Raw genomic sequence first — 57,135 nt, forward strand, 5'->3', positions numbered from 1 at the left:
GAGTTCGCCCAACCATCAGGCCAGCTACGAAAATGGCGACGACGACGAAGAGGACTATGCCGTAGAAGCCTGCGCCAACCCCGCCGATGATTATCTCCCCAAGCATCATATTGATCATGGGGATCATTCCGCCGAGCGCCATCATGCTGTCATGCATGGCGATCACTGCGCCACATGAGGCAGCGGTTGTAACAACGGCGAATAGCGCGGACATAGCGATGCCGAAGCGTGTTTCCTTACCTTCCATGTTGCCGCCGTCAATTCCGAGTGCATGGATAAGAGGATTGCCGGTGGCTTCCGCCCAGTAGCAGACTGCAACGCCCGCGACGAACAATATGCCCATGGCGGCAAAGATCGCCCAGCCTTGGCGCTCGTTGCCGACCATCCGCCCGAAGACGTTGGTCAGCGAAGCACCGATGGCGAAAATCGCAACCATCTGGATCAGGTTGGAAATGGCGTCGGGGTTTTCGAAAGGATGCGCGGAATTGGCGTTGAAAAAGCCGCCGCCATTGGTGCCAAGCATCTTGATCGCGAGTTGCGAGGCGACTGGCCCGAGCGCTATCACCTGTCGCGCACCCTCCAGCGTCGTAGCTTCGGCATAGGCTCCAATCGTTTGCGGCACGCCGAGACTGACGAAAGCCAAGGTAAGGAGGACGCACAAGGGCAGTAGGATGTAGAGCGTGCAGCGCGTAAGATCGACCCAGAAATTTCCAAGCGTCTTCATCGACTTACGCGAGAACGCGCGAATGAGCGCTATGGCGATGGCAACGCCGGTCGCAGCTGAAACGAAGTTTTGCACTGTCAGCCCTGCCATTTGCGTCACGTAAGAGAGTGTGCTTTCGCCGCCATAGTTCTGCCAGTTGGTGTTGGTGACAAAACTTGCGGTGGTGTTGAAGGCGAGATCAGCGGGAACGTTGCTCATGCCCATCGGATTGAAGGGCAGGGAGCCTTGAACCCGCTGGAGCACGTAAAGGAGCAAAAAGCCCGCCAGGTTGAAAAGAAGCAGGGAAACGGTGTAGGTTGTCCAGTGCTGCTCTTCGCGTTCGCTCGTGCCTGCGAGACGATAAAGCCCGCGCTCCGCAGGCACCAGGATTGGTGAAAGAAAAGTCCGTTCACCGTTGAAAACGCGCGTCATGTAGCCGCCGAGCGGCTTGACGAGCAAAATGATGATCCCGCAGAAAACGAGGATCTGAATCCATCCATTAAGGGTCATTGTCTTTTCCGAGGACTGAATAGCTGCCGGTTACGTGGTGTCGGCCAGAAACCCGCTTAGAATCGTTCTGGTCGCAAAAGCGCATAAAGAAGATAGGCGGCTATGAAGACGGCGACCAAAGCGCCGGCGATGTATTCGATCATCATGACCTGCCTCAAAGCCTTTCGCAGATGCGCAAATAGCCGAACAGCAGGCTAAAAAAGCCGATGCCGATTGCAAGGACGAAGAAATCCATAATCATGCCCGAGAGGGCTCCCTGTTTCTTACAGGGGCATTATGTTGCCGTTTGGCATAGGGTTTCGAGAGCGAAGCCGGGACCGAAAAATAAAAAACTCATATATGGAAGCGGCCCTTTAGGAGCGATGCCAGGGAACGAGAGTTAGAGCGAGGCTGCAGCTGCAGCCCGGCCCGCCGTCCGACCGGAAAAGATGCAGCCGCCAAGAAACGTCCCCTCAAGCGCGTTATATCCGTGATAGCCGCCGCCGCCGAAACCGGCGGCCTCACCTGCAGCGTACAGGCCAGGTACTCTTTCTCCAGCTGAATTGAGAACCTGGGCGTCCAAGTCGGTATGCAGGCCGCCGAGTGTCTTGCGTGTCAGAATATGAAGTTTGACTGCAATGAGTGGACCATTGGAAGCTTCCAGCATTGGATGCAGGGGAACGGCGCGTGTAAGACGATCGCCGATATAGGCCCTGGCATTATGAATCGCCATTACCTGAGCATCCTTGGAATAGCGATTGATCAGCTCGCGGTCCCGCGCTTCGATTTGATCGCGTATATGGTCAAGCTTGAGAAGCTTTTCTCCCGTTAGACTGTTCATTTTTGCAATGAGTTCATCAAGCGTAACCGCTGTGACGAAATCCGCTCCATTGTCCAGAAATGCCTTCACCGGAGGTGGCGGGGCTTTACCAAGGCGGCTTTTAAGCAAGAGTTTCCAGTCCTTGCCGGTGATATCCGGGTTTTGTTCCGATCCGGACAGGGAGAATTCCTTACGAATGATTTTCTCCGTCAGGACGAACCAGGAATAATCGTAGCCGGTGGATAGAATATGTTTGAGCGTGCCCAGTGTGTCGAAACCGGGGAGATAGGGGGCAGGGAGGCGATCACCCCTGGCGTCGAACCACATGGAAGACGGTCCCGGCAGAATGCGAATGCCATGGTTCGGCCAAATCGGGTCCCAGTTGCGCACGCCTTCCGTGTAGTGCCACATGCGATCGGCATTGATGACGTGACCGCCTGCGGCTACCGCGATATCAATGCCTCGCCCATCGACATGGGCCGGAACACCCAACACCATTTCTTTCGGCGGATTGCCGAGCCGGTCGCGTGGCCATGCTCTTCGAACTTTGTCGGGATCTCCGCCTATTCCCCCCGACGTGACGATCACGCAGTCCGCGAAGTAGGCGAACTCCCCTACGGCATCTCGTGATGAAGGTTTCCCGCGCTCAACGGTCGAAGGGGCCAGCACTTCGCCATAGACGCCGCTGGCTCGTCCGTCTGTAGTGGCTATGCTGTTGACTCGGTGGCGGCATTTCAAGGTAATAAGCCCTTTGCCGATCGCTTCACGAAGAGATCGTTCGAACGGCGCAACGACGGCGGGCCCAGTGCCCCACGTAATATGAAAACGCGGCACGGAATTGCCGTGACCATCTGCTCGCGCGCCGCCGCGCTCTGCCCAGCCCACAACAGGAAACCAGCGCATGCCGAGACTGTGGAGCCAGGATCGCATTTCTCCGGCGGCAAACGCCAGATAAGATTCCGCCCAGCGCTTTGGCCAGTGGTCTTCGGGTCGATCAAATTGTGCCGAGCCGAACCAATCTTGCCGTGCGAGATCAATATTGTCCTTGATTCCAAGACGACGCTGTTCGGGACTGTCGACCATAAACAGTCCACCGAGCGACCAGAATGCCTGTCCGCCGATGGAGTTTTCGCCTTCCTGTTCGAGGAGAATGACTTTGCGCCCGGCAGCAGCCAGCTCGTGAGCCGCGACAAGCCCCGCTAGTCCTGCTCCGATGATAATCGCATCAGCATCAGCCATCCCCGCTTCCTCTCTCCCAAAAGGCGCTTGATACAGGCATCGTGACTGAAGGGACGAAGCGTTGCAAGCGATGGCTGAAACTATTCAACCGAAGAGATAAGGCACGGTCCAGTCGGCAATCAGCTTGATGGAGAGTCCGAACAAGGTCAGTTGAACCAGCAAGAAAAACGGACCGTCCGGCATTATTCGCGTCAGCTTGGCGCCGACGAAGGTACCGACTATTGCAGCGGGAACCAGCCAGAGACCAAGCGACGTATCGAGGTGGGAAAACTGCTGCAACTGCCAGTAAGGAACGAGTTTAACGGCGTTGACGATGGCGAAAAGAATAGTCGAGGTACCGGCGAAGACCAGCTTCGGGAGGTGTTGTGGCAACACATACATCTGAAACGGTGGAGCCCCGGAATGAGAGACAAAGCTGGTCAGTCCGGTAAGTACACCCCAGAATGCTCCGCCGGGCACATCCGCCTTTCTGGCTTTCTTACGATAACGGGCGCCGAACCACGCGTTGAAACAGAAAAGGATACCAACCAAGCCGACCAGCATTCCTATGAATGTAGGCGACAGGTGCGCACTGAACATCCATCCGATGCCGACGCCGAGAATCGCGGCGGGAGTCAGGATCGCGAGATTGCGTGGGGAAAAATGGCGGCGGTAAAGATACAGCCCGAACATATCGCTGATGACATAGATCGGAAGCAAAAGCGCAGCAGCAGTGACGGGTGATATGACTAATGCCATCAAGGGAACGGCAAGTGTACCAACCGACGGCAAGCCACCTTTTGAAAGCCCGACAAGAAATGCCGCAATGACTGCGATTGCGAGAAAAAGGGGCGTATGTTCGATCATGTAACGGCGATGTCAGATTTGCGAGCGGTGAAAAACATCTCCGGTCGGAGGACCGGAGATGTTGTGTGTGGATATCAGGCGTGGGCCCATTCCCAATAAAGGGCACGAGCGCGTTTGGTCAGCGGTCCATATTCCAGTTTGCGGTCATCGAAACCGACGATCGGGACGACTTTGCTCATGTTGCCTGAAGAAAAGATTTCGTCTGCCTGGCGGAAGTCGTCAATTTTCAGAACGGTTTCATGAACGGAAATGCCCGCATTGCGCAACAGGTTGATCACCCTCTGGCGAGTGATGCCGTTGAGGAACGTGCCGTTGGCGGCCGGGGTGAACACCTCACCGCCGCGGACCATGAAAACGTTGGAAGTTGCAGTTTCTGCGACATTGCCAAGAACGTCCGTCACCAGAGCATTGTGGAAGCCCTTTGCCTTGGCCTCACGCAGCATGCGCGCATTGTTCGGATAGAGGCACGCAGCTTTGGCATTGACCGGCATGACTTCCATATAGGGTCGGCGGAACGACGTAGTGGTGATAGTGAAGCCTTTTGGTTCGACCATGGGGATCGCTTCCAGGCAGAGTGCAAAATCCGTTGACGAGGCAAGCGGCGCGACAGTGCTCGTGTCGCCTTCTTCTGCCCAGTACATGGGACGGATATAAACGTCTGTTCCCGGCGCGAATTTCTTCAGGCCTTCGCGCGCCAATGTTTCGATATCGCTGGTAGAAAGTGTGGGCTCCAATCCCAAAGCGCGGGCTGAATCATTGGCGCGTGCACAATGACGGTCGAGATCGGGCGTAACACCTTCAAACAGGCGTGCGCCATCAAATACCAGCGAACCAAGCCAGGTCGCCTGCGAGGCTGCGCCTAGAATTCGTACATCCCCTTCACGCCATTCGCCCTTGTAATAGGTCCACATCGCCCGCTTATCGTTCATTTTCCTAGTCCTTTGACAATATTCTTTCATGCTTCCGCCCGCGTCAGAACGCCTTCAAACACAGATCGTTGTCGGAAAATGCTCGGAGCGTCTCGATATGATTGAAACGGATCAATGTCCTAAGCACACTTTTAAGGTGCGGTTTCATCGATCCGGCACGGGCCTGCGTGCATGGTAGGAGGAGGCAACGCCGGAGACAAGCGCGAACTTGTCACGGTTTGCTTTCAGGATTGTTCTTCAACAAGCGCCGGGGTGGGCTCCGATGTAACCACAGCCGGAGGGCCCTCCACGCCGCGTTGTCTTTCGCGAATGAAAGTAAAGAGACCGGAAATAGTGATGAGAACGATGCCGATCATCATTGGCGTGTCTATATGGTCGTGGAAGACGAAATATCCGAACAGGATCGCCCAAATCATCTGACTGTATTGCGGAGAGGCGATGGCGCTCGCAGGCGCGCGCTGGGCCGCAAGCATCAACAGGATATTGGCTAGTGCTGCCAGAAGACCGTAGCCTGCGAGGTAGATCCACTGCTCAGTGTTGGGTGCCTCAAATGACGGAGCCATCAGAGCTCCGCAAATGATGATGGGACCGATCAACCCGCTTGTATAAAGGGATATGCGCTTTTCCTGCTTACCCATGACGCGGAAGATGATGATGCTCATCGCTCCGCCCATGCCGGCAGCAAGTGCTCCGAGATGGCCGATGGAAAGCTCCCGGAATCCAGGCCGCAGCACGATAAGAACTCCGACGAATCCGATAAGCACCGCCGACCATCGCCTCCAGCCAACCTGCTCTTTCAGGAATACCACGGAAAGGATCGTCACGTAGGCAGGCAGGAGGAAAATGAGCGCGAAAGCCTCCGCCATGGAGAGATGTGTGAATGCGGTAACGCTGCCTATGGTTCCCATGGCGGCCGTTACGGTCCGCAATAGCCACATCTGAATGTTGGTTGTGCGAAACATGTCCAGCCAGACATCGTCTGCTTTCTTTGTAAAAGGGATAGCCAGCAGACCAAGGACGGCGCCGAAAAACGCGACTTCATACGGCGATAACGTTCCATCGAGAAACTTGACGCAGGCGTCGCTGACAGCGAATGCCGCATAGGACGCAAACGCGAGAAAAATACCATAAAGCATGACGATGTCCGAAAGAAACGGGGGGAGGGGTTCGTTCCTATCGTTCCCTTAATCGATTAGAAGCCTATTGGCAAAAGACATTTCTGAAATTCTGTTTTTAAAGTCTATAAGCAGCTCATTGCTTGAGGAAGAAGTAAATTCGACCTTTTCAAGGTTTCGAGCTCAAGCAAAAACGCATGCCTCATTTGCAATCATATCCGTGGTGGAAATTTGGGCAAACGCCTATTTACCCATCATCCAAACGAGGAGAAAGCAAATGAACATTCGTCAGAAAGTACAGCAGTTCGTATCCCGCCGCCGCGCTATCCGTGAGCTCGGTGCAATGGACGACCATCTTCTTGCCGATATCGGTGTTTCGCGTTCGCAGATCCAGAGCGCAGTTTTCGGTAAGTAATAACTTATGGCGTGTCTCCCGAAGGATCGCCCCGTAAGTGAAAATCGAATAAAATAACAAAGCGTCGGTCTCCAGTCCCGACGCTTTTGTTTTATGTATCCCTTATTTAAATAGTTTTTCCTGGCCGACATTCTGGATTAGGTTCGGTATCGCGGTACGCTGGAACCGCTTGAATCCAGTCTTGTCCATCATCTTCTCACAGAATGCTAATGGGACATAATCCGTGCCTTTTTGGGACAGATTGCGATTGCGTGTATCCTGAATTTCAGTCAACTTGTACTTGCGGGGGCGGCGATGAAGGTACGGTCTTTCCGTTTTAACTGCGGTAGAATTGCCGTTCTTCATCGCTTCTATTTCATAGCAACGTTCTATTGCCGGTGCATGTTGTCATACCAAGTCATTGCCAGTAAGAAGTTGGAATGCAGGAGTGCACGTAGATCTACCTCTTGCATCATCGGGCGGTCTCAGGCTTATCTGGCTGCCCGATGATGCAGAGGAAGACTCAAGATGGACATTGTCTGGCGCGGAATTCTGATCGGGATCGGCGCAACCATAGTAATGGATTTATGGGCACTTTTGCTTGCTGCAATGCCCGGACAGGCACGTCCAAACTGGGGTCTGGTGGGACGCTGGTTTTGGCATCTTCGGCATGGGCGGATTTTCCACGACGATATTTCCTCTTCTGCACCTTATAAGCATGAAGTAGCGCTCGGCTGGATCGGGCATTATGCAGTCGGCATTCTTTATGGCGTGATCTTTGCCATTTATGGTGGCGCGGAATGGTTTTCTGATCCAGTATTTTTCCCGGTTTGGATATTTGGTATACTGACGGTATCGGCGGGGTGGTTTTTATTGCAACCGGGCCTGGGAATCGGTTGGGCGGCGTCCAAGCTGCCAAATGCGCGCAATGTGCGACTGCTCAATCTTATAGCGCATACATTTTTTGCTCTTGGCATGTACGGAACGGCCTTGCTCCTGCAAAGCTCATTCCAAACAGTCGGTTAGAATTTGCAGAGCCGCATTCACGAACTGTCTTTTTTGAATCTGTTTCAAATATTTCCCGCAAATGAGTGACTGGCGCGCGGTGAAATCTCAGTCCACACTAAATCATGTCAACAAACTGGCATTCACGCGGCAGAACTGTGCTTTTGTCCGCGATGGGTGTATGGGGAACATGTCCGCCTGCAAATCTGCAGCGGCAACTAACATTATGGCAATCGCATAGGTTGCTTCAACTCGACACATTTGCGGGGCGCAATAGGTTGCGCGTCGTGATTTGACGCGAATTGGGGCGCTAAATTGACGGGCGCTTTGCCTTGGAGGGACGATGCTCGAAAAGCTGTTCAAATTGCAGGAACACGGCACAACGGCGAGAACGGAAATTATTGCCGGCGTGACGACCTTCCTGACGATGTCTTACATCATCTTCGTAAACCCGGATATTCTGTCCACTACGGGTATGGATCGAAACGCCGTTTTCGTTGCCACCTGCCTTGCGGCAGCTCTCGGCTCGATCATCATGGCGCTCGTCGCAAACTGGCCAATCGGCATGGCGCCCGGCATGGGTCTTAATGCCTTCTTCGCCTTCACCGTTGTTGGGGCGATGGGTTTTTCCTGGCAGCAGGCACTCGGTGCTGTCTTTATTTCGGGTATCATCTTCCTGATCCTGACCGTTACAGGTGTACGCCGCTGGTTGGTGGAGGGTATTCCACATTCGCTGCGAAGTGCGATTGCAGCCGGTATCGGCATGTTCCTGGCTTTGATTGGTCTGAAAAGCGCTGGTGTGGTTGTCGGCAATCAGGCGACTTTGGTTGGCCTGGGTGATTTGACGAAGGCGGGACCGCTTTTGGCGATTGCGGGCTTCTTCATTATCGCGGTGCTGGACGCCCTTAAGGTTCGCGGTGCGATCCTCATTGGTATTCTCATTGTCACCGTGGCATCTATCGCTCTTGGCATCAGCCAGTTCGGCGGTGTTTTCTCAGCGCCGCCTAGTCTTGCTCCGACTTTCCTTCAGCTTGATGTGATGGGTGCTCTGCATACTGGCATTCTGCACGTCATTCTCGTTTTCGTGCTGGTTGAAGTTTTCGACGCCACAGGCACGCTGATCGGCGTGGCTAAGCGTGGCGGTCTGATTGAACCGGGGAAACCAAACCGTCTCGGACGCGCCCTTTTTGCCGACAGCACGGCAATTCTGGGTGGTTCGCTTCTCGGTACTTCGTCCACGACGGCCTATGTGGAAAGCGCATCCGGCGTTCAGGCGGGGGGCCGTACAGGCTTGACGGCACTGGTCGTAGCACTTCTGTTTCTTGCGGCCTTGTTCATTTCCCCGCTCGCTGGTTCTGTTCCAGCCTACGCGACGGCACCGGCCCTTATCTACGTCGCTTGCCTGATGATGCGTGAATTGACCGAGATCGAGTGGCACGACGTAACGGAAGCTGCGCCGGCTGCGCTGACAGCTTTGGCTATCCCGTTCACCTATTCGATTGCCAACGGTTTGGCCTTCGGTTTCATCAGCTATGTCATCCTCAAAGCCTTCACGGGCAAGGCACGTGACGTGCATCTGGCTACCTGGCTGGTCGCTGCACTTTTCGTCATCCGCTTCGCATTCTTTGCGGAGTAACCGTAAAGCGCCGGGCCGAAAAGGTCCGGCGTAATTCTGCAATAGCGGGAGGAACCAACTGTGCAGACGAATGAACTGAAACTGCTTGAAAAGCTTATTGAGGTTATCGAGCAGGACATCATTCCGCTGACTGAGCGAGGTGTTGCGGAAGGCAACAAGGTTTTCGGTGCGGCGCTGTTGCGCAAGTCAGATCTGTCTCTTGTTCTTGCTGAAACCAATAACGAGACCGAGAATCCGCTCTGGCACGGCGAAGTGCACACATTGAAGCGCTTCTATGAAATGCCGGAGAATGGACGTCCCGATACGAAAGACATGGTGTTTCTTTCCACTCATGAGCCGTGCTCCATGTGCTTATCGGCTATCACATGGAGTGGTTTCGACAATTTTTACTACCTTTTCAGCCATGAAGATTCACGGGATGCTTTCTCTATCCCGCATGATTTGAAGATCCTCAAGGAAGTCTTCACGCTGGAACCGGGCGGATACAACCGCGACAACGCTTTCTGGCATAGCCATTCGATTCCGAAAATGATGGCATCCTTGCCGGACGCCGATCGTTTGCGACTCCGCAAAAAGCTCGACGCGATTTTTGCGAAGTATGACGAATTGTCCGACACTTATCAGTCAAGCAAGGATGGTAACGCAATTCCTCTCAACTGATGAACAATCGTTTCTTATAGTCATACGCCTGAAATAGCCTCGTGCCAGAGGGGATGCGCGATACAGGACACCCCGTTCGCGCATTTTCCATGTCTGACAGGACGAGTATCATGACTTCTGACCACATAATATCAGCGATTGGCTTTTGCACTCCGGCAGGTGACGGCAATTTCAGCACGCTTGAAGGGGCAATCCGTAATATCGTCGAACTCGGTTCGGACGCTGTGGAATTGTCGCTTTATGGCGAGGAAATAATCTCAGGCGGCCGTCTCATTCCGCACCGCGTGGATCGCCTCGTCAATATTACCAGACAGTTTGACGTCCGTTACAGCGTCCACGGACAGATCGTTTCCAATTTCATGGATCGCGAACATCTTGAGTATCAAAAGGCAGTGGTCCGGGCGATGCTGGAACTCTGCGATCGTGTGGGAGCGGAAGTACTTGTTCATCATTCCGGCCACGCCACAATGCCTGCGCCTTCTCGCCTTCCCGACCTCGACAAGATGGAGCGGGATGCGCTCGGCGAAATGGCGGAACTGGCAAAGTCTTATGGCGTCCGCATCGCGCTGGAAAATATCTTTGCAATGAGCGATGCCGAGTATCGGCAGACACCGGCTCAGGTTGCCGAAACGGTCGCTGCGGTCAACCACTCTTCCGTCTGCGGGCTGATCGACTTCAGCCATGCTTATATTGAGTGCAGTCGTCTCGGAATCGATTGGCGTCCGCAAATTCGTGCCATGGCTCCGGTAACCGGGCATCTGCATGTTCATGACAGTTTTGGTCGCCCTTACACGATGACCAAGTTTTATCATCCTGCGGAGGCAACGGCGCTCGGTATTGGCGATCTGCATCTGCCGATCGGTTGGGGCGATATTCCGTGGGACGAGATTTTCGATGAACTGACTTTTTTGCCCGATACCTTCCTGATCATGGAAATCGGGGAAGATCGTTTCAGTACCGAGCAGGCTGATAGTCTTGCGCGTGCCCGCAAGCTCGCCGAACGAGTTAACAGCCGCCGGAAAGCCGCTTGAACGAAACAAAACAGGCCGCGTGACGAGCGCGGCCTGTTCGAGTTTTCAAATTGTTTTTATTTCCGAATTTCGCTTAGCTGCTTTTGCACCGCATCGATGACGTCGTCGCCGATCTGAGACTTGTATTTGGCGTAGATCGGCTGGGATTTTTCGAGCATGCGCGCGTGCTCTTCCGGCGAAAGCGTGTTTACTTCCAGACCCGCTTCCTTGATCTTCTCGAGTGACTTCTGGTTCAATTCACGAATGACCTTGCGTTCTACGTCGCGTCCGACAACGGCGCATTCACGCAAGGCGGCTTGTTCCTCAGGGGAATATGTGTCGAAGATCGGCTTGGAATACAGGAACAGGAACGGCGTATAGGCATGCTTGGTTTCTGTCACATATTTCTGCACTTCGTAGAATTTTGAAGTATCGATGGTGACGTAAGGATTTTCCTGCGCATCGATGGCCTTGGTTTCCAGCGCTGAGAAGATTTCACCGAAAGCCATCGGTGTGGCATTGGCACCGAAATTCTGGAATGTGTCGAGGAAGATGTTGTTCTGCATCACGCGGACTTTCATGCCGCTGAAATCTTCCCATTTGTTGACCGGATGTTTTGAGTTTGAAAGGTTTCGGAAGCCGTTTTCCCAATAGGCAAGATTGACGAGGCCGACGGCCGCGAGCTTTTCGTCCATCATTTTGCCGAAGGGGCCGTCGACGACGGCATCTGCCTCTTCATCGTTTGCGAAGAGGAATGGCAGATCGAAAACGCCAAGCGCTGGAACTATCCCGACGAGGGGCGACGACGAGGTTACCACGCCTTCCTGCACACCGGAACGCAGTGCCTGCGTTGCCTGCAAATCGCCTCCCAGAGCTCCACCCCAGAAGGCGGTTATCTTCATTTTGCCACCGGACTTTTCAGCAAGGCATTCATTCATTGCCTTGATGCCATTGCCGACTGGATGATCCTCGTTGATGCCATTGGAGACACGAATGTTGCGCTCCTGAAATTCGGCAAGAGCGGGTACGGTTAGCGCGGCCGCCATCAGGGCGGTTGTTGCCAGCATAAGCAATTTCTTCATTGAACTCTCCTCCCAGAGTTGATGTTAAACCTAATGCAGCCAGTTCATGGGTACCAGTACGAGACTTGGGAACAGAACCAGCAGGAACAGCACGATCACTTGCGAAATCAGAAATGGATTGACGCCAGCGACCACTTTTCCGAGCGGCACCTTTGAGACGCCGCTCACCACATTCAGCACGACGCCGACCGGCGGCGTGATGAGCCCGATGCTGTTGTTCATAATGAAAAGAACGCCGAAATAGGCCGGGTCGATCCCCGCCTGTTTGACAATCGGCATCAGGACTGGCGTCAGGATGAGGATCGTCGGCGTAAGGTCGAGTGCTGTTCCGACGACGAGCACAAGTATCATGATCGCAAACATCAGCAGTTTCGGACTGTCGATCAGCGGCGCGATGTAACTGCTGATTTCAGCCGGGATATTTGCTGCCGTTATCAACCATGACGACACCAGGGCCGACGCGACGAGAAACATGATGACGGATGTTGTTTTGGCAGCTCGCACAAACACGCCGTAAAGATCGACAAATCTCAGTTCGCGATAGATGAACATGCCGACAAAAAGGGCATAGGCTGCGGCAACCACAGCCGCTTCTGTCGGTGTCATGACGCCCATACGGATGCCGCCAAGAATGATCACGGGCATGCCGAGCGCCCAAAGTGCACGTCCGGTCGCCTGCAGCCGATCTTTGCCGGATTGCTTGGGAAGCACCTTGAGATTGTCTTTTCTGACGACGATCTGCCAGGTGAAGAGTAACGCGATACCCATCATCAGACCGGGCACTATCCCGGCCATGAAAAGCTGCGTTATCGATACGTTGGCAGCAACCCCAAACACGATCATGGCCATGGATGGCGGGATAACCGGCGCGATGATGCCGCCTGCCGCCATCAGTCCCGCAGACCGGGGGATGTTGTAGCCCGCTTTCGCCATCATGGGGACTAGGATGGTTGCCAGCGCCGCAGTGTCCGCAGCGGCGGAACCCGAAACGCTGGCCATGATGATGGCTGCGAGAATGGCAACGACGCCGAGGCCGCCGCGAATATGCCCGACGCAAGCTATGGCGAAATCAATGATGCGGCGGGACAAGCCGCCGGAATTCATAAGCTCACCAGCCAGAATGAAAAACGGTATTGCCAGCAGCGTGAAGGAATCCACGCCGGCAATCATGTTCTGCGCGATGATCTGCGTGTTGAACATCCCCATGTACCACATGAGAACCACACCGCAGAACATGAGCGAGAAAGCGATCGGAACGCCGATAGCCATGGCGCTGAGAAGCGAGCCGACAAATACTACGAGCGTCATGTCGTCTACTCCATCAGATGGTCGAGCGAGTGTTCGCCCGCAAAGGTGGCAATTTCCTCATCGGTCAAACGACCGGTGACAGCGCGCAGGAAGCGCTCGGCGGCAATGATGAACATTGCGCCACCCGTGAATAACCCGACGCCGTAAACCCAGATCATTGAAAGTCCCGTGACGGGTGCGACCATGCTGGCGTTGATGTCGAACTGTTTCCAGGTGCCCCAGAAGAAAATCCCGGAACAAAGCAGGACGATCAGATAACTGATTGCCATGCAGGTAACGCGCCCTTGCCGTCCAAAGCGAGCAACGAGCGACTCGATGCCCAAATGGCTATTCTCGCGAAAGGTGAGGACGGCTCCAAGAAAAGACACCCAGACGAAAAAATAACGCGCAAGTTCTTCCGATACGGTCAGTCCAGAGTTTGCGGCGTAGCGCAAAATCACGTTGACGAAGACCATAATAGCCATGCCGGCGAGGAGGAAGACGAGAATTGCGCCAAGTATCTTGTAGAAGAAGTCTATGGCTTTCGTCATCTATGCGCCCTCAGACTTTATCGAGCAAATCGCGCGCTTGCAGGTTCTGGATCAGCGCCCTGATACCGAATGTCCATTCAGGACATTTGTCGGTCCGGTCGACCCAGTTGATGAGCCGTCCAAGCTTCGGCGTGGAAATCTCCACGCGGTCGCCGACTTCGTGGGTAAACCCTTGTCCCGCACCACGACGATCCTTCACGGGCGCGAACATGGTGCCAAGAAACAACACTGCGCCGTCCGGATACTGATGATTGCGGTTCATCATCTGTGACGCAAGATTTTCAGGATCGCGGCTGATCGCTTCCATAGGGCTTTCGCCGGTCATTTCGAAACCGTCAGCCCCATGAACCGTCAGCGACAGCTTGAGTTTGCGCAATACGTCCATAGTGAATTGGGCGTCGAACAAACGAACAAACGGGCCGATAGCGCAGGAAGCATTATTGTCCTTCGCTTTACCGAGCAGTAAAGCCGAACGACCTTCCACGTCTCGAAGATTGACGTCATTGCCAAGAGTTGCGCCGACAATACGTCCATCCGAGGCGACAACCAGGACCACCTCGGGTTCCGGGTTGTTCCATTGGGAAATGGGCAGAATGCCGACGGTAGCGCCGCATCCAACGGCCGACATCGGCTGAGATTTGGTGAAGATTTCCGCGTCGGGCCCGATACCCACTTCCAGATATTGGGACCAGAGTCCCATTTCCTGAAGAAGCGCCTTGACCTCCGCAGCCTTTTCGGAGCCTGCCACGACGCCGCGCAAATTGTCGCCGATAACCGGCGCCAGACGTTCGCGAATTTCGCGGGCTCGAGAGGGATCGCCTTTGGCCTGTTCTTCAATCACGCGTTCAAGCATGCTGTCGGCAAAGGTAACGCCTGCTGCTTTGATGGATTGCAGGTCTATGGGAGCGAGCAACTCCCCGCGATCACCGGAAAGATAATCATCCAGAGAACCGAGGTTTGGATAGCTCTCGGTATTCTCCAGTTCACTTATTAGCGAACGGCGTTCCAGAAGGCCCGAAACCGTAGCTGACAAGCTGGACAGATCGTGCACATGGCCATTTTTGACCAATACAGGACAAGGACCGTTTTCGGCTTTCGACCACACACGGCCAATCAAAACCGCTGAGTGGCTGTCTTCAGGCAGAATCACCGTTGCTTTCAGTTCACGCTTGTCTTGCACAGATATCCTCCCAATGTATGGCCGTTTCCCACGGGCCATATGTTGTCAGGATGCCTGACAACAATAGTACTATTATTAGCAGTCCAGAATTGAGTCCAGCCTTGAGACGGCTTTGAGCTCAAAAATTAGATCGATCTGTTTTTCTTCGGCCGACGGTATAGGCTTTGTCCATTTCGGAGCTGAGGGCCATGCCCAGCCCGGTACCGGGCGGAACCGTAATCATGCCGTCCTTGACTTCGGGCAGGGCGGTAACAAGATCGCGATACCATGTTTTGTAGAACGCGCGGACGCTTTCCTGAATCAGGGCATTTGGTGCGTTGAGCGATAGATGCGTCGAAGCACACAGAACGACCGGTCCGGTGCAATCATGTGGCGCGACCGGAAGATGCCAGGCTTCGGCCATAGCAGCGATCTTCCGTGCTTCAGAAAGGCCACCACACCAGCTCAAGTCAAGCATGACGACGCCGGCCACGCCTGTTTCCAGAAGATCACGAAATGCCCATCGGCTTCCTAGAGTTTCGGAGGCACAGATAGGTGCAATGCTGGCTTCTGCATAACGTTTGAGACTGCCGAGACTGTCCATCTTGATCGGGTCTTCGTGCCAGAAAGTCTTGAATGGCTTGAGTTCACGGGCAATCTGCATGGCGGGCAAGAGCTGCCACATGGAATGGAACTCGACCATGATATCCATGCGATCACCGACCGCCGCCCGGATTTTTTCAAAAGGCTGCAATGCCGCTTTGAGATCGGGTTGAGAGATATACTGCCCGCGTGTCTTTTCTGCCGCCATGTCGAATGGCCAGATTTTCATCGCCGTTATGCCTTCTTCCAGCAATGAGAGGGCAAGTTCATCGGCATGGTGCAGGAAGCCGTTCAGATCGTCGTAGCTGGCTCCGGAACCGGCCAGACCGTAGTTGCCGGATTGCTGGCCGGTAGCCTTCTTGATGTATTCGGTTCCGGCGCACGTATTATAAGTGCGGATGGATTGACGACTGAAGCCGCCGAGAAGCTGAGCGATAGGGAGATTGGCAGCTTTGCCGTATAAATCCCACAGGGCGATATCGAAAGCGGAGTTGCCACGCACTTCCGCGCCGGTTGAACGGAAACCGAGATAGCCCACAAGGTCAGAGGCCAGCAGATCGATTTGCAACGGATCGCGACCTAGAACACGCGGCGCGACATATTCGTGCAGATAGGACTCGACCGTCTCGGACATGAAAAAGGTTTCGCCGAGGCCGGTGATTCCTTCATCTGTATGAACTTCCACCCACAAAAGATTTGGCCGTTCGGCGATGCGAATGGTTTCGATTGCTGTGATCTTCATTGCAACTCCCAATGCAACTGCTTATCAGGCGCTAATCTTGAGGAACGTCGTTGAGCTTTTCGATATGAAGAAGCAGGGCGCTATGATCCTTCTCGCCTCCGCCGTCTTCAACGAAAGTCGCAAAAGCCTCTCGCACGGTCTCGGTCAACGGCAATTTCAAGGACAGGTCGCCTGCGGTCTTCAGGATCGAGTTGAGGTCTTTCAACTGAATGCGCGATGTGCCTCCTGGCTTAAAATTGCGGTCGATCATCCGTTTGCCGTGGAGTTCGAGAATGCGGCTTTCACAGAAACCTCCGCGGATGGCATCGCGGAATGCGGCACGCGACCCGCCGCCTTTTTCGACAAGAACCATTGCCTCTGCGATTGCCCCGATGGTCACGGCAACAATCTGTTGATTGGCAAGTTTTGCAAGCTGGCCGGCACCTGACGGACCCACGCGCGTGAGGCGTCCCAACGGTTTGAACACATCGGCGAGGGTGGCGATAACCGCTTCATCACCTCCGGCCATGATGGCGAGTGTACCTTCCTGTGCACCGACCACGCCCCCGGAAACCGGCGCGTCGATATGATTGACGCCCGTCGCCTCCAGACGCTTCGAATGCTCGCGCGCGAAGTCCGGCGAAATTGAACTCATGTCGATGACTATGCTGCCTTTTTTCAAGACAGCAGCGACACCTTGCTCAAAGAGGACATCACGTACCGCTGGTCCATCGGTCAGCATGGTGATGACGATATCGGCGTCCACCCCCGCCTTTGCGGCGGTTTGAGCGAGCTTGGCACCTTTTTCCACAAGGGGGGCAGACTTGGCGCTGTTCCGGTTCCAGACCGTTACGTCGAAGCCTGCATCCAGAAGCCGACCGGCCATTGGTGCGCCCATCAGGCCGGTACCGAGAAAAGCGATCCTGCATTTCAAAGCTTGCCTCCCATTTCATCTTCGATGTGAACGCGAATGATCTCATCAAAGGAGGTTTCGGCGGTGAAGCCAAGGGCCTGTGCGCGTTTAGCCTCGAAACCGGGCGCCCACCCTGCGACCATGCGCATGATCATTTCATCTGGCTCGCGTCGGATGAGTCGGACGGCCTTATCGCCAGCAACGCGGCGCAACGCCTCAATCTGCTCACCGACGGTGGCGCTGAGACCAGGCATGGAAAGATTGCGACGCGCACCGACCGCTTCCGTATCGATAGTGGCTCCATGAATCAGAAAGCCCACCGCTGAGCGCGGCGAAGCATGCCAGTGCCGAACCTCTTCAGGAACAGGTAATATGGCTTCCTGACCGGAGAGCGGTTCGCGCAATATACTGGAGAAAAAGCCGGATGCAGCCTTGTTCGGTTTGCCCGGCCTTATGCAGATCGTCGGCAGGCGGATGCCGATACCGTCGAAGAAGCCGCGTCGCGTATAGTCGGACAAAAGAAGTTCGCTGATTGCCTTCTGCGTGCCGTAACTGGTCAACGGCGTCGTATGAAATTCATCCGGGATCGGATAGGGCAGCGGAGCGCCAAAAACGGCGATGGAGGATGTGAAGACCACACGAGGCTTATAGCCATCGGCAACGTGCGCAAGTCTGATTGCATCGAACAGATAACGTGTGCCGTCCAGATTAATTCGATATCCTTTGTCGAAATCCATCTCTGCTTCACCGGACACGATTGCCGCTAGGTGAAAGATGACATCAGGCCGTCCTGATACGATCTTCTGCGCGGTTTCCTTGGTGGATATATCCGCAGCCAAAGTGTCGACCGATCCTGCGAAGCCGACTGGAGGTTCTGCGGCGACGATATCGACAAGCGTGAGCTTCTCTACGGGGATATCCCCGAGACGGCCATCGTTGGAAAGGCGCTGCGCTAATTTGCGGCCCACCATGCCAGCGGCGCCGATGATTGCGATATGCATCCAGAAATCTCCTCCCTGCCTTGCAGCCACTGACACTCAAATGATGCAGACTTGGCTGTGGAACAACACTTATCCAATCTCCCGCAGATTCATGTTGTAGGGTTGTCTGATAACCTTATATGTAAGCGTTGGAAACAGTTTTCTCCGTTCTGTCCAAGGAATGAAACGGAAAAGCCCGCCGCATCTGAAAAACTGTCGTACTCCTGCGACAGCGCATTGCACTTCGATAAAGCCAAGAGGATATCATGTACGTTACGGGGGACAGGGCGGGAAACAAGCAGGACGGTCTCGTCGCTCTTTTGGGTGGCGATCTGGTTATGACCGAACAAAATGACATGTCTGGCTATTGTCGTGACTGGCCGGGGGATGTGGAAAATGCGGCGGTTGCGGTGATCCGTCCGCGTTCGACAGCGGATGTTTCCGCCGCGGTCAAAGCCTGCGCTTCCCTGGGATTGTCTATCATTCCGCAAGGCGGAAATACCGGTCTCGTGCAGGGTGGCGTACCGGATGGCCGGGACAATCTCGTCATTTTGAGTCTTGAGCGGATGAACCGCATTCGGAAAATAGATCCGGATGATTTTTCAGCGGTTGTCGATGCGGGTTGCATTCTCTCGGAACTGAAAGACAAACTGGCAACCGAAGGAATGTTTTTTCCGCTGGCGCTTGGTGCGCAGGGAAGCTGTCGTATCGGGGGAAATGTCAGCACCAATGCCGGCGGCATCAATGTGTTGCGCTATGGCATGACCCGCGAGTTGATACTGGGGCTGGAGGTCGTTCTGCCTGACAGTACTATATTCAACGGTCTTTCGACGCTGAGAAAAGACAATGGCGGCATTGATCTGAAACAGCTTTTTATCGGTGCGGAAGGCATTCTTGGAATAGTAACCGGCGTCGCAATCAAACTGATGCCCTTGCCGGACAAGGTGGAAACTGCGCTGCTTGGGCTCAATTCCCTTGAAGATGCCATTGCGCTTTATCGGCGGGCACGGGTGCAGTGCTGTGATCTGATGTCGGCATTCGAGTTCATGCCTCCGGTGGCTTTTACACTGGCACAAGAGGCGATGCCGGAACTCGCCACGCCGCTGGGGCAATATCCGGCCTATATCTTGATGGAGATTTCAGGCTCGGGACTGGTCGATATAGCGTCACTGATGGAGCAGTTTCTTGCAGGAGCAATGGAAGATGGCCTCGTTCTTGACGGGACCATCGCGTCCTCGCGGGCACAAGGTCAAAATCTCTGGATGTTTCGCGAGGCGATGAATGAAGGGCAGGCGCTGCGTGGCAAGCATCTGCGCACTGACATATCGGTTTCATTGTCGAAACTGGCATCGTTCGTCGATGAAGCTGAAAGGGAACTGGCCAAGGTTCTTCCTGATTGTCTCGCGGTTTCCTATGGACATGTCGGGGACGGCAATGTGCATCTCAATGTCATCCCGGAAAGCAATCTCGATGTTGCTGCGAAAGACGCGAAGATCAAGCTTGCGAAGGAAACGATCAATGCTGTTCTGGATCGTTATGCAGGCAGCATTAGCGCGGAACACGGCATTGGTCGCCTGAAAAGGGACGATTTCGAGAAGCGTATTGACCCTGCACGGCGAAAGCTGCTTGAAGGTCTCAAACAGGTAATCGATCCGGACAACATCATGAATCCGGGCTGCCAGCTTTCGCTTGACTCTTCAAAAGGCTGACGACACATCAATTGCACAGGCAATCAGGGAGACTTTATCATTTTGTTTGGTGAAATCAGGCGCAATGAGCAACTCCCTGGACGCATCGCTTCCGAAATCACGCGGCAGATCGGTGAAGGTACTCTCTTGCCGGGGCAAAAGCTGCCGACAGAACATAATCTGGCTCAGAGCTTCGGAGTTAGCCGCTCGGTTGTACGTGAAGCGATAGCCCAGTTGCGCAACGAGGGTCTGGTTGAAACCCGACAGGGTGTCGGGGCTTTCGTGACAGAACCCGACAGGAGACACGCCCTCCGGATAGAGCCAGAAACACTTGCCAATCGCGAAAATTTCCGCAGCCTGTTCCAGTTACGAATGGCACTCGAAATTGAAGCGGCGGGATTAGCGGCGGTTCATCATGATGAACATGACATGATGCAACTCAACGAAGCGCTCGCAGAAATGAGCGGTTCAAAAAAATGGACCGATACGGGTATAGCTGCCGATCTGGCTTTTCATCGGGCGCTCGCTTCTGCAACTCACAATGAGTATTTTCCGTTGGTCCTAGGCTTCATTGCCGAACGCATCAATCAGGCAATCAACGCAGCGCGTGCGCGGGCCGTGCTCGAGCAGATTGTCGAGATCACCATTGATGAGCATACCGCAATCAGGGACGCCGTTCATTCGCGGGATCCGTTGCAGGCACGCGAAGTGATGCGCCACCACATCGTGCAGGCAGCAAGCCGAGTCGGCCTCAAGCTGGAAACTTTTTGATGGCTTCTTCTTTCGGGCTTTTCAATCTGGAAGGGCGCATTGCGCTGATCACGGGTTCCAGTCAGGGCATTGGTTTTGCCCTGGCGCGAGGGCTTGCGGAACATGGTGCAACGGTGATCATCAATGGCCGTGACCGGGGCAAGGTGGATCAGGCTGTCACCCTGCTGGAGGATGATGGACATAAGGTCTTTGCATCTGCCTTCGATGTGACGAATGCCGCGGAAGTCCGCGCCGCCATTGAGATGATTGAAGAGGAAATCGACGCACTCGATATTCTGGTCAATAACGCCGGGATGCAGTACCGCGCACCGCTTGAGGATTTCCCTATCGAGAAATGGCAGCAGCTTCTGGAAACCAACATCTCCAGCGCTTTTTATGCCGGGCAGGCGGCTGCGCGCCATATGATCGCGCGAGGACGCGGCAAGATAATCAACATTGCTTCGGTTCAAAGTGAACTGGCGCGTCCTTCGATTGCGCCTTATACCGCGACAAAGGGAGCTATCCGTAACCTGACCCGCGGTATGGCCACCGATTGGGCCAGACATGGCTTGCAGGTCAATGCGATTGCACCCGGCTATTTCAAGACGCCGCTGAATCAGGCATTGGTTGATGACCCCGAATTTACGGCTTGGCTGGAAAAAAGGACGCCGGCGGGCCGCTGGGGGAATGTGGAAGAATTGGTCGGTGCCGCCGTATTCCTGAGCAGCGATGCTTCCACTTTTGTGAACGGACAGGTCTTGCATGTCGATGGCGGCATGACCGCAAGCGTATGAGGAATTGATGCTGCGTATCATCGTGATGGGTGTTTCGGGTTCCGGAAAATCGACGGTCGGGGAGAAGATTGCAGATGCTTTGAAGCTTCCGTTTCTCGAAGGCGACTCTCTTCATCCAAAGTCGAACGTCGATAAGATGTCGGCAGGCATCCCCTTGCAGGACGAGGATCGCTGGCCCTGGCTCGATAAAGTCGGAGAACGTCTTGCAGCCTCGAGCGACGGGATTGTGATATCCTGTTCCGCATTGAAGAAGAGCTATCGGGATCGCCTCCGCACCGCAGCGGATGCGCCTGTCCTTTTTGTTTTTCTGGACGGCAGTTTTGAAGTCTTGCATGAGCATATGGGGCATCGCACAGGCCATTTCATGCCGGTAACGATGCTGGAAAGCCAGATTGCTACACTTGAAAGCCCGGTCGGAGAGCCGTTGGTATTCCGAGCAGATGTTGCCGAGAGCGTGGAAAAGATCGTTTCCGATAGCCTCGAATGGATAGATTCAGTTCAGCGTTAGCGTTATTTCAACGGCCAGAAGAACATCAGTGTGGGTACCGTTACAATCGCGATGATGATGGATAACGGCAACCCAAGACGCGGATAATCGCTGAATTTGTAGCCGCCCGGTCCCATCACCAGCGTATTGCACTGATGACCGATCGGGGTGAGAAAATCGCACCCCGCACCGATCGCGACTGCCATAAGGAACGCTTCAGGCTTGAAACCGAGCCCAGAAGCAAAGCTTGTCGCGATTGGAGCCATGACGAGGACCGTCGCGGCATTGTTGAGAAATGGCGTCACCATCATCGCTGCCACAAGAATGAGCGTCAAAGCACCGGCCGGTGGTAATTGATGGCCGATTGTGGCAAGTCCCTCTGCTATGAGATCAGTGCCCCCGGTCGTCCTCAGTGCATCGGAAACCGGAATGAGCGCAGCCAGCATGACCAGAATTGGGCCATCAATCTCGTCATAGACCTCGTTGAGAGGTATGACCTTGAACAGAAGCATAGCAACGGCAGCCGCAAAGAAAGCCACCGCAACCGGTACGAGGCTTAAAGCGGTCGCACCGATGGCGGCAATCAGAATGGCGAGCGGGATCAATCCGCGCCGGACACTGCCGAGCATCAACTTGCGGCGGGCGAGTGGCAGCAATTCAAACTCGGGCAGGAAGGTTGATAGATTTGCCTGTCTGCCTTGCAGGACGATTACATCGCCGAAGCGCAGTATAACTTCGCTGAGGCGCTCGGTAATCCGCTCCCCTGGACGACTGACAGCCAGAAGATTCAGATCATACCGCGCGAAAAGGGCGAGTCTCTGGGCCGTCAGTCCGATGAGACGCGAATTTTTTCCAATAACAGCTTCGACGGCTTCGATGTCGGTCGAACCGCTGGTCTCGGAAGGATTGCGGTTCTCGGAGAGGGTGAGCTTTCCCGCACTTATGATCGCATCAAGCGCCTTTGGGTCGCCTTCAAGTAGCACTACATCGCCTTCATTCAGGACGGTGTCGGGAAGCGGCGTCAATCGCTGTTCCTTGCGTACGATGGAGGTTACCATCGCTTCGCCTTCAGCAGCCTTGATGAGATCAGTCACGCGCTTGCCGATCATTGTCGAGGTTTTTGTGATGCGCGCTTCGGAAGCATAATTCTTGATCTTGATTGCTTCATCCAGCGAAACATTTTCGCGCGTGCGTTGCGGGACGAGCCAGTAAAAAAGAACCAGATAGATTAGCCCCACGGCTGAAAGCACGGCGCCGACGGGCGTGAAGTCGAACATGGTGAAGGGCTCCCCCACCATTTCGCCGCGAATGCGAGAAACGACGATATTGGGCGAAGTACCCACCTGAGTCATCAAACCGCCGAGCAGCGCGCCAAACGCCATAGGCATGAGAAACGTTGAGGGGGAAACATTGGAGCGGCGTGCGAATTGAAAAGCGACCGGGATCATGATGGCCAACGCACCGACGTTTTTCACAAAGGCGGAGAGCACGGTGACGACCGCGACCAACACGGCCAGCTGTAATCTTACACTGCTGATCTCCGGCAGGAAACGCTGCACTGCCGCCTGCATGAGACCGGAACGTGCGACGCCTGCGCTAACCACCAGCGCACTGCCCACGATGATGACAATGTCGTCGCTAAACCCCGAAAATGCGTGATCGAATGGGACAACGCCAACAGCTATCGCTAAGAGAAGTGCGCAGAGCGCGACGACATCATAACGGAATTTGCCCCAGATAAACGCCCCCATCATAAGTATGATCACTGCGAAGGAGAGTATCTGCTGATGCGTCATCTATCGGAATTTCCTCACAGGCGGAAAAATATTCCATTCTGTGTAGCCGATAAATTCTAAAACAGAAATCGATTATTATAGCGGGTTGCGACCTTCGACGGACGCAACCCGTCAGAGTGTCAATCGTTCAGGCGCTGGCCGTCCCTGCCAAAAACATGGACATTTTCTGCGGATGCGCCAACCCTCACGGTCTGGTCTATATTATGGGCCGAGCGCCCGGCAACGCGGAAGATAAGTGGCTTGCCGTCAGGCAAAGCAGCGTGAATATAGCTTTCTGCACCGACGAGTTCGACCGCTTCGATACGGACGGTCGTATTGAAACCATCAGCATCGGGCGCGCCATCTTCGAGAATGTGGACATCTTCCGGGCGAACACCGATGGTGAAATTTCCTGCGGGTGTCTTCACCGCACTGCCGGTCGTCCAGCCGACGGTTTCTGCACTTGGCAGCAAGTTCATGGACGGAGAGCCGATAAACGTTGCGACGAATGTGGAGGCCGGTTTTTCATAAAGTTCGATCGGTGTGCCGACCTGTTCGATACGACCTGCATTCAGCACAACGAGACGGTCTGCCATGGTCATGGCCTCCATCTGGTCATGGGTGACATAAACGCTCGTGGTGCCGAGCGAACGTTGCAGACGCTTGATCTCGACACGCATCTGCACGCGCAGTTTCGCATCGAGGTTAGAAAGCGGTTCGTCGAAGAGAAATGCCGCCGGTTCGCGGACGATGGCTCGGCCCATGGCTACACGCTGGCGCTGGCCACCGGAGAGCTGGCGCGGCTTACGCTCCAGAAACTGCTCGATTTCAAGGGCTTTGGCAGCCTTTGCGATGCGACGTTCGATCTCGTCTTTCGGTGTCTTGCGGTTTTTCAGGCCATAAGCGAGGTTTTCCCGTACCGTCATATGCGGATAGAGCGCATAATTCTGGAACACCATGGCAATATCGCGCTCAGCGGGCTCAGCATCGTTGACCACGCGGGCGCCGATGGAGATGGTGCCAGATGTAATGCCTTCCAATCCGGCTATCATGCGCAGCAGCGTGGATTTACCGCAGCCGGAGGGACCTACCAGCACCACGAATTCCCCGTCATCGATCTCCAGCGATACGCCTTTGATGACTTCAACATTGCCGCCATAGCTCTTGCGGACGTTATCAAGAACGATTTTGCTCATTACTTTTCCGTTTCAACGAGACCTTTGACGAACCAGCGCTGCATCAGCACCACAACGAGGATCGGCGGAATGATAGCCAGAATGGCTGTTACCATGACGTAGTTCCAGGGAGTGGAAGCGTCAGCCCAGTCGACCATGCGACGCAGGCCAATGATGATTGTGTTCATCTTTGCATCATTGGTAACGAGCAGCGGCCACAGATACTGGGTCCATCCGTAGATGAAGAGAATGACGAAAAGCGCTGCGATATTCGTCTTCGAAAGCGGAAGCAGGATATCCCGCATGAAACGGAAAGGTCCGGCATTGTCGATACGTGCTGCTTCCACCAGCTCACCTGGAATTGTGAGGAAGAACTGACGGAACAGGAATGTCGCCGTCGCAGATGCCATCAGCGGCAGCGTAAGCCCGGCATAGGTGTCGATCATGCCGAGGTCCACGATTACCTTGTAGGTGGGCAGAATGCGCACTTCCACGGGCAACATCAGCGTGACGAAGATCATCCAGAAGAAGAACATACGCATCGGAAAGCGGAAGAACACAATCGCGAAGGCGGACATGAACGAGATAATGATCTTGCCGACTGCGATGGCCATAGCAACCACGAACGAGTTCCAAAGCAGCCTTTCGAGACTGACGCCGACGACACGTTCAACGCCGCCGAAGATGGCTTCGCCATAGTTTTCTATGAAATGATCGCCGGGCAGAAGCGAGATTGGCGGGCGGATGATCTGGGTCGAAGTCATCGTCGAAGCGACGAATGTATAGTAGATGGGAAAGGCGACGATTATGATGCCAAGGATGAGGATCAGGTGACCGATTAGGTTTGAGATTGGGCGTTTTTCTATCATTGTCGCCACCCTCACGAATAATGCACGCGCTTCTCGACGAAGCGGAACTGGAAGGCGGTCAAGGCAATCACGATTGCCATCAGAATGACGGACTGTGCAGAAGACGAACCGAGGTTCAGATTGACGAAGCCGTCATTGTAAACCTTGTAGACCAGCGTTTCGGTCGCTCTGGCAGGGCCACCTCCCGTCACGGCATGGATGATGCCGAACGTGTCGAAGAATGCATAGACGGTGTTTACGACCAAGAGGAAGAACGACGTCGGTGCGAGCAAAGGAAATACGATGGACCAGAATCTCCGCGATCCCCGGGCACCATCGATAGCGGCTGCTTCGATCAAAGATTTAGGGATTGCCTGTAAACCTGCAACAAAGAACAGGAAATTGTAGGAAATCTGTTTCCAGGCGGCAGCAACGACGACGAGGCCCATAGCCTGATTGCCATCCAGTAGCGGGTCCCATGCGAAGCCATTGCGGCGCAGGATATAGGCGAAAGTGCCCATCGCCGGATTAAACATGAAAAGCCACAGCATGCCGGCCACGGCGGGTGCCACGGCATATGGCCAGATCAGGAGCGTACGATAAAATGTTTTACCGCGAATAACGCGGTCTGCAGCGGTCGCAAGCAACAGCGCTGCGCCCATCGCGAGCAGAGCGGTCAGGATATTGAAAACAATCGTCACTCTGAATGAGTGCAGATAGTTGGGATCGGCCAGAACACTTGTGAAGTTGGCCAGACCCACGAAGGTGGATTTGAGCCCGAATGCATCTTCACGCATGAAGGACTGATAAATCGCCTGACTGGCTGGCCAGAAGAAAAACACCACAGTCAGGATGATCTGCGGGGCCAGCAGGAAATAGGGCAGAATTTTATTTGGAAAGGTTACTTTCTGCACGGGGAGCTTCCTCGTGGGATAACAACGCCGCCTGCCACAAAAGGCAGGCGGCGTTGTGTCAATGTGATCGTTTACTGAGCTGCGGCAATCGCGTCGTTGGCACGCTTGACGCCGTTCTCAAGTGCTGTTTTCGCGTCCTGCTTGCCGCCGAGCATGGCTTCGAACTCTTCATTCAGGATATCGCGGACCTGTGGCAGGTTAATGAGGCGCACACCCTTTGAGTTTTCGGTCGGGGCCCTGCCCATCATCTGGAGAATAGGCGTTTCGCGGCCCGGGTTCTTTTCGTAGAAATCCGACTTCTTGGTTTCCTCGTAAGCAGCGAGCGTCACTGGCAGATAACCCGACTTCTCGTGCAGCTTGACCTGAATTTTGGTCTGGGAGAGGAAGTTGAAGAATTCTGCAACGCCCTTGTACTGTTCGTCGCTAAGACCGGCGAAAACCCAAAGGGCCGCACCGCCAGGAATCGTATTTTGCGGGCCGTGACCTTCATAATAAGGCAACTGGCCGATGCCGTAATTGATGCCCGACTTCACGACATCTCCAAGGCCGCCCGAGGATTCGGTAAGCATCGCGCACTCACCTGAAGTGAAAAGCTGCTTGGCTTCCGACGTACGACCGCCGTAGCGGAACGTGCCATCCTTTGCGAGGTCGGCAATCGACTGGAAATGCTGAATGTAAAGCGGAGAATTGATCTCGAGCTTTACATCGGTGCCGCCGAGACCGTTTTCGTTGGTGCCATAAGGAACGTTATTCCAGGCCGCAAAGTTTTCGGTCTGAATCCAGGTCAGCCATGTCGAAGTAAAGCCGCACGCTGCCGCACCACTGGACTTGATCTTCTTGGCCGCTTCAAAAACTTCCGGCCAGGTCTTTGGCGGATTGTTTTCATCGAGACCGGCCTTCTTGAAGGCGTCCTTGTTGTAATAGAGGATCGGCGACGAGGAGTTATATGGGAAGGACAGCATGGTGCCATCGGGCTTTGAGTAATAAGCGACGATGCCGGGCAGGTACTGCGACTTATCGAACTTGAAACCACCCTTTTCCAGCACTTCGGCAGCCGGCACTACAGCACCTTCGGCAGCCATCATTACACCGCTGCCGGCATCGAAGACCTGCAGAATTGCAGGGGGCTGCTTGGAGCGGAACGCGGCAATACCGGCATTCAGCGTTTCGGGATAGGTTCCCTTGTAAACCGGAACGATCTTATATTCGCTCTGGCTTTCGTTGAACTCTTTCGAGAGTTCGTTGACCATTTCGTTGTTGGCACCGGTCATGCCGTGCCACCACGCCAGTTCCGTCTGGGCGAATGCCTGCGAACCGATGGTGAGGGCGAGGGCGCTCGTCAGCGCCGAAGTCGTGATCAGACGGATAAGCATGTTTCCTCCTCGAGTGTGAGATTGCGTGAACATTCGAGCTCCTTTAGGGGGGCTCAAAGTTCCGACATCTGCGATATATTCATTGCACTTATATGAATGCAATTTTTTGCAAAGGATCAACCTTCGATTCTTCCAATGGCAGAATAAATCCGAAAACGATAGCATTCGAAATGAAAAAAAGCGAAAGGCAAGTGATAATCGTGGGGAGAACATGTGCACAATGAAGCCGTCGGAAACGCTGCCCGATGGCATTTGAGCACGGTGATTGCCTGTTCGCTGCCCCGGCGGATTGACCAACGTGCAAGTCTGAATTGAATATACCTCCTCGAATCTGGCCGACGGGTTGCTGAAATCCTATCAACCAGGCCGGACATTGATCAGTTTGCAGACGGGTGAGCTTATGCCGAGTGATGATCGCAGGAAAAGTCGCGTTACGCTTTTGGATGTGGCGCGCCACGCCAATGTATCGCGTGCGACGGCTTCACTGGTCATTCGCAAAAGTCCGCTGGTGGGGGCAGCGACACGCGAGAAGGTGGAAAAAGCCCTGCAGGAGTTGGGTTATGTCTATAATATGGGCGCAGCCAGTCTCCGGGCGGAGAGGTCGAATACGGTGGGCGTCATCGTGCCGACCCTCGGCAACCCGTTTTACGGTGAATTGCTTTCTGGAATAGACAGTGTTGTAGGTGAAGCTGGGCTGGTCGTTCTTCTTGCAAACAGCCACGAGAATTTTGCCAATCAAACCACCCTCATGCAGCGTATGCGCGAGCATGGTGTCGATGGCGTGATTGTATCGCTGACGGCAGAAACGGCTCCCGAATTCATCGAGCAGTTTGTGGACTGGGGGCTGCCGGTCGTTCAGGTATTGCGTCATGTGACGGACCGAATTGACTACGCAGGCGTGGATTATGCGGGCGGCATGCGGCAGGCAGTCAATTATCTGGCCCGGTTGGGGCATAGGACGATCGCCTTTGCCGTGCATGGGCCGGTCCATTCCGCATATCGCGAACGTGTCGAAGGATTCCGGGATGCGATGGAGCAACAAGGCCTCGATCCCGGTTTGATCGTTCGCTTGCCATACACGATGCCGGAAATCGCCAAAGCGGCCCCGCTACTCTTTCAGGCGGGAAAAGCGCCGACAGCGGCGATCTGTTTCAATGACGTGGTTGCGCTGGGGCTTTCAGCGGGTCTTTATGACTGTGGGAGGAAAGTTGGTGACGACTTCTCTCTGATCGGCTTCGATGATGTAAGCGACGCGGAGGCGACACGGCCCCGCTTGAGTTCAGTGTCAACGCGACCGGTTGCAGTGGGCCAGAACGCCGCCAGGCTGCTTCTTTCCCGGCTGGCAAGTCCGGAAAAGCAGGCCGAGCGGATCGTGAGCGAGACATATTTGCAGGTGAGGCAGTCCTGTGTACCGTTAAAAGCGCCAGTCATCTAATCCGAATTAATGATTGACGAGCGGCATCAAACCCAATTAGATCGATCTAAATTTGTTGCCGACAGGAGGAAAAGTCGGCATAGTCCGTGTACCGGGAGGTTCGGCATTGTATAATTTCAACTTCGCGCCCGTTTTCGCGTCGATGGATAAGCTGCTTGTCGGTGCGTGGCAGACAATTGAGCTCTCGTGCGCTGCGATGGTGTTAGGCTTGATTGTCTCGATTATCTGCGCCGTCGGTAAGACATCCGGACCCAAACCGGTACGCTTCGTCATCGATGCCTATATCGAAATCATCCGCAACACACCGTTTCTGGTGCAGATTTTCTTTATCTTCTTTGGATTGCCTTCTGCTGGTTTGCGCCTGTCGCCCAATAGTGCTGCGCTTCTCGCACTGATCGTGAATTTCGGGGCCTACGGCACGGAGATTATTCGGGCGGGTATTGAATCTATTCATAAAGGTCAGGTGGAAGCTGGGACAGCGCTTGGTCTCTCCAGGCTTCAGGTATTCCGCTATGTCATCATGAAGCCAGCCTTGCGGACGGTCTATCCATCGCTCACCAGTCAGTTCATTTATCTGATGCTGACTTCGAGTGTTGTATCCGTCATTTCCGCCAATGAGCTTGCGGCTGCGGGTAACGATTTGCAGTCGGCGACCTTTGCGAGCTTTGAGGTCTATATCGTTATCACGCTCATGTATCTCGTCATGTCCATCGGTTTCTCTGCCGTCTTCGCGTTGATCGAGAAGGTGGCCTTCAAATACCCGTTGAGCCGATAGGAGCAGGCCATGATCAGACCTTTTGGCTGGAACGAATTTCTCATCATCGTTTATGCAGCGCAATGGACCATTGCTCTTTCCGCCATTGCCTTTGTGGGCGGCGGTATTGGAGGGCTGCTGGTTGCGCTGATGCGCGTCTCGGATGCCCGCGTCCCGCGTTTCATTGCGCTCGGCTTCATAAGGCTGTTTCAGGGCACACCGCTTCTGATGCAGCTGTTTCTGGTCTTTTTCGGTCTCAATATTTTCGGACTGGGCATCAATCCGTGGATCGCTGCAACAATTGCACTGACTTTGCATGCGAGCGCTTTTCTGGGCGAGATCTGGCGCGGCTGTATTGATGCTGTGCCGCCCGGTCAGCGCGAAGCCGCAACTGCCTTGGGGCTGCGTTACTATAATCGTATGCGCTATGTGATCCTGCCGCAGGCTGCGCGCATTTCCGTTGCGCCAACGGTGGGGTTTCTCGTGCAGCTCATCAAGGGAACGTCTCTTGCTGCGATCATTGGCTTTACGGAACTGACACGCCAAGGTCAGATCATCAACAACGCGACATTCAGCCCGTTCATGGTGTTTGGCACCGTGGCTGCTATCTATTTTGTCCTGTGCTGGCCGCTATCCATTCTCGCGCGCCGCATGGAAGCGAGGTTTTCTCGTGCTACGGCTCGGTAATCGGGGGGCTGGGGAAGACAATGGGCATTTCCGGCCTGCTGCGAGACATGGCTGCGGCAGGAAATGCTCCGAAAAATAAGAAACGGTGCCGGCGAGGAGACCGGCCCTTGATAGGGAAGGAATAAAAATGAATATCACCAGACGTTTGGCTATGGCCTTCATTGGTGCGGGAGCTCTCGCGACCGTGCTGGCACCTGCAGCATTTGCGCAGACTGTTGACGGCATCAAGTCCGCCGGGAAAATCAAGATCGGTATGCTGGTCGATTTTCCACCTTTCGGCATCATGAATACCAGCAATGAACCGGATGGCTATGACGCTGACGTGGCAAAGCTGCTGGCGAAGGAGATCGGTGTCGAGGCTCAGATTGTTCCGGTTACCGGTCCGAACCGGATTCCCTATCTGCAGAGCGGTCAGGTCGATGTCCTGGTTGCTTCGCTGGGCATCACGGAGGAGCGCGCCAAGAGCGTGGATTTCTCCCAGCCTTATGCGGGCATTTCAATTGGTGTATTCGGACCGAAGGATATTGCGGTTGCGAAGCCGGAGGATCTTTCGGGCAAGACCATCGGCGTCGCGCGGGCTTCGACGCAGGATACGGCAGTTACCAAGGTTGCGCCGCAGGATGCCAACATTCGCCGCTTCGACGACGACGCAAGCGCAGTGCAGGCTTTGCTTTCCGGTCAGGTTGAACTGATCGGTCTATCCAACGTTGTGGCGGCTGAGATCGAAAAGGCTGCTCCGGGCCGCTACGAACAGAAAATCCAGCTCAGCCAGCAGGTACAGGGCATCGCTGTTCGCAAGGGCTCGGCCGAAATGCTGGAATTCGTCAACAAGTTCATCGAAAAGGCGAAGAGCGACGGTGAACTGAACAAGATCCATGAGAAGTGGCTTGGCGCGCCGCTGCCGGATTTTGTTTCCCAGGCAAAGTAAGCTCCTGAATTCCGCCTTGCCCGTCCTCAGGCGGGCATGGCGATCCAGTCCACGAAAGTGAGTTTCTCGACATGAACCAGACGGCTCAGGGAACGACAAACCAGATGCAGCACGATGCTTCTGGTGCGGCAGTGCTTATGCAAGGGGTGAACAAGTGGTACGGCACGTACCATGCGCTCCGAAATATCAATCTGACTGTATCCCGCGGCGAACGTATCGTTATTTGCGGCCCGTCTGGTTCGGGAAAGTCTACTCTCATCCGCTGCATCAATCAGTTGGAGACCATTCAGGAGGGCCGTATCATCGTTGATGGCCACGACCTGACTGCTGGTGGAAAGAATGTAGATATCGTGCGGCAGGAAACCGGTATGGTTTTCCAGCAGTTCAATCTCTTTCCGCATATGACTGTTCTTGAGAATTGCACGTTGGCGCCGATGAAGGTGCGGGGCATCTCGAAGCCGGAGGCCGAAAAGACAGCGCGCAAATATCTGGAGCGCGTCCGCATTCCCGAACAGGCGGACAAGTATCCGGCCCAGCTTTCCGGCGGACAGCAACAGCGCGTGGCTATTGCCCGTGCGCTCTGCATGAATCCCAAGATCATGCTTTTCGATGAACCGACTTCGGCGCTCGATCCAGAAATGGTCAAGGAAGTTCTGGATACCATGATCGATCTCGCGAAAGAGGGCATGACCATGCTGTGCGTTACGCATGAAATGGGCTTTGCGCGGCAGGTCGCAGACCGCGTCATTTTCATGGATCAGGGGCAAATTCTCGAAATGGCGGAACCGGAAGAGTTTTTCGGTAATCCGAAACACGAGCGCACAAAGGCATTCATTGGCCAGATTTCCTGATTGTCTCCAATAATTTAGTAATGGAGTTTGAAGTGACGAACGAAGTTCTGCTCATCGAGCCTATGATGCCGTTGATCGAAGAGCGACTGGACGCGGCTTACAAGGTTCTTCGCCTGTATAAACCGGAGGACAGTGGGGCTATCGATGCGGCCCTCGGCACCATACGTGCTGTCGTCACTGGGGGCGGAACAGGGCTCTCCAACGAGTGGATGGAACGTTTGCCGTCACTTGGCCTGATCGCCATTAACGGTGTGGGAACAGACAAGGTTGACCTCGCTTTTTCACGTGGTCGCAACGTCCATGTCAGCACCACGCCGGGCGTTCTGACGGACGATGTCGCTGACACCGGCATTGCCCTCATGCTCGCGGTAATGCGCCATGTCGTTGCGGGCGATCGGTTCGTAAGGGAAGGTAGATGGGCTCGCCGGGAGGCTTTCTCTCTCGGGATAAGCCCGAAAGGCAAGCGGGTCGGCGTCCTGGGGCTTGGCCAGATTGGCAAATCGTTTGCGCGGCGCGCGGAAGCATTTGGCATGGAAGTGCATTACTGGAACCGTTCGCCTGTCGCAGACACCGGTTGGGTCGCACACGCCACGCCTGTGGAACTTGCGCAGCAAAGCGACGTGCTCGCAGTGTGCGTTGCAGCCAACCCTGCCACGGCAAATATCGTGAATGCGGATGTTCTGGCGGCACTTGGAAACAAAGGCTATCTGGTCAATGTAGCCCGAGGCAGTGTCGTTGACGAAGATGCGCTTCTGGAAGCGTTGAACAACGGAACCATTGCTGGTGCCGGCCTTGATGTTTTCGTCAATGAACCGACGATCAGAGCGGATTTTCTGACCGCGCCAAACACGGTGCTGATGCCGCATCAGGGCAGCGCAACGGTCGAAACCCGTGTTGGAATGGGCGAACTGGTGCTCGCCAATCTCGCAGCATATTTTTCCGGTGATGTTCCGCCGACCAAGGTAAACTGAGTTATTATCCATGATTGTCAGACAGGCCTTTTTTGAAGGCGCTATTCATGCTGGGCGCGAGGATGCGTTCAAAGCTTATGTCGCCGATATCCTCATGCCGATGTGGCTCTCCTTTCCCGGTATCAGGGAAGTGCGCGTTCTTTACGCTGTCGAACGCGATGAAGGTGCTCCGGCTTACCCGATGGTGCTTTGGACCAAGTATGACAGCAGGGAGGCTCTGGCGGAGGCGCTCGCGTCATCTGTGCGATATGAAAGCCGGGAGGCGACAAAGGGCCTCCTCGAAATGTTCGATGGTCATATCCATCATCACGTCTTCGATCTCACCCTCGAAGGGTGAGGTCGCGTCTATTCAGCAGCCTCAAGCGCCCCACGTCCGCTCAAGGACATTGATCCAGTTGCCATGGGCCAGCTTGACGATGGAGGCATCGTCGTAGCCGTGCTTGCGGAATGCTTCTATGACCAGCTGGAGATCGCCTACGTCGCGGAGCGTCGACGAAATCGTGGTGCCATCAAAATCGGAACCGAGCGCCAGATGGTCGATCCCGATGCGATCGACAATGTAATCGGCGTGACGAACGATCTCGGATAGATCGGTATCAGGATCGCGCTTTCCGTCTTCGCGCAGGAATGACACGCCGAAGTTGAGCCCAACAAGACCGCCCGTATCGCGAATGGCATCCAGTTGCCTGTCCGTCAGGTTGCGGCTTTGCTGGCAAAGCGCGTGCGCATTGGAGTGCGAGGCCACGAGCGGCGCGTCGGAGATCGCTGCAACGTCCCAGAACCCTTTCTCGTTCATGTGAGAAAGGTCGATCATGACTTTCAGCTCGTTGCATGCGCGAATGAGAGCTTTGCCGTGATCGGTAAGGCCGGGACCGATATCCGGGGAGGCGGGAAAGCGGAAGGGGATGCCGTGGGCAAAAATATTCGGGCGGCTCCAGACAGGCCCCAGCGTTCTAAGGCCAGCTTCATGCAGAACATAAAGCGCATCGAGGTCTTCGCTGAAAGCCTCCACACCTTCGATATGATAGACGGACGCGAAAATCCCCTTCGCAAACGCATCGCGAATATCTGCTGCCGTGCGGCAGACACGCACTCGGCCTTCAGATTCGCGTTCGATTTTCAGCAGGATTGCAGACATGGCGAGCGTCGCCTTCATCGCATCCGTTTGGCTGGGCGTCGCGAGGTTGCCGTTGGCATCGAGTTCGCGTGACGGCGAGGGTACATACACTGCGCAAAGTCCGCCGCCCAGACCACCCTTCTGCGCGCGTGGCAGATCGATATGTCCGACATTTTCGCCATCAAGAAAGCGCTTCTCCGGCGCGGCAGCCTCGGATGACCACAACCGCAACAGCACGTCGTTGTGACCATCAAAAACGGGTATCTTCTGTTCTGTTGCCATGGAGTAGCCTTTTCAAATCAAGTCCAGTATTTGAGACACGGGTGATGGACCCAAGCGCGAAGAATTGCAAATGCGATTTCAGTCACTTGATATGATCACCCTGCATGAGCGGCGATTCCTTGTAGCGAAAGCTTTCTTTTAGGTTGCGCTCATGCAAAGTCTGCATAGGCAATGCAAAATTCTGCATTGGCCCCTGCATCCGCTGACGTGATAGCGGAAAGGTGGAAAAATATATCCGGATATAAGCGTCGACGATTGCATCCCAATTCATGGACATGTTCGGAAAGCGCTGCAAGAGGAGCTCTCAATGATTTCAAGACGTGGTTTTCTGGCGGGTGCGGCTGCCGTTCCCTTCCTGTCCTATGCGAGCATTTTGCCTGCTATCGGAGCTGGACGTCAGGACATTTTGGTTGTGGCGCAGCAGCTCGACAACATGACCAGTCTTGACCCGCATGAGAGCTTTGAAGCTGTCGGCAGCGAAATCTGCAACAACATGTACCAGCGTCTGGTGCATCCAAGCCTCTCCAATCCGGATCAGGTGGAAGGCGGTGTGGCGGTTTCCTGGGAAGCCGACGGCGAAGGCAAGGTCTTTACGTTCAAGATCGATCCGAACGCAAAGTTTGCGAGCGGTGCCCAGATAACAGCGGAAGATGCTGCCTTCTCGCTGCAACGTGCGATCAAGATGAACAAGGGGCCGGCTTTCATCATCGGCCAGTTCGGCTTCACGCCTGAGAATGCCGAGAAGAGTATCGTCGCAACCGATCCATCGACATTGACTTTGACGGTCGAGCAGCCGACATCGCTGCCATTCCTGCTATACTGCCTCTCGGCAAGCGTTGCCAGCATTGTGGAAAAGAAAACTGTTCTGGAGAACGCCTCCGGGGATGACCTTGGCAATGGTTGGCTTCAAAAGAACAGCGCGGGTTCTGGTGAATGGGTCCTCGTTTCCTGGAAGCCGAGCGAAAGCATCATTCTGAACGTTAATCCGCATGGCGCCTACAAGGGCAATGTGAAGCGCATCCTTTTGCGACACGTTGCGGACCCGTCCTCGCAGCTTCTGATGCTTCAGAAGGGTGATGTCGATATTGCGCGTAATCTCACCACTGAACAGCTTCGTATTCTGGACGGTGATGAAAACTACAATCTGGTGCGCAAGGGCGTTGGCGGCTTGATGCTGATGTCGCTCAATCAGAGCGTGGAAGCTCTCGCCAAGCCGAAGGTCTGGGAAGCGATCAAGTGGGCTGTGGATTACGAGGGCATTCAGAAGAACATCGTGCCGCTGAACTACAAGGTGCATCAAACGCTTGTTCCTGAAGGCTTTCCGGCAGCCTTGAATGAAAATCCATTCAAGAAGGATATTGCCAAGGCAAAGGCTCTTCTCGCGGAAGCAGGTGTTCCAGATGGCTTTTCCATCAAGATGGATCACTATTCGGCGCAGCCTAGCCCGGATATCGCACAGGCAATTCAGGCGAGCCTTGCCGAAATCGGGATCAAGGTGGAGTTGCTGGCTGCCGAAAATCGTCAGGTTCTGACGAAGATGCGGGCTCGTGAACACCAGATGGCGTTGACCGTATGGGGCTCTGACTATTTCGACCCGAATACCAATGTCGACGTCTTCTGCAACAATCCGGACAATTCCGATGATGCGAAAACCAAGCCTTTTGCCTGGCGCTCGCATTTCCAGAACGAAGATTTCGCCAAGAAGTCTTTGGCCGCGCGTGATGAACAGGACCCGGCCAAGCGCGTGAAGATGTATGAAGATCTGCAGCGCGAATTCATGAACAACAGCCCGTTCATCATCATGATGCAGAAGTTCGAGACGGCTGCCTGCCGCAAGGACGTTACCGGGATGCGTCTCGGCGTGCTGTCCGATTCCCATTCCTATGCAGGGATCGCCAAGGCGTGAAGAAAAGCCTCAAGAACCTGACCGGAATCCTGAGCAGCGTGTTGATCACGCTGTTCGGGCTTATGGTTATCACATTCATGATCGGCCGCGTCATGCCGGTCGATCCAGTTATTGCTGCCGTGGGCGACAACGCGCCCGAAGCCGTTATCCAGCGCGTACGCGCGGAGATGGGGCTCGATCAGCCGCTTGTGGTTCAGTTTGTACATTATATCGGGCAGGTCCTGCACGGTGATTTTGGCAACTCCATTCTGACCCGCAATCCGGTAGCTCAGGATATCGCACGCTATTTCCCGGCAACGCTGGAACTGGCAACGGCCGCCTTGATTGTTGCTGCACTGATCGGAATTCCGCTGGGCGTATGGGCAGCGGTGCGGCAAGGGTCTTTCGTTGACCAGACGATCCGCGTCATCTGTCTTGCGGGACACTCGGTTCCCGTTTTCATGCTGGCGCTGATTTCACTTCTGGTTTTCTATGCGACGCTCGATCTCGCACCGGGACCGGGGCGCCAGGACATCATCTACGAGGGCATGATTCCGCATGTAACGGGCCTGCTCACGATCGACACGCTCATCGAGGGCGACTGGGACGCATTCTGGGATGCTGTCCGTCACATGATTCAGCCCGTCCTGATCCTAGCATATTTCAGCATGGCGTACATCACACGCATGACCCGTGCCTTCATGCTTGACGCGCTCAAGGGCGAGTTTGTGATTACGGCCCGAGCAAAAGGCCTGTCGCTGACATCTGTGATCTGGAAACATGCTTTCCCGACCGTTGCAGTACAGCTTGTGACCGTTCTGGCGCTTACCTATGCTGGTTTGCTCGAGGGCGCCGTCGTTACTGAAACTGTCTTCAGCTGGCCGGGCCTTGGGCAGTATCTCACGGTCTCATTGATGAATGCCGATATGAACCCGGTTGTAGGGGCTACACTGCTGATCGGTGTTATCTATGTCGGGCTCAATCTGCTCGCCGATATCCTCTATAAAGTTCTGGACCCCCGTGTGCGATGATTTTTGCCAATTTTCATAACTGGGCGCTTGATGACTCGCCCACCTCCCGCTCTCAGGCGAACTGGGGGAGGCGCTATCGTATCTGGGTAAATCTTCGGGCCAATCCGCTCGCAATGATTGGTCTTTTCATCATCGTCGCTTTCGTTGCTTTGTCGCTGGCTGCGCCATTGCTGGCGCCCTATGATCCAAGTGTGCAGGACCTCGGCAACAGACTGTCCGCTCCGACTGCGGAACACTGGTTCGGCACCGATGAACTGGGCCGCGATATTCTTTCGCGCATTCTCTACGGTGGCCGCGTAACCCTTGGAATGGTTATCGCCGTCGTCATTCTTGTCGCGCCGATCGGACTGTTCATCGGCTGCATCGCCGGTTACTTCGGTGGCATGGTTGACACGGCACTGATGCGCGTTACGGATGTTTTCCTTGCCTTTCCGCGACTGATCCTTGCGCTGGCCTTTGTAGCGGCCTTGAAGCCAGGCGTCGAAAGCGCGGTGCTTGCGATTGCATTGACCGCGTGGCCGCCCTATGCGCGTCTGGCGCGTGCGGAAACCATGACCCTGCGCAAAAGCGATTTTATCGCCGCAGCCAAGTTGACTGGTGCTTTGCCTTTCCGCATCATTCTGCGCCATATCATGCCGCTCTGCGTGCCGAGTGTCATCGTGCGTATCACGCTTGATATGAGTTCGATCATCATCACCGCCGCAAGTCTTGGCTTCCTCGGGATGGGCGCACAGCCGCCATCGCCCGAATGGGGTGCGATGATAGCGACCGCCAAGCGCTTTATTTTCGAACAATGGTGGGTTGCCACTATCCCCGGCATTGCGATCTTCCTTGTATCGCTCGCCTTCAATTTCCTCGGCGACGGTCTGCGCGACGTGCTCGATCCGAAGCAAAATTGAGAGAACAGATGCTGGTTGATATCAAAAATCTGCAAATCAGCTTTGAAACGCGCACCAGCCGTTTCGATGCCGTGCGCGGGGTTTCCCTTCAGCTCGGTCGCGAAAAACTGGGTATCGTTGGCGAAAGTGGTTCAGGCAAGTCGCTGACCGCACGAGCCCTGATGAAACTCCTGCCGCCAATCGCTGATGTGAAGGCTGACAAGCTTTCGTTCGACGGTATCGACATTCTGTCGGCTACCGAACGCGGGATGCGTCAGATACGCGGCAAGCGGGCTGGTTTCATTCTGCAGGACCCCAAATATTCGCTTAATCCGGTCAAGACCATAGGCGTGCAGGTGGCTGAGGCGTGGCGCACCCATAAAGGTGGCAGCAAGCGTCAGGCAATGGATGCGGCGGTTGATCTGCTCGATCAGGTCATGATCCGCAATCCGCGTGAAGTGGCAAAGCTTTACCCGCACGAGGTTTCGGGCGGCATGGGCCAGCGCGTCATGATCGCTATGATGCTGGCGCCCGATCCCGAGCTGCTTATTGCCGACGAACCCACATCCGCGCTCGATGCTACCGTACAGGCGGAAATTCTTCGCCTGATCGACGATCTGGTTTCCAAACGGGGAATGGGGCTTCTTCTCATCAGTCACGATCTCCCGCTCGTGTCGCATTTCTGTGACCGGGTAATGGTCATGTATATGGGCCGTGTCATGGAGGAATTGAAAGCCTCGGAACTGGTGCGCGCCGAGCACCCCTATACCAAGGGGCTTCTCAATTGCATTCCGTCTCTGATGCATCCTCGCGATCGATTGCCGGTTCTCAATCGTGAAGAAAGCTGACTGAACTCATGATAGATATTGATCAACTCCGCATCAGCTTCAACGATCGCGAAGTCGTCAAGGGTGTGTCCTTTCGTGTGGAGAAGGGCGGAAGTTTTGGCATCGTAGGCGAAAGCGGTTCGGGCAAGTCCACCATTCTGCGCGCCATGGCCGGCCTCAACGAACAATGGAGCGGCCGCATCGCGTTCGACGGCAAGGACGTAGCCCCGAAGCGGGCGCCCGCCTTCTTCCGTCAGGTGCAGATGGTGTTTCAGGATCCATTTGGATCGCTGCATCCGCGCCAGACAATCGACCGCATTCTGAGCGAGCTTCTGCTGGTCCACGGTATCGGCAATATCGACAAGCGGATTGAAAAGGTCCTCGATGAAGTCGCATTGCCTAAAGCCGCGCGGTTTCGTTTTCCGCATCAGCTTTCGGGCGGTCAGCGACAGCGCGTGGCGATAGCGCGTGCTTTGATTGCCGAACCGGAAGTACTTCTGCTGGACGAGCCAACTTCGGCGCTTGATGTTTCGGTGCAGGCTGAAATTCTCAATCTGCTCGCCGACCTGCGTGCGGAAAAGAATCTCACTTATGTGCTTGTGAGCCACAATCTCGCGGTAATCGCGCATCTGTGTCCAAATGTCGGAGTGATGCAACACGGCGAGATGGTAGAGCAGCTCGGCGCCGAGGATTTGCGCGCCGGCAGAACGACACATCCGCATACCACAGAACTGCGCGCTTTGAGCGTCAATCTGGAAGAACCTGCCTGACGGAGTTTTCATGTCAACGCATGCTGACTGGAACGCGGCTTCTCTTGCCGCGAAAGTCTTTTCGCGAAGCTGGGCCAAGGATGAGCCGGGCGGTGTCATCATCGGCTTTGGCCCTGATGGGGTAAAGTTTGCTTATGCAAGCGGGCTTGAAAGCCTGTCTACCGGTGTTCCATTTACGGCAAATACAGTCGTTCGCTACGCATCAGTCACGAAACATGCATTTTGTGCAATGGTTCTCAAACATGGCGATGTCATTGGCCTGGAGGACCGGCTAGGTGATCATCTGCCGGAATTGCAAAGCCCACTTGCCGATGTCACCGTCGGACGTGCACTCGACATGACTGGCGGGCTCCCCGATACACGCGAATGCCTGACGCTTCTCGGACTATCTGTCTATACGGAAACGGAAGCCGGTCAGCTTCTGGATTATCTGGCTTCCCTCAAACGTCTCAATTTCGATGCCGGCTCAGAGATTTCCTATTCCAACACCGGTTACCGGCTGGTGGAAGCCGCCCTTGAACGAAAGGGATTCCGTTTCAATGATTTTGTGAAATCGGACATTGCGCAACAACTCGGCATTTTCATGGAAGCGCCGGATGTCTGGAATGACCCGGTTGCCGGTCTCGTGCCCGGTTATTGGAAATCTGGTGAAAAGTGGCAGCTTAGCTCCGCTGGCCTGCATATTTCAGCTTCCGGCAGCCTGACGGGCAGCGGGATGGCGCTGACGAAATGGGCGCAGGCGCTCGTTAACGGCGAGGGGCCGTTCAAAGGCCTGTTGGATAGGCTGTCGGCAGACCGTCGTCTTTCTGATGGGCGCGTCACAGGGTATGGCCTCGGGCTGCGCAGGAACGACGTGGACGGAAAGCGTTTTGTCGGACATGGCGGTTCGCATCCCGGCTATAAGAGCTATTTTCTGCTCGACCCAACAGCAAAAACCGGAATGATCGTGGTTTCGAACCGCGAAGATGCCAATACGTATAAGATGGCGCGGGACTGCATGGCCGCTCTCAACGGTTTGTCGTTGCCTGAGACGAACTGCACCATCCCGGACGGGCTTTACGTGGCGGATAGCGGACCGTTCTGGTTGGAAATGCGCAACGGTATAGCCAATTGGCTCGATTCCGAAGACACGCTTTACGATATCGGCGGTGGCTGGTTCTCATCCCTGTCACCGTCCTCACCGGTTCGGCTTCGCTGGACGGGTACGGAATTGGAAGGGGAAATCGGCTATGTGTCCCGCCGATTGAAGCCGGTCAAAGTGGAGCCGCTCGGCCACGAACTCGACGGACACTGGCAGGCGCCATCCTATGGTGCCAGTTTCGATATCAAGGACGGCCACCTCATCATGGGTATAGGTCCTACGCGTCGGGCCATGCCATTGGAAGACCTGGGCCAGGGACGGGCCCTGTTCACGCTGCATGATGGCCCGTGGACCAAGCGTGTCTGTCTGCACAAGCTTCAGGACGATCGCATCGAACTGGTCCTGAGCCGCGCTCGGATGATTGAGTACGTCCGTTAATCTGGACATCAAAGGTTATGGATGCGGCGGAAGGGCGACCTTACCGCCGCATCTTGCATTATGGTAGGTTGTGACGCTTGATTCCGGAAATATGAGGTAACGTGATGCTGGAACGGATGATCGATCAGGGCGCAGGACGGGAACCTGCCGACATCGTGCTGAAAGGCGGCCGTTTCTTCGATCTCGTGACTGGCGAGCTTGTCGAAAGTGATATTGCCATCTGTGGGGACCGGATTGTCGGAACATTCGGCAACTACCAAGGCAAGCAGGAAATCGATATTTCCGGACGGATCGTCGTGCCGGGATTTATCGATACTCATCTTCACATCGAATCCTCGCACGTTACGCCGCATGAGTTTGATCGTTGCGTGCTGCCGCAAGGGGTGACGACCGCCATCTGCGATCCGCACGAGATCGCCAACGTGCTCGGTGCAGAGGGTATCAAGTTCTTTCTTGATAGCTCCATGGAAACCATCATGGATATCCGTGTGCAGCTTTCGAGCTGTGTACCGGCGACCCATATGGAAACGTCTGGCGCCGAGCTTCTGATCGACGATCTGTTACCTTTTGCGGACCATCCCAAGGTGATCGGGCTTGCGGAGTTCATGAATTTTCCGGGCGTTCTGGCGAAAGACCCTGAATGCATGGCGAAGCTGAGAGCTTTTCAGGGGCGGCATATCGATGGCCACGCGCCGCTTCTGCGCGGCTTTGATCTGAACGGCTATATTTCTGCGGGCATTCGCACCGAACACGAGGCCACAAGTGCGGAAGAAGCGCTCGAAAAGATGCGCAAAGGCATGCATGTGCTTGTGCGCGAAGGGTCCGTTTCCAAGGACCTGAAAGCGCTCATGCCGATCATTACGGAGCGCCATGCGCAGTTTCTGGCGCTGTGCACGGATGACCGTAACCCGCTGGATATCGCCGATCAGGGCCATCTTGATTACCTCATTCGGACCGCGATTGCAGGCGGCGTCGAGCCGATTGCCATTTACCGAGCTGCAAGCGTTTCCGCAGCGAGGGCCTTCGGCCTTTTTGACCGCGGTCTGGTTGCCCCGGGGCAACGGGCTGATATGGTCGTGGTGGATAGCCTCGAAGGCTGCCACGCTGAAATCGTCCTGTCAGCGGGCAGGGTGGTTTCGGAAGATTTGTTTGCCGCGCGCAAGGCCGTCGCACCTGTGGGGCGCAACAGCGTCAAGGCGCCGAAAGTCAGCGCATCGAGTTTCCGCTCGCATTCGAACAGCGGCAAGACCCGCGCAATCGGGATTATTCCGGGCAAGATCATAACGGAAAGCCTGAAATTCGACCTCAAGGTCGGCCCGAAGGGTGTCGAGCCGGATTTCGAAAAGGATGTGGTCAAGATCGCCGTTGTCGAACGGCACGGTAAAAATGGAAATATCGCGACCGGTTTTGTGCACGGCTTCGGCTTGAAATCGGGGGCAATCGCGTCAACGGTCAGCCATGACAGCCATAATATCTGTGTGGTAGGCACATCCGACGAAGACATTGCTGCGGCCGCGAACCGATTGGGCGAAATTGAAGGCGGTTTTGTCGTCGTGCGCGATGGCAAGGTGTTGGCTGAAATGCCTTTGCCCATTGCTGGTTTGATGAGCGCCGAGCCGTATGAAACAGTCCGCGACCAGCTTCGCGTTCTGCGTCACGCAGCCGAAGAACTAGGGTCGGTCCTCGAAGAGCCATTTCTGCAACTGGCCTTCATCGCCCTGCCTGTGATCCCTCATCTTAAGATTACCGACCGGGGCCTCGTGGACGTCGACAAGTTCGAGTTTGTTGGCAACTGATCAGTGCAAGCCGCCCACACCCAATAGTTCCTCAACAGTCTGCTGATTGTCTGCAAGTTCTGTCGACGTGCCAGACCATGCGATGCGCCCGCGTTCCAGTATGATGACATGATCGGCAAAATCGAGCGCGCTCTGGATGCGCTGTTCGACGAGCAGGATCGTCATGTCGCCTTTCTGGGCTAATGCCGAGAAAGCAGCCATTAGTTCTTCGCAGATGACGGGAGCAAGCCCTTCCAATGGTTCGTCGAGCAGCAGTACTGTCGGCTGGCCAAGAATGCTGCGCGCGGTCGAGAGCATCTGCTGCTCGCCACCGGAAAGCTGTGATCCGAGATTGCGGCGTCGTTCCTTCAGGCGCGGAAACATTGCATAGGCTTCTTCAAGCGCGTCTTTCGGTCGGCTTTTAAGGCCAACGAAAAGGTTTTCTTCAACTGTGAGGGTGGGGAAGACATCACGGGTCTGCGGCACGTAGCCGAGACCGGCAATTGCGCGAGCTGCCGAAGGAAGCGTGGCGATATTCTTCCCGTCCAACAGAATTTCGCCGCCATAACGGCGTGTTTGCCCTGCTATGGTAGCAAAGAGGCTGGTCTTGCCGACACCATTGCGGCCAAGAACGGCAAGCCGCGACCCCGGATCGGCTTTGAAGGATACATCTTCGATCACGCGTGTGGGGCCGTAACCGGATGAAAGATTGCGAATTTCAAGCGCGGCTGCACTCATTGCGCATAGCTCCCCAGATAGGCTTCGCGGACACGGGCGTCCTGCACGACATCTTCAGGCAGCCCGTCAAAGATTACCGTTCCTGCGGCCAGAACGACGACGCGCTTTGCAAAGCGGAAAACGAGATCCATATCGTGCTCGATCATGAGAACCGCCAGATCGGGGGGTAATCGGGCAAGTGCTTCCTCGATGCGGCCCGTATCGCTTTGTGGAACTCCTGCGGCAGGTTCATCAAGCAGCAGCACCTTGGGACGAAGAGCCAAAGCAAGGGCAATTTCCAGAAGACGCTGCTGGCCATATGCGATCTCGTTCGCCCGCAATTGGGCGAGAGACAGAAGGCCGAGCGTATCGAGAATGTCGCGCACTTCATCCATCACTTCGGGCATTTTGCGATAGTTGCCGAGAATGCGTCCTGTCATGCCTTCTCGTTGCAGGATCGCAAGCGCGACGTGTTCTTCAGGGGTCATGTCGAAGAAGAGGCGGGTAACCTGAAATGAGCGCACAAGCCCACGCCGAACGCGCTGCATGGCGTTAAGCCTGGAGACATTTTCGCCGCCCAGTGTCACCGTGCCGGAGGTGGCCGGAAGATTGCCCGTAACAAGATTGACGAACGTGGTCTTGCCTGCCCCGTTGGGACCTATAAGCGCAACGCGATCGCCTTTCGCCATGCTGATCGAAACATCGTTGGTGACCGCCAGCCCGCCGAAATTCTTGCGCAGTTTTGTTACTTCAAACACGGTGCTCATTTGCGATGCGCCTTCTTTTCAAAGTAATAGGCGACCGTGCCGTAGAGGCCACGCGGCGCAAACAGCACGACAGCAATCAGCAGGGCACCGACCATCGTAAGCCAGTGGAAAGGATTTGCGGCAGAGACGAGGTCTTCGAACCACATGAAGACTACCGTGCCGATCAGCCCGCCGAACAGCGATCCCGTGCCGCCGAGAACCAGCATCACCAAGGCCTCTGCCGACAGGGTGAAGCTGAGACTGTCGAGCCCGACGACCTGCGTCGATATGGCGTTCAGCGCGCCGCCAACGCCGGCAACGGCACCGGAGATAACGTACATGCGAAGCTGGACTGACTGAACCGAAGCCCCCATCGCGTGAATGCGGATTGGGTCTTCTTTCACGCCCCGGCAAAGCATGCCGAAAGGCGAGCGCACGACAAACCGCAAGAAGATGAAAGAAATCAGCAGCAGGACTACAGCGTAAATGTAGACCGTGTGTCCGTAGAGATCGAACTCGAATATGCCGAGAATTGGATCGGGCGCAATGCCACTCAGTCCATCGCTACCGCCGGTCCAGCTTGATGCCTTATTAGCCGCTTCGTGAAAAAGATGGATCACGGCAATCGATAGGACGAGTTGCGCGAGGCCGTGGGCACGCAGAATGACGGCTCCGGAAACAAGTCCGGTGATCGCGCCAGCTATCAGGCCGATGAGTGTCATCAGGAGCGGGTCGGTAATTCCGAAATGTGCGGCGGCGATGCCGGCGCCATAGGCTCCCGCGCCAAATAGGGCAGCGTGACCAAGTGTTGCGATGCCGCAATAGCCGGTCACCAGATCGAGGGACAATACGAGCAAGGCAATTGCGATGATGCGTGTCAGCAGCGCCAGATTATCGGGAAACAGAAACCAGCCGATGACACTGGCCAGGATTATGGCTGTGATGCCGAGGAAACCCGCGCGAGAATGACGGCGTTGGTTGAGGCTTTGCGTCACGTCGGTCATTTTCTGGCCAACCTTCCTGCAAGGCCGCGGGGGAATAGGGTCACAATGACGATCACCGCCAGATAAAAGAAGAACTCGCCATATTCCGGTGCCAGATAACGGCCGGTAGTATCGATTGCGCCGAGTAGGAGGCAAGCGATCAGCGCACCGGGTATGGAGCCTGCACCACCGACCGAAACAACCACCAGAAAAGTCACCATGTAGCGGAGTGCGTAATAGGGCTCAACAGGCAGAAGTTCGGCGCCAACAACGCCGCCGAGAGCTGCAAGCCCAATGGCAAGCGCAAAGCTGACGGCATAAACGATTTCAGTTCGCACACCGAGGGCTGCCGTCATATTGGCATTGTCGACAGCGGCACGCAGTTTCACGCCGAAGGCGGTGCGTTCGATGATGTACCAAAGGCCAAGAGCTACTACCAGGCCGCAACCGATCGCAAAGACACGGTGTTTCGCGATAGCCCGAAATCCGAGATCGACCGATCCACGCAGCGCTTCCGGCAAGGGGATGGTCTTCAGCGTCGGCCCGAATATGTAATTCGTCAGTCCTATGATGCAGAAAGTGATGCCGATGGTCATCAGAACCTGGGTCAGCTCGGGCGCTCCGTAAATGCGCCGATAGAGCAGCCGTTCCACCGGAACTGCGATGAGCATCGTACCAGCGACGGCAATAATGATCGCAAAGCCGTAATTGAGGCCGAGTTGCTGGGCGGCATAGGATGCGAAATAGCCGCCGATCATCGCAAATGCTCCATGAGCCAGATTGACGACCCGCATCAAGCCCATGGTAACCGAGAGGCCGATGGAAATGACGAAAAGCACCATGCCGTAAGCAAGGGCATCGACAGCAATGCTGAGCACAGTCTGCATTGAATGATCCTGTTGGAACGTATCCCGAGATGCGCAAGACATTGTTCGGGATACGCGGTAAAACAAGCAGTTACGGACCGGAGCGAACGCGTTTCACGCCTCTCCAGGCAATGCGCGGCAGTAGTTCGACCGCCGAGCTATTGAGCTTTCAGTCCGGGGTCTCCCTGCTTCTCGAAAGTCTGGATTTCCTTGTTGTAGAAAGTCCCGTCATCAGCCTTGGCTACTTCACGCAGATAGATATTCTGCGTCATGTGGCGGCTTTCTGGATCGATGGATACTGGGCCGCGCGGGCTGATCCATTCCATGCCTTTGACTGCTTCGACCGCTTTCTCGGCATCTTTTTCGCCGCCGGTCGCTTCGATCATCTTGTATATGACATGCATGCCGTCATACGCGCCAACCGAAGGGAAGGAAAGTTCGACAGGATTGCCAACAGCTTTCCGGGCTTCCTCTACGAACTTCTTGTTCTCCGGCGAGTCATGGGAAACCGCATAGTGGAACGTCGTCAGCACGCCGAGAGCATTCTCGCCCAACGCCGGAAGATCGGATTCCTGGGTCAGATCACCCGGAGCGAAAAGCTGGATGCCCGAGCCCTTTAAGCCGTTATCGACATAGGACTTCATGAAACCGAGCGTCGTTGGCCCTGACGGCAGGAACGCGAACACGCCTTGAGCGCCGGAATCCTTGATGCGCTGCATGATCGGGCTGAAGTCGTTCGTTGCAAGTGGCATACGAATGGCTTCGACCACTTCTCCACCAGCTTCGGTGAACGCTGCCTTGAATGCATTTTCAGCATCCACTCCTGGTCCATAATCGCTCACAACCGAGATAACTTTCTTCACACCCTTGTCGAGTGCGACCTTCGCGATCGGGGTTGACGTTTGCCACGTGGTGAAGGACGTGCGCACCACATAGGGGCTTTTGGTTACGATGGAAGACGTGGCGGCATTCATGACCACCATCGGCACATTGCCTTGTTTGAGAATGGGTGTAACCGCCATGGCGTCAGGAGTGAAGTAAAAGCCAGCGAGATATTGTACGCCTTCCTTGACCACGAGTTCCTGCGCAAGTGCCTTGGACTGCGCCGGGTCTGCCTGCGGCACGTCGCGATAAACGATCTCGACAGTGTCATCGCCGATCTTGTTACCATGCTCGGCCATATAGGCGTCGATGCCAGCTTTGAAGTTCTTGCCCTGAAGGGCAAATGGCCCTGAAAATGGACCGATGACACCGACCTTCACCACGTCCGCATAAGCTGCCGACGTCGCAAGTGAAAAGACCGCGAGCGCGGTTATTGCGATTTTCTTCATGTTCTCCTCCCTATCGCCCACCATTCCTGCCCGTGACCGTCTCGTCGCAACAGGGAATGTCCTGATTTCAGCATGCCTATCTAAATGGTCATGTAAAATGAAAAATTACTTATAATCGATACCCGGATGGTTATGTGTCTGGCGCTTGTTCGGTGCCGATCCGGACAATCTTGTCGATCAGCGCCGATGCAATGTTAAGAGCACTGCCGGTTGACGCAACGATCTGCGGCAGGACCATCCATTCGACCATCCAGGCTGCGCCTGAGCGTTCCTGTTCGTGCACCATCGCCTGATGGAGCCCTCCCATTTGGGCTGCATTGAAGCGGGCAAGGCTAATCAATATCTCCGCTCCCACGGGATTTTGCTTGTGCGGCATAGCCGACGATCCGCCGCCACCTGTCAGGGAAAGTTCCTCACCCATTTCGGCCATGAGTGCGATGTCCTGTCCGAACTTTCCCAGAGTACCCGTGACAAGCGAAAGCAGATTACCAAATTCAACGATGAATGCGCGTTGGCTGTGCCATTGCAGACTATCGTGCAGTTCGAGCTTTTCGGCTAGCAGCGCCCGCAGGGCTGGTGCTTGCGTGCCGAATTTTTCAAGCGTTCCTGCTGCGCCTCCGAACTGCACGGGAAAGGAGATGGCGTTCAACTTCGTGCCGTAACTGCAGAGAGGGTTTTTCCAGCTCGAGATGCGGTCCGATACGGTTATGGGAAGAGCAGCCTGCATACGTGTATAGCCGGTGAGCGCATTCGTTCCGAACGTCACCTCAAGCCATTCATAGCGTTGAACCAGTTGTTGAATTCTTCCATAGAGGATTGTGCTTGTACGCTTCAGCCGCAAAACAAGACTCGTATCGATGACATCCTGGCTCGTCGCACCATAATGAACATACTCTCCGTAATCTTTCCCCACAGCCAGTTTTAGCTCTTTCACGAGCGAGGGAATAACCACACCATCGCGGGCCGTGGCCTTTGCCAGACTGGAGAGGCTGGGTTCGAACGTCTCTATCGTTTGCGCGATTGCAAGTCCTGCCTCGGTTGGTATCAGGCCAAGATCGGCTTGAGCCTCGGTCAGTGCCGCTTCGTAGCGCAACATTTCAGCAATATCGGCTGCTGCCGTGAACAGGCTCAATATCTCTTCGTCATCGCCGAAGAGCTGCGCCAGAAATGGGTGTTCGAAGACCGAGATACTCATGCGTCAAATATCGAAAAAGATGGTTTCTTTTTCGCCCTGCAAGTGAATATCGAAATGATAGACGCTACCTTCGCGTCGACCGATGAGAGTTTGCACCCGGCTGCGGTGTTCGATGCGAACAAGGATGGGATCCTCTGCATTGGCATCGGCTTCGTCGGAAAAATACATCCGTGTCTGCAAGCCGAGATTGATGCCACGAGCCACGATCCACAAGGTGACGTGCGGCGCCATGAGGCGACCATCCTTGAAAGGAACGCGCCCCGGCTTGATCGTCTCGAAAGTGAATTCGCCTGTGTCCATATGGCTCGGACACCGGCCCCAGCCACGAAAGCCGATGTCGGCCTTGCCGCCGGTTTCCGAAGGGCTGTTATAGAGGCCGCGCGCATCAGCCTGCCATATTTCCACAAGCGCATCGCGAAGCGGTGCACCCATTCCGTCAATGACATGACCTTTGATGGTGATGCGTTCGCCCGTGGTTTCCTCACCGTAGAGAGGGCCAGACCCGAGGTCCTGCTGGAAGACGCCGTCGATTCCGACAAAGTTGGGGGTCAATCCGATATGGACATAAGGGCCTGCGGTTTGTGAGGCGGTTTCTTTCAGATACGTGAGAGGTTGCGCCATATCAGTTGCCCTCCGGGCGATTTTCGAAGAGGGTTGAACGACGACCGCGTAACACGATGTCGAACTTGTAAGCGAGCATATCCATCGGCAAACTGGCGTTCATATCCAGCGGTGCGACCAACCGTTCGATAGCCGATTTGTCCGGGATGGTTTTGACGATCGGGCATATCCAGATCAATGGATCCCCTTCGAAGTACATTTGAGTGATGAGACGTTGCGCAAAGCCATGCCCGAACACCGAGAAATGAATGTGAGCCGGACGCCAGTCGTTCACGCCATTTGGCCAGGGATATGGACCGGGCTTTATGGTCTTGAACCAGTAATAGCCGTTCTCGTCCGTTATGGTGCGGCCGACACCCCCGAAATTTGGATCGATGGCTGCAAGATAGGTTTCTTTCTTGTGGCGGTAACGTCCGCCGGCGTTGGCCTGCCAGAATTCCAGGAGCGCCCCCGGAACAGGCCTATTGCTTTCGTCGAGAACACGGCCATGCACAAGGATGCGCGGGCCGATCGGCATCTCACCGGGGCGCGCGTAATTCAGGATGAGATCATTATCCAGCTCATGCAGCATGTTGTGCCCGAATACCGGGCCGGCAATTTCGCTTTTGGTGCCTTCGAGCGAAAGCAGCGCGCGGGTAGGTGAGCGAAGCACCGAGGTCTTGTACCACGGCGTGTAGGCCGGTGGATGCATCGACAGATCACGAGCAAAGAATGGAGTTGTCTCTGGCAGACTGTTTTTCATTTTTCGGCCTCCTCCGCATCCATCTGCGCATAAGTCTGCTTGGCGATCTTGAAAGCGTGGTTCGATGCCGGAACTCCCGCATAGATAGCGACATGCATCAATGCTTCGCAGATGTCCTCCCTCGTCGCGCCTGTATTTTTTGTAGCGCGTATATGCATGGCAACCTCGTCGTCTTGCCCGAGTGCGGCAAGAAGCGCAATGGTAACGATCGAACGCTCCCGTTTGGTCCAGCCCGGACGCGACCAGACGGTTCCCCATGCAGCTTCCGTTATAAGCTCCTGAAATGGTGCATCAAGGTCGGTCGCGCTGTTTGAAGCACGATCAACATGCGTATCGCCCAGAACCGAACGGCGCACATTCATGCCGATCTTGTAACGGTCTGACCGCACGGCATTGTCAGCCATGGTTATTCTCCATGCTAGAATCTGTTTGTAATAAAGTTGCGTAACAGCGAGACGTAGGCATCGGGCTGTTCGACGCAGGGGATATGGCCGCAGTCGGCAATCTCTGCAAAATCTGCTTGAGGAACGAGGCCTGCCAATTCGCGCGCAATGGCGGGCGGTGTAGAACCGTCCTGCTCGCCGACCAGACACAATGTCGGCACCGAAATCTTTTTGGCTACTTGCGTTAAGTCGGCATCCCGCAGAGCAGCGCAAGTGGCTGCATAGCCTTCGAGCGGTTGCCGAACGAACATGTTGCAATACGCACGATAGGAAGGATTATCGGGATGCCGATAGGCAGGGGTGAACCAGCGGGGCATTGTCGCGTCGAGAATGCTTGCGAGGCCGTTTTCCCGAATAGCGGCAATACGCGCATCCCACATATCGGCAGTGCCAATCTTGTGGGCAGTGTTGGACAGAACAAGCCCTGTCACCAAATCGGGTCGCGCGGCAACAACGCCTTGCGCAATCAAACCGCCGACAGAAAGCCCGCAGATGATCGCCCGCTTTATCGAGAGCTTGTCTAGCAGTGCGGTGAGATCGGCGGCGAGCAGTTCGATTGTGTAAGGAGTGTTTCCGATGTCCGAAAGACCGTGGCCGCGCTTATCATAGACGAGAACTGATACGTCGTTGCCCAGGCGTAAACGAACTTCATCCCATATGCGCAGATCGGTTCCCAGCGAATTAATGAAAACCAGAACGGGCTTTTCGGCTGCTGCCCGTTGAAAGTCGTAATGGATGACGACGTCGTTTACGGATGCGAATTGCACGGCTTTCTCCTCTTGCATCGCACTGTCATGCTTTCAACTGGTTAAGTAAAATGATATTGTTGGCCGAAATCATAACTATAAGGTTATAGATAGGTGATTGGAAACCGGATCAAGTTTCGCCATCTGCATACGTTTGTTGAGGTTGCGCGACAGAAAAGCGTGGTCAAGGCTTCGGAAGTCTTGAGTATCAGTCAACCGGCCGTGACCAAGACAATGCGTGAACTGGAGGAAATTCTGGGCGTTCCGGTGGTGGAGCGCGATGGTCGCGGGATAAGGATAACGCGGTTCGGTGAAGTGTTTCTTCGTCACGCGGGAACAGCTCTGACGGCTCTCAGGCAGGGACTGGATTCCGTATCACAGGAACTGGACGGATCGGGGCCGCCTATTCGCATTGGCGCATTGCCGACAGTTTCAACACGGATCATGCCGAAAGCAATGAGCCTGTTTCTTGCGGAGAGAACATCCAGCCAGGTCAAAATCGTGACGGGCGAAAATGCTGTTCTTCTGGAGCAGTTGCGGATTGGCGATCTCGATCTGGTCGTCGGGCGCCTTGCAGCACCTGAAAAGATGACCGGGTTTTCCTTCGAGCATCTTTACTCGGAGCAGGTCCGGTTTCTTGTGAGGGCGGGGCATCCTCTGGCAACTGGACACGCGGTTTTCGAAAGGCTGGCCGATTATCCGGTTTTAATGCCGACACGCAACTCGATCATTCGTCCTTTTGTGGACCGGCTGTTGATTACAAATGGGATCGGAACACTGCCTGTTCAGATAGAAACTGTATCCGATGCTTTCGGGCGCGCATTTGTCCGCGAGAGCGATGCGGTGTGGATTATATCAGAGGGCGTTGCGGCCAGGGACGTCTCAGAGGGCAAGCTGGTTGCGTTGCCCATTGATACAAGCGAGACAACGGGCCCTGTAGGGCTCACGATGCGGACCGATATGGCGCAGACCGCCGCGATGCAGATTCTGATCCAGACATTGCGTGAAGCTGCCGGCCTGAAGCCATAGAACCGCGGTCGACTACCTTGATGAGGTGGCCGACCGCGCGAGATGCGACAAGTTCCGATTGGAACTTATCGCCGGGGGTTCAATGAATACTGTTGGGGCCTCTGTACCAAACCCTTGGTATGTCTCGACAATATCAATTGCAGTTCAATCGTCGGCTTTCAGAACGGTAATCCGACATAGTTTTCGGCAAGTGCGGTCGAAGCAGCGTGGGAAGTGCAGAAGTAGTCAAGTTCCGCTTCCTGTACTTTTTCATCGAATGGCGCCATGTCCGGGAAGCGGTGCAACAGTTTTGTCATCGACCATGAAAAGCGCTCGGCCTTCCAGATGCGGGCGAGGGCTTTGCCGGAATAGGCGTTAATACCGGCTTCGGACCTGTCGAGGTAAAAGTCCCTCAGTCCCTCGTAAAGATAATGCACATCGCTTGCGGCGAGGTTCAGTCCTTTGGCGCCGGTCGGAGGAACAATGTGCGCGGCGTCGCCAACAAGAAACAGCCGTCCGAAGCGCATTGGTTCGACCACGAAGGAGCGCAGGGGCGCAATGGATTTCTCGAAAGACGGTCCAGTCACCATGGCTTCTGCATGATGTGCTGGAAGACGCCTACGCAATTCATCGTAAAAGCGCTGGTCGCTCCAGCCTTCGATTGTCTCGTCCAACGAGCATTGAATATAGTAACGGCTGCGGGTGAGGGACCGCATGGAGCACAGGGCAAAGCCCCGTTTGTGGTTCGCATAGATCAGTTCGTGCGCGACGGGTGGAATATCGGCCAGTATTCCAAGCCAGCCGAAAGGATAGATCTTTTCGAAAATATTGATTGCCTTTTCCGGCACGGATTTGCGGCTCACGCCGTGAAACCCGTCACATCCGGCGATGAAATCGCAATCAATACGATGCGTTCTACCCTCTTTCTCGAATGTGACATATGGCGATGACGTATCGAAATCGTGCGGGGTCACGTCGGCCGCTTCGTAAATGCTGGCAGCGTTTGACTTCTGCCGTTCATCCATGAGGTCGTGCGTCATCTCGGTCTGGCCGTAGACCGTGACCCGTTTGCCGGTCATTTCATGCAGATCGATACGATGATCCCGCCCGTCGAAAGCGAGCGAGAAGCCATCATGCAGCAGACCTTCAGCATGCAGGCGCGCAGATGCGCCAGCCTCATCCATCAGCTTGACGGTGCCTTCTTCCAATACGCCTGCACGCACGCGGCCCAAAATATAATCCGCGCTGACGCGATCCAGCACGATATTGTCTATCCCGGCTTTCGTCAGAAGCTGCCCAAGGAGCAGACCCGAAGGGCCTGATCCGATGATTGCGACCTGAGTTCGCATATAGTCCTCCCAATGCAGTCTTCCTTATTCTTGGGGGAACCTTCAGGCTGACAATGGATAATTCCGGCAATTTATTGTACAAATCGAACATTATCGGAGGACAAGATGTCGGAAAATTTTGTTCCAACATACGAGCTTTACGGAGAGGACAACGAGCAGAGGCCGGATTTCTGGCTGCACTGCGAAACGCTTTTTTCGCGATCGAGTTTGCACAATTTCGAGATTTCACTGCATCGTCACGTGAGTTTCTTTCAGCTTCTGTATATTGAAAGCGGTTCGGGGCAGGTAAATTTTGACGGCGCCATCCGCCCATTTCAGACACCATGTGCGATTTTGGTGCCTCCCGGTTTCAATCATGGGTTTGCATTTTCAAAAGATATAGTGGGCCACATCGTGACGATTCTGAGCCCGCATATGCCGTTTGTGGGAGGGGGGACAGCGGGAGTGATGGCAGAGTGGCTGACGCAGCCGCAACTCATATCCATGAAAGACGCAGGCGAAGATAATCTCGGATTACTTTCCTCTCTTCTGAGCCAAGTGCAAGAAGAGTTTCATGCAAGAAAATCATATAAAAACAGCATGCTGGAGTCTCTTGTTCAAGTTGCATTCATTTACATTTTAAGGCATGCATATTCTTCAAACCCGGCGAAGCGTCAAGAAAGCCGGGTATATATGCCCGCTCGTATTGAAAGGCTGTTGGAGCTGATCGATCGCTATTACCGAGATCACAAGCCGGTTTCATTTTATGCGAAATTGCTGGGAGTTTCACCGACGCATCTCAATCGGACGGTGAAGCAGCTAACTGGAGGAACGACACAAGATTTGGTTGCAAACAAGCTGATGGATACGGCCAAGCGCGATTTGATAGCCATGCCATCCTCCGTACAGCATATCGCCTACAGCCTCGGATTTTCAGATCCGGCTTATTTTTCGCGCTTCTTTCTGAAAATGACAGGTGAAACACCACGTGCGTTTCGCTTGAGGGAGCGGGAGCGTCTCGCCGCTCAAGACCTATCACTGTAAGGTTTAATTGGATTTTTCATCCTCGACAGTTCATCTCAGCAAACTGCGAAGGTCCGACTGGACTTGCAACATGGCGGGTAGGAAGCGTTCGACCAGCCCCCCTGTTTCGACGTGAGCCGCCGGCGCCCCGATATTGATTGCTGCAACTACGGTGCCTCTGTGATTGAAGACTGGAACTGCGATTGAACGCAGCCCGAGCTCCAGTTCCTGATCGTTGATTGCATAACCTTGATCACGAATTACGGAGATTTCCGCCATCAATTGGTCAATTGCCACCTTCGTAAATGGCGTCAGCGCTTTCCGTTCGGTGCGCTCAAGAATCGTAAGTGCTTCGGGTTCGTGAAGCGAGGCTAGGAGCACGCGCCCCATCGAGGCACAGTAGGCCGGAAGCCTGCTTCCAGCCATCAGGTTAATGGACATGACACGCATCTGCGAGGCGCGGGCGATGTACACGATTTCTGTTCCGTCCAGAACGGACGCGGACGCACTTTCGCCGACTGTGTCGGACAACCGGTCCAGATGCGGCTGGATGATCGTCGGCAAGGGTGTCGAAGAAAGATAAGCGTGTCCGAGCCGAAGAATTTTCGGCAGAAGCATGAAAAACTTGCCGTCGTATTCGGCATAGCCGAGCGCAGCGAGGGTCAGCAAACACCGCCGTGCTGTCGCGCGGTCGAGTCCGGTAATCTTTGAAACGTCCGCTATCGAAAGACGTGGCTGATTTTCGCCGAACGCTTCGATAACTTTCAATCCTTTGGCAAAGCCTCCGATGAAGTCAGTTTCGCGCATGAAGCCTCCTGAAAGCGACAATCTATTTTGTGCGATATGTGAACAAATGTCAAATAACGCACAAATGTTTTGACCCGTCGTTGATGCGGGGGCTAATTTCATCGTGTTTGAGGCTGGAAACGCTCGGCGTGAAATCGCGCGTTCCAGTATGGAGGCGAAATGGACAAGACAATCGGAAGTTTGGCGGACGCAGTCGCCGGAATAGGTGATGGCGCGAGTGTCATGATCGGGGGATTTGGTGGCGCGGGCGCGCCAATCGAACTCATTCATGCCCTGATCGACAAGGGGCCGAAGAATCTGACTGTGATCAATAACAATGCTGGCAATAGCGGCATTGGCATTGCAGCCATGATCGACGCCGGGATGGTTCGGAAGATGATCTGTTCTTTCCCGCGCTCATCCGATCCGCGCGCCTTCACAGATAAATATATAGCTGGCGACATTGAACTGGAACTCGTGCCGCAAGGAACGCTTGCCGAGCGCATTCGTGCAGGTGGCGCCGGTATCCCGGCATTCTACACCCCGACCGCCTACGGCACGGAGTTGGCGGAAGGCAAGATTATAGCTGAATTTGACGGGCGACCCTATGTGCAGGAGCGCTGGTTGAAGGCTGATTTCGCGCTCATCAAGGCTCATCTTGGCGATAGGCACGGCAATCTGACCTATCGTATGGCGGCGCGCAATTTCAATCCGCTCATGTGCATGGCTGCAGCGAGAACCATTGTGCAGGTGTCGGAAATTGTTCAGCTCGGCGGCATTGAACCGGAAAATGTCATCACGCCGGGCATCTTCGTTGACAGTGTCGTTGAAGTTGCAAATCCGAAGCAGGAAGAAGAACTCATTCGCGCGGGAGTGACCTACGCATGATGATCGATATTCATGACGACATCAAATTATCCAATGCGCAGATCGCCTGGCGTGCC

General features: G+C 54.9%; 59 protein-coding genes (1 of these 59 only partly in view). 27 read left to right on the forward strand and 32 right to left on the reverse strand.

The window, feature by feature from the left end; all coding sequences use genetic code 11:
- The 6 genes from kdpA to JNC63_RS19875 all read right to left on the reverse strand — a co-directional run.
- The coding region (kdpA, locus tag JNC63_RS19850) for a potassium-transporting ATPase subunit KdpA (RefSeq protein WP_374846701.1) at nt 1-1,213 on the reverse strand (1,213 nt) is incomplete at its 3' end.
- 56 nt (nt 1,214-1,269) lie between these two features.
- Entirely contained in the window at nt 1,270-1,359 is a 90-nt protein-coding gene (kdpF, locus tag JNC63_RS19855) for a K(+)-transporting ATPase subunit F (protein WP_021587266.1), read from the reverse strand.
- 233 nt (nt 1,360-1,592) lie between these two features.
- Nucleotides 1,593-3,251 carry an FAD-binding dehydrogenase gene (locus tag JNC63_RS19860; protein ID WP_063621079.1) on the reverse strand — a complete coding sequence of 553 codons (1,659 nt, stop codon included), beginning with the start codon at nt 3,249-3,251 and terminating at the stop codon, nt 1,593-1,595.
- Between the two features lie 84 nt (nt 3,252-3,335).
- Entirely contained in the window at nt 3,336-4,097 is a 762-nt protein-coding gene (locus JNC63_RS19865; RefSeq protein WP_006469027.1) for a sulfite exporter TauE/SafE family protein, read from the reverse strand.
- Nucleotides 4,098-4,171: 74 nt separating this feature from the next.
- A complete protein-coding gene (locus tag JNC63_RS19870; protein ID WP_031346972.1) occupies nt 4,172-5,026 on the reverse strand; it encodes a branched-chain amino acid aminotransferase in 855 nt (284 codons plus the stop codon).
- 224 nt (nt 5,027-5,250) lie between these two features.
- Nucleotides 5,251-6,162 (reverse strand): DMT family transporter, encoded by a 912-nt coding sequence (locus tag JNC63_RS19875; protein ID WP_006469025.1) that lies wholly within the window; start codon nt 6,160-6,162, stop codon nt 5,251-5,253.
- Nucleotides 6,163-6,418: 256 nt separating this feature from the next.
- On the opposite strand from JNC63_RS19875, the gene JNC63_RS19880 reads away from it, so the two are divergent.
- The 5 genes from JNC63_RS19880 (at nt 6,419) to JNC63_RS19900 (ending at nt 10,867) form a co-directional block, all read left to right on the forward strand.
- Complete coding sequence (locus tag JNC63_RS19880; protein WP_006471330.1) at nt 6,419-6,556, forward strand: DUF1127 domain-containing protein; 138 nt, start codon at nt 6,419-6,421, stop codon at nt 6,554-6,556.
- Nucleotides 6,557-7,063: 507 nt separating this feature from the next.
- Nucleotides 7,064-7,561: a DUF2938 domain-containing protein gene (locus JNC63_RS19885; protein WP_006469022.1), complete on the forward strand. Its 498-nt coding sequence runs from the start codon at nt 7,064-7,066 to the stop codon at nt 7,559-7,561.
- A gap of 322 nt (nt 7,562-7,883) precedes the next feature.
- Nucleotides 7,884-9,176, forward strand: coding sequence for an NCS2 family permease (locus JNC63_RS19890; protein ID WP_006471329.1), 1,293 nt, complete (start codon nt 7,884-7,886; stop codon nt 9,174-9,176).
- 60 nt (nt 9,177-9,236) lie between these two features.
- Nucleotides 9,237-9,836: a nucleoside deaminase gene (locus JNC63_RS19895; RefSeq protein WP_006469021.1), complete on the forward strand. Its 600-nt coding sequence runs from the start codon at nt 9,237-9,239 to the stop codon at nt 9,834-9,836.
- A 110-nt stretch (nt 9,837-9,946) separates the two neighbouring features.
- A complete protein-coding gene (locus JNC63_RS19900) occupies nt 9,947-10,867 on the forward strand; it encodes a sugar phosphate isomerase/epimerase family protein (protein WP_006471328.1) in 921 nt (306 codons plus the stop codon).
- Nucleotides 10,868-10,923: 56 nt separating this feature from the next.
- On the opposite strand, the gene JNC63_RS19905 is transcribed toward JNC63_RS19900, so the two are convergent.
- From JNC63_RS19905 to denD, 7 genes are all read right to left on the reverse strand, one after another.
- Complete coding sequence (locus tag JNC63_RS19905) at nt 10,924-11,928, reverse strand: TRAP transporter substrate-binding protein (RefSeq protein WP_063621077.1); 1,005 nt, start codon at nt 11,926-11,928, stop codon at nt 10,924-10,926.
- Nucleotides 11,929-11,958: 30 nt separating this feature from the next.
- Complete coding sequence (locus JNC63_RS19910; RefSeq protein WP_063621075.1) at nt 11,959-13,236, reverse strand: TRAP transporter large permease; 1,278 nt, start codon at nt 13,234-13,236, stop codon at nt 11,959-11,961.
- 5 nt (nt 13,237-13,241) lie between these two features.
- Nucleotides 13,242-13,766: a TRAP transporter small permease gene (locus tag JNC63_RS19915; RefSeq protein WP_006469017.1), complete on the reverse strand. Its 525-nt coding sequence runs from the start codon at nt 13,764-13,766 to the stop codon at nt 13,242-13,244.
- A 10-nt stretch (nt 13,767-13,776) separates the two neighbouring features.
- A complete protein-coding gene (locus JNC63_RS19920; protein WP_081252510.1) occupies nt 13,777-14,946 on the reverse strand; it encodes a fumarylacetoacetate hydrolase family protein in 1,170 nt (389 codons plus the stop codon).
- Between the two features lie 118 nt (nt 14,947-15,064).
- On the reverse strand, nt 15,065-16,270 hold the full coding sequence (locus JNC63_RS19925) for a mandelate racemase/muconate lactonizing enzyme family protein (RefSeq protein ID WP_006471326.1): 1,206 nt from the start codon (nt 16,268-16,270) through the stop codon (nt 15,065-15,067).
- A 31-nt stretch (nt 16,271-16,301) separates the two neighbouring features.
- On the reverse strand, nt 16,302-17,183 hold the full coding sequence (locus JNC63_RS19930) for an NAD(P)-dependent oxidoreductase (protein WP_006469014.1): 882 nt from the start codon (nt 17,181-17,183) through the stop codon (nt 16,302-16,304).
- Entirely contained in the window at nt 17,180-18,163 is a 984-nt protein-coding gene (gene denD / locus JNC63_RS19935; protein WP_006471325.1) for a D-erythronate dehydrogenase, read from the reverse strand. The genes JNC63_RS19930 and denD overlap by 4 nt, the downstream gene beginning before the upstream one ends.
- Before the next feature lie 245 nt (nt 18,164-18,408).
- On the opposite strand from denD, the gene JNC63_RS19940 reads away from it, so the two are divergent.
- From JNC63_RS19940 to JNC63_RS19955, 4 genes are read left to right on the forward strand one after another with little or no spacing between them, the layout of a single operon-like run.
- Nucleotides 18,409-19,851 carry an FAD-binding oxidoreductase gene (locus tag JNC63_RS19940; protein WP_063621071.1) on the forward strand — a complete coding sequence of 481 codons (1,443 nt, stop codon included), beginning with the start codon at nt 18,409-18,411 and terminating at the stop codon, nt 19,849-19,851.
- A gap of 42 nt (nt 19,852-19,893) precedes the next feature.
- Nucleotides 19,894-20,601: a FadR/GntR family transcriptional regulator gene (locus JNC63_RS19945; protein ID WP_006469011.1), complete on the forward strand. Its 708-nt coding sequence runs from the start codon at nt 19,894-19,896 to the stop codon at nt 20,599-20,601.
- A complete protein-coding gene (locus JNC63_RS19950) occupies nt 20,601-21,374 on the forward strand; it encodes an SDR family oxidoreductase (protein ID WP_006471324.1) in 774 nt (257 codons plus the stop codon). The genes JNC63_RS19945 and JNC63_RS19950 overlap by 1 nt, the downstream gene beginning before the upstream one ends.
- Nucleotides 21,375-21,381: 7 nt before the next feature.
- Complete coding sequence (locus JNC63_RS19955) at nt 21,382-21,882, forward strand: gluconokinase (RefSeq protein WP_006471323.1); 501 nt, start codon at nt 21,382-21,384, stop codon at nt 21,880-21,882.
- Nucleotides 21,883-21,884: 2 nt separating this feature from the next.
- Here JNC63_RS19955 and JNC63_RS19960 read toward each other — a convergent pair whose 3' ends face one another.
- The 5 genes from JNC63_RS19960 to ugpB all read right to left on the reverse strand — a co-directional run bounded on the left by JNC63_RS19960 (nt 21,885) and on the right by ugpB (nt 27,946).
- Nucleotides 21,885-23,657, reverse strand: a complete 1,773-nt coding sequence (locus JNC63_RS19960) for an SLC13 family permease (protein ID WP_006469008.1) — start codon at nt 23,655-23,657, stop codon at nt 21,885-21,887.
- A gap of 119 nt (nt 23,658-23,776) precedes the next feature.
- Complete coding sequence (locus tag JNC63_RS19965; RefSeq protein WP_006469007.1) at nt 23,777-24,832, reverse strand: sn-glycerol-3-phosphate import ATP-binding protein UgpC; 1,056 nt, start codon at nt 24,830-24,832, stop codon at nt 23,777-23,779.
- Nucleotides 24,832-25,680, reverse strand: a complete 849-nt coding sequence (ugpE, locus tag JNC63_RS19970; RefSeq protein WP_006471322.1) for a sn-glycerol-3-phosphate ABC transporter permease UgpE — start codon at nt 25,678-25,680, stop codon at nt 24,832-24,834. Before ugpE ends, JNC63_RS19965 begins: the two co-directional genes overlap by 1 nt.
- An 11-nt stretch (nt 25,681-25,691) precedes the next feature.
- The gene (gene ugpA, locus JNC63_RS19975) at nt 25,692-26,573 is read right to left on the reverse strand and encodes a sn-glycerol-3-phosphate ABC transporter permease UgpA (RefSeq protein ID WP_006469005.1); all 882 of its coding nucleotides are present in this window, start codon (nt 26,571-26,573) and stop codon (nt 25,692-25,694) included.
- Between the two features lie 71 nt (nt 26,574-26,644).
- Nucleotides 26,645-27,946 carry a sn-glycerol-3-phosphate ABC transporter substrate-binding protein UgpB gene (gene ugpB / locus JNC63_RS19980; RefSeq protein WP_006471321.1) on the reverse strand — a complete coding sequence of 434 codons (1,302 nt, stop codon included), beginning with the start codon at nt 27,944-27,946 and terminating at the stop codon, nt 26,645-26,647.
- Nucleotides 27,947-28,346: 400 nt separating this feature from the next.
- On the opposite strand from ugpB, the gene JNC63_RS19985 reads away from it, so the two are divergent.
- From JNC63_RS19985 to JNC63_RS20015, 7 genes are all read left to right on the forward strand, one after another.
- On the forward strand, nt 28,347-29,381 hold the full coding sequence (locus tag JNC63_RS19985; RefSeq protein WP_031346967.1) for a LacI family DNA-binding transcriptional regulator: 1,035 nt from the start codon (nt 28,347-28,349) through the stop codon (nt 29,379-29,381).
- 106 nt (nt 29,382-29,487) lie between these two features.
- Nucleotides 29,488-30,156, forward strand: a complete 669-nt coding sequence (locus tag JNC63_RS19990) for an amino acid ABC transporter permease (RefSeq protein WP_006471319.1) — start codon at nt 29,488-29,490, stop codon at nt 30,154-30,156.
- Nucleotides 30,157-30,165: 9 nt separating this feature from the next.
- Nucleotides 30,166-30,822 carry an amino acid ABC transporter permease gene (locus JNC63_RS19995; RefSeq protein ID WP_006469001.1) on the forward strand — a complete coding sequence of 219 codons (657 nt, stop codon included), beginning with the start codon at nt 30,166-30,168 and terminating at the stop codon, nt 30,820-30,822.
- A 127-nt stretch (nt 30,823-30,949) separates the two neighbouring features.
- Entirely contained in the window at nt 30,950-31,750 is an 801-nt protein-coding gene (locus tag JNC63_RS20000) for a transporter substrate-binding domain-containing protein (protein WP_006471318.1), read from the forward strand.
- A gap of 104 nt (nt 31,751-31,854) precedes the next feature.
- Complete coding sequence (locus JNC63_RS20005) at nt 31,855-32,601, forward strand: amino acid ABC transporter ATP-binding protein (protein WP_006471317.1); 747 nt, start codon at nt 31,855-31,857, stop codon at nt 32,599-32,601.
- A 20-nt stretch (nt 32,602-32,621) separates the two neighbouring features.
- A complete protein-coding gene (locus JNC63_RS20010) occupies nt 32,622-33,572 on the forward strand; it encodes a 2-hydroxyacid dehydrogenase (protein ID WP_006468998.1) in 951 nt (316 codons plus the stop codon).
- Between the two features lie 10 nt (nt 33,573-33,582).
- Nucleotides 33,583-33,909 (forward strand): hypothetical protein, encoded by a 327-nt coding sequence (locus JNC63_RS20015; RefSeq protein WP_006468997.1) that lies wholly within the window; start codon nt 33,583-33,585, stop codon nt 33,907-33,909.
- A gap of 21 nt (nt 33,910-33,930) precedes the next feature.
- On the opposite strand, the gene JNC63_RS20020 is transcribed toward JNC63_RS20015, so the two are convergent.
- The gene (locus JNC63_RS20020; RefSeq protein ID WP_006468996.1) at nt 33,931-34,971 is read right to left on the reverse strand and encodes a dipeptidase; all 1,041 of its coding nucleotides are present in this window, start codon (nt 34,969-34,971) and stop codon (nt 33,931-33,933) included.
- An 82-nt stretch (nt 34,972-35,053) separates the two neighbouring features.
- Nucleotides 35,054-35,266 (reverse strand): hypothetical protein, encoded by a 213-nt coding sequence (locus JNC63_RS20025; protein WP_006468995.1) that lies wholly within the window; start codon nt 35,264-35,266, stop codon nt 35,054-35,056.
- Between the two features lie 12 nt (nt 35,267-35,278).
- Here JNC63_RS20025 and JNC63_RS20030 point away from each other — a divergent pair, with 12 nt between their 5' ends.
- From JNC63_RS20030 to ade, 7 genes are all read left to right on the forward strand, one after another.
- Nucleotides 35,279-36,877: an ABC transporter substrate-binding protein gene (locus JNC63_RS20030; protein WP_006468994.1), complete on the forward strand. Its 1,599-nt coding sequence runs from the start codon at nt 35,279-35,281 to the stop codon at nt 36,875-36,877.
- Entirely contained in the window at nt 36,874-37,887 is a 1,014-nt protein-coding gene (locus JNC63_RS20035) for an ABC transporter permease (RefSeq protein WP_021587262.1), read from the forward strand. The genes JNC63_RS20030 and JNC63_RS20035 overlap by 4 nt, the downstream gene beginning before the upstream one ends.
- On the forward strand, nt 37,884-38,786 hold the full coding sequence (gene nikC / locus JNC63_RS20040; protein ID WP_006468992.1) for a nickel transporter permease: 903 nt from the start codon (nt 37,884-37,886) through the stop codon (nt 38,784-38,786). Before JNC63_RS20035 ends, nikC begins: the two co-directional genes overlap by 4 nt.
- Nucleotides 38,787-38,794: 8 nt before the next feature.
- Complete coding sequence (locus JNC63_RS20045) at nt 38,795-39,613, forward strand: ABC transporter ATP-binding protein (RefSeq protein WP_374846709.1); 819 nt, start codon at nt 38,795-38,797, stop codon at nt 39,611-39,613.
- A gap of 8 nt (nt 39,614-39,621) precedes the next feature.
- The gene (locus JNC63_RS20050; RefSeq protein WP_021587261.1) at nt 39,622-40,362 is read left to right on the forward strand and encodes an ABC transporter ATP-binding protein; all 741 of its coding nucleotides are present in this window, start codon (nt 39,622-39,624) and stop codon (nt 40,360-40,362) included.
- A 10-nt stretch (nt 40,363-40,372) separates the two neighbouring features.
- Nucleotides 40,373-41,881 (forward strand): serine hydrolase domain-containing protein, encoded by a 1,509-nt coding sequence (locus JNC63_RS20055; protein ID WP_374846710.1) that lies wholly within the window; start codon nt 40,373-40,375, stop codon nt 41,879-41,881.
- Between the two features lie 104 nt (nt 41,882-41,985).
- Complete coding sequence (ade, locus tag JNC63_RS20060; RefSeq protein ID WP_063621067.1) at nt 41,986-43,677, forward strand: adenine deaminase; 1,692 nt, start codon at nt 41,986-41,988, stop codon at nt 43,675-43,677.
- On the opposite strand, the gene JNC63_RS20065 is transcribed toward ade, so the two are convergent.
- The 10 genes from JNC63_RS20065 to pcaD form a co-directional block, all read right to left on the reverse strand.
- Nucleotides 43,678-44,394 (reverse strand): ABC transporter ATP-binding protein, encoded by a 717-nt coding sequence (locus tag JNC63_RS20065; protein ID WP_006468987.1) that lies wholly within the window; start codon nt 44,392-44,394, stop codon nt 43,678-43,680. It lies immediately after the preceding gene.
- Complete coding sequence (locus tag JNC63_RS20070) at nt 44,391-45,140, reverse strand: ABC transporter ATP-binding protein (RefSeq protein ID WP_006468986.1); 750 nt, start codon at nt 45,138-45,140, stop codon at nt 44,391-44,393. The genes JNC63_RS20065 and JNC63_RS20070 overlap by 4 nt, the downstream gene beginning before the upstream one ends.
- Nucleotides 45,137-46,123, reverse strand: a complete 987-nt coding sequence (locus tag JNC63_RS20075; RefSeq protein WP_006468985.1) for a branched-chain amino acid ABC transporter permease — start codon at nt 46,121-46,123, stop codon at nt 45,137-45,139. Before JNC63_RS20075 ends, JNC63_RS20070 begins: the two co-directional genes overlap by 4 nt.
- Nucleotides 46,120-46,989: a branched-chain amino acid ABC transporter permease gene (locus JNC63_RS20080; RefSeq protein WP_006471315.1), complete on the reverse strand. Its 870-nt coding sequence runs from the start codon at nt 46,987-46,989 to the stop codon at nt 46,120-46,122. Before JNC63_RS20080 ends, JNC63_RS20075 begins: the two co-directional genes overlap by 4 nt.
- Before the next feature lie 137 nt (nt 46,990-47,126).
- Nucleotides 47,127-48,299 (reverse strand): ABC transporter substrate-binding protein, encoded by a 1,173-nt coding sequence (locus tag JNC63_RS20085; protein ID WP_021587259.1) that lies wholly within the window; start codon nt 48,297-48,299, stop codon nt 47,127-47,129.
- Between the two features lie 130 nt (nt 48,300-48,429).
- On the reverse strand, nt 48,430-49,494 hold the full coding sequence (locus tag JNC63_RS20090) for a 3-carboxy-cis,cis-muconate cycloisomerase (protein ID WP_006468982.1): 1,065 nt from the start codon (nt 49,492-49,494) through the stop codon (nt 48,430-48,432).
- A 3-nt stretch (nt 49,495-49,497) separates the two neighbouring features.
- Nucleotides 49,498-50,115, reverse strand: coding sequence for a protocatechuate 3,4-dioxygenase subunit alpha (gene pcaG, locus JNC63_RS20095; protein ID WP_006468981.1), 618 nt, complete (start codon nt 50,113-50,115; stop codon nt 49,498-49,500).
- A gap of 1 nt (nt 50,116) precedes the next feature.
- The gene (pcaH, locus tag JNC63_RS20100; RefSeq protein ID WP_006468980.1) at nt 50,117-50,857 is read right to left on the reverse strand and encodes a protocatechuate 3,4-dioxygenase subunit beta; all 741 of its coding nucleotides are present in this window, start codon (nt 50,855-50,857) and stop codon (nt 50,117-50,119) included.
- Nucleotides 50,854-51,261: a 4-carboxymuconolactone decarboxylase gene (pcaC, locus tag JNC63_RS20105; RefSeq protein ID WP_006468979.1), complete on the reverse strand. Its 408-nt coding sequence runs from the start codon at nt 51,259-51,261 to the stop codon at nt 50,854-50,856. Before pcaC ends, pcaH begins: the two co-directional genes overlap by 4 nt.
- A 14-nt stretch (nt 51,262-51,275) precedes the next feature.
- Complete coding sequence (gene pcaD / locus JNC63_RS20110) at nt 51,276-52,067, reverse strand: 3-oxoadipate enol-lactonase (RefSeq protein ID WP_006471313.1); 792 nt, start codon at nt 52,065-52,067, stop codon at nt 51,276-51,278.
- A gap of 93 nt (nt 52,068-52,160) precedes the next feature.
- On the opposite strand from pcaD, the gene pcaQ reads away from it, so the two are divergent.
- Entirely contained in the window at nt 52,161-53,075 is a 915-nt protein-coding gene (pcaQ, locus tag JNC63_RS20115) for a pca operon transcription factor PcaQ (RefSeq protein ID WP_006468977.1), read from the forward strand.
- Nucleotides 53,076-53,233: 158 nt separating this feature from the next.
- Here pcaQ and pobA read toward each other — a convergent pair whose 3' ends face one another.
- Nucleotides 53,234-54,403, reverse strand: coding sequence for a 4-hydroxybenzoate 3-monooxygenase (pobA, locus tag JNC63_RS20120; RefSeq protein ID WP_006468976.1), 1,170 nt, complete (start codon nt 54,401-54,403; stop codon nt 53,234-53,236).
- A gap of 105 nt (nt 54,404-54,508) precedes the next feature.
- Between pobA and JNC63_RS20125 the strand changes: the two genes are divergently transcribed.
- Nucleotides 54,509-55,426: a helix-turn-helix domain-containing protein gene (locus JNC63_RS20125; protein ID WP_006468975.1), complete on the forward strand. Its 918-nt coding sequence runs from the start codon at nt 54,509-54,511 to the stop codon at nt 55,424-55,426.
- Nucleotides 55,427-55,456: 30 nt separating this feature from the next.
- Here the strand turns inward: JNC63_RS20125 and JNC63_RS20130 are convergent, their stop codons facing one another.
- A complete protein-coding gene (locus JNC63_RS20130; RefSeq protein WP_006471311.1) occupies nt 55,457-56,212 on the reverse strand; it encodes an IclR family transcriptional regulator in 756 nt (251 codons plus the stop codon).
- Between the two features lie 159 nt (nt 56,213-56,371).
- Between JNC63_RS20130 and JNC63_RS20135 the strand changes: the two genes are divergently transcribed.
- Nucleotides 56,372-57,079: a 3-oxoacid CoA-transferase subunit A gene (locus JNC63_RS20135; RefSeq protein ID WP_063621066.1), complete on the forward strand. Its 708-nt coding sequence runs from the start codon at nt 56,372-56,374 to the stop codon at nt 57,077-57,079.
- On the forward strand, nt 57,076-57,135 hold the start of the coding sequence (locus tag JNC63_RS20140; RefSeq protein ID WP_006468972.1) for a CoA transferase subunit B. It continues 630 nt past the right edge of the window; 60 of the gene's 690 nt are visible here — the first part of the coding sequence; the start codon lies at nt 57,076-57,078; the stop codon falls past the right edge of the window. Before JNC63_RS20135 ends, JNC63_RS20140 begins: the two co-directional genes overlap by 4 nt.

It is taken from the genome of Brucella ciceri (assembly GCF_041930145.1).
Taxonomy (GTDB): domain Bacteria; phylum Pseudomonadota; class Alphaproteobacteria; order Rhizobiales; family Rhizobiaceae; genus Brucella; species Brucella intermedia.

Excerpts from the sequence above, each read along its gene's own strand:
- ade (WP_063621067.1), top strand. The coding sequence starts at position 41,986 with ATGCTGGAACGGATGATCGATCAGGGCGCAGGACGGGAACCTGCCGAC.
- JNC63_RS19860 (WP_063621079.1), bottom strand. The coding sequence starts at position 3,251 with ATGGCTGATGCTGATGCGATTATCATCGGAGCAGGACTAGCGGGGCTT.
- JNC63_RS20090 (WP_006468982.1), bottom strand. The coding sequence starts at position 49,494 with ATGAGTATCTCGGTCTTCGAACACCCATTTCTGGCGCAGCTCTTCGGC.
- pcaC (WP_006468979.1), bottom strand. The coding sequence starts at position 51,261 with ATGGCTGACAATGCCGTGCGGTCAGACCGTTACAAGATCGGCATGAAT.
- JNC63_RS20005 (WP_006471317.1), top strand. The coding sequence starts at position 31,855 with ATGCAGCACGATGCTTCTGGTGCGGCAGTGCTTATGCAAGGGGTGAAC.
- JNC63_RS19950 (WP_006471324.1), top strand. The coding sequence starts at position 20,601 with ATGGCTTCTTCTTTCGGGCTTTTCAATCTGGAAGGGCGCATTGCGCTG.
- JNC63_RS20130 (WP_006471311.1), bottom strand. The coding sequence starts at position 56,212 with ATGCGCGAAACTGACTTCATCGGAGGCTTTGCCAAAGGATTGAAAGTT.
- JNC63_RS19925 (WP_006471326.1), bottom strand. The coding sequence starts at position 16,270 with ATGAAGATCACAGCAATCGAAACCATTCGCATCGCCGAACGGCCAAAT.
- JNC63_RS19960 (WP_006469008.1), bottom strand. The coding sequence starts at position 23,657 with ATGACGCATCAGCAGATACTCTCCTTCGCAGTGATCATACTTATGATG.
- JNC63_RS20080 (WP_006471315.1), bottom strand. The coding sequence starts at position 46,989 with ATGCAGACTGTGCTCAGCATTGCTGTCGATGCCCTTGCTTACGGCATG.
- JNC63_RS20125 (WP_006468975.1), top strand. The coding sequence starts at position 54,509 with ATGTCGGAAAATTTTGTTCCAACATACGAGCTTTACGGAGAGGACAAC.
- JNC63_RS19885 (WP_006469022.1), top strand. The coding sequence starts at position 7,064 with ATGGACATTGTCTGGCGCGGAATTCTGATCGGGATCGGCGCAACCATA.
- JNC63_RS20045 (WP_374846709.1), top strand. The coding sequence starts at position 38,795 with ATGCTGGTTGATATCAAAAATCTGCAAATCAGCTTTGAAACGCGCACC.
- pobA (WP_006468976.1), bottom strand. The coding sequence starts at position 54,403 with ATGCGAACTCAGGTCGCAATCATCGGATCAGGCCCTTCGGGTCTGCTC.
- JNC63_RS20000 (WP_006471318.1), top strand. The coding sequence starts at position 30,950 with ATGAATATCACCAGACGTTTGGCTATGGCCTTCATTGGTGCGGGAGCT.
- JNC63_RS19985 (WP_031346967.1), top strand. The coding sequence starts at position 28,347 with ATGCCGAGTGATGATCGCAGGAAAAGTCGCGTTACGCTTTTGGATGTG.
- JNC63_RS19870 (WP_031346972.1), bottom strand. The coding sequence starts at position 5,026 with ATGAACGATAAGCGGGCGATGTGGACCTATTACAAGGGCGAATGGCGT.
- ugpB (WP_006471321.1), bottom strand. The coding sequence starts at position 27,946 with ATGCTTATCCGTCTGATCACGACTTCGGCGCTGACGAGCGCCCTCGCC.
- JNC63_RS19965 (WP_006469007.1), bottom strand. The coding sequence starts at position 24,832 with ATGAGCAAAATCGTTCTTGATAACGTCCGCAAGAGCTATGGCGGCAAT.
- JNC63_RS20135 (WP_063621066.1), top strand. The coding sequence starts at position 56,372 with ATGGACAAGACAATCGGAAGTTTGGCGGACGCAGTCGCCGGAATAGGT.
- JNC63_RS19955 (WP_006471323.1), top strand. The coding sequence starts at position 21,382 with ATGCTGCGTATCATCGTGATGGGTGTTTCGGGTTCCGGAAAATCGACG.
- nikC (WP_006468992.1), top strand. The coding sequence starts at position 37,884 with ATGATTTTTGCCAATTTTCATAACTGGGCGCTTGATGACTCGCCCACC.
- JNC63_RS19900 (WP_006471328.1), top strand. The coding sequence starts at position 9,947 with ATGACTTCTGACCACATAATATCAGCGATTGGCTTTTGCACTCCGGCA.
- JNC63_RS19890 (WP_006471329.1), top strand. The coding sequence starts at position 7,884 with ATGCTCGAAAAGCTGTTCAAATTGCAGGAACACGGCACAACGGCGAGA.
- JNC63_RS19905 (WP_063621077.1), bottom strand. The coding sequence starts at position 11,928 with ATGAAGAAATTGCTTATGCTGGCAACAACCGCCCTGATGGCGGCCGCG.
- JNC63_RS20075 (WP_006468985.1), bottom strand. The coding sequence starts at position 46,123 with ATGACCGACGTGACGCAAAGCCTCAACCAACGCCGTCATTCTCGCGCG.
- JNC63_RS20050 (WP_021587261.1), top strand. The coding sequence starts at position 39,622 with ATGATAGATATTGATCAACTCCGCATCAGCTTCAACGATCGCGAAGTC.
- JNC63_RS19940 (WP_063621071.1), top strand. The coding sequence starts at position 18,409 with ATGTACGTTACGGGGGACAGGGCGGGAAACAAGCAGGACGGTCTCGTC.
- denD (WP_006471325.1), bottom strand. The coding sequence starts at position 18,163 with ATGCATATCGCAATCATCGGCGCCGCTGGCATGGTGGGCCGCAAATTA.
- JNC63_RS20065 (WP_006468987.1), bottom strand. The coding sequence starts at position 44,394 with ATGAGTGCAGCCGCGCTTGAAATTCGCAATCTTTCATCCGGTTACGGC.
- JNC63_RS20015 (WP_006468997.1), top strand. The coding sequence starts at position 33,583 with ATGATTGTCAGACAGGCCTTTTTTGAAGGCGCTATTCATGCTGGGCGC.
- JNC63_RS19910 (WP_063621075.1), bottom strand. The coding sequence starts at position 13,236 with ATGACGCTCGTAGTATTTGTCGGCTCGCTTCTCAGCGCCATGGCTATC.
- JNC63_RS19880 (WP_006471330.1), top strand. The coding sequence starts at position 6,419 with ATGAACATTCGTCAGAAAGTACAGCAGTTCGTATCCCGCCGCCGCGCT.
- JNC63_RS19865 (WP_006469027.1), bottom strand. The coding sequence starts at position 4,097 with ATGATCGAACATACGCCCCTTTTTCTCGCAATCGCAGTCATTGCGGCA.
- JNC63_RS19875 (WP_006469025.1), bottom strand. The coding sequence starts at position 6,162 with ATGCTTTATGGTATTTTTCTCGCGTTTGCGTCCTATGCGGCATTCGCT.
- pcaH (WP_006468980.1), bottom strand. The coding sequence starts at position 50,857 with ATGAAAAACAGTCTGCCAGAGACAACTCCATTCTTTGCTCGTGATCTG.
- JNC63_RS20070 (WP_006468986.1), bottom strand. The coding sequence starts at position 45,140 with ATGAGCACCGTGTTTGAAGTAACAAAACTGCGCAAGAATTTCGGCGGG.
- JNC63_RS20010 (WP_006468998.1), top strand. The coding sequence starts at position 32,622 with ATGGAGTTTGAAGTGACGAACGAAGTTCTGCTCATCGAGCCTATGATG.
- JNC63_RS19995 (WP_006469001.1), top strand. The coding sequence starts at position 30,166 with ATGATCAGACCTTTTGGCTGGAACGAATTTCTCATCATCGTTTATGCA.
- JNC63_RS20055 (WP_374846710.1), top strand. The coding sequence starts at position 40,373 with ATGTCAACGCATGCTGACTGGAACGCGGCTTCTCTTGCCGCGAAAGTC.
- kdpF (WP_021587266.1), bottom strand. The coding sequence starts at position 1,359 with ATGATGATCGAATACATCGCCGGCGCTTTGGTCGCCGTCTTCATAGCC.
- JNC63_RS20030 (WP_006468994.1), top strand. The coding sequence starts at position 35,279 with ATGATTTCAAGACGTGGTTTTCTGGCGGGTGCGGCTGCCGTTCCCTTC.
- pcaG (WP_006468981.1), bottom strand. The coding sequence starts at position 50,115 with ATGGCGCAACCTCTCACGTATCTGAAAGAAACCGCCTCACAAACCGCA.
- ugpE (WP_006471322.1), bottom strand. The coding sequence starts at position 25,680 with ATGATAGAAAAACGCCCAATCTCAAACCTAATCGGTCACCTGATCCTC.
- JNC63_RS20085 (WP_021587259.1), bottom strand. The coding sequence starts at position 48,299 with ATGAAGAAAATCGCAATAACCGCGCTCGCGGTCTTTTCACTTGCGACG.
- JNC63_RS20020 (WP_006468996.1), bottom strand. The coding sequence starts at position 34,971 with ATGGCAACAGAACAGAAGATACCCGTTTTTGATGGTCACAACGACGTG.
- JNC63_RS19915 (WP_006469017.1), bottom strand. The coding sequence starts at position 13,766 with ATGACGAAAGCCATAGACTTCTTCTACAAGATACTTGGCGCAATTCTC.